The following is a 57,671-nucleotide window of genomic DNA, read 5'->3' on the forward strand; positions in this document are numbered from 1 at the left end:
GGGCGGGTCTCGACAGGCTCGACCGGCGTCCTCGCTCGACCGGCGTCCTCGCTCGACCGGCGGCGGCGTCAGGAGGCGTCGGGTGCGGGCTGGGGCGAGCGGTCGGGACGCGCGGCGCCTTCGGCGACGCCCTCGAGGTGCTGCTGGGGCGACATGAACGCCGCGCACACCACGCCCACCACGAGGACGAGGCCGACCACGAGCAGCGTCTGTGCGGCCGCGTCCGCGAACCCCGCGGCGAACGCCTGCTGCGCCGCCTGGCCGACCTGCTGCGCGACGTCGGCCGGGACGCCGTCGGGCAGCTGGACCGACCCGACCGACGTCGAGCCGACGTCGCCGCTGGCCGCGGTGATCCCGTCGACGAACGGCTGGCGGTACTGCTCGGGCAGCGAGGCGGCGACGTCCTGCGCCGCGGCCGGGATCGTCACGGTGAGGCGGGCCGACAGCGTGGCGACGACCACCGCCGACCCGATGACGCCGCCCACCTGACGGTTCGTGTTGAAGGCGCCGGCGCCCGCTCCCGCTGTGCGGGCGTCCAGGCCCGACGTCGCGAGGTTGGACAAGGGCGAGAACGTCAGCCCGGTGCCGACGCCGAACAGCGCCATCGGCCACAGCAGCACCCACGGCGACAGGTCCGGGTCCAGTACGGACGCGATCCACGCCACCGCTCCCGCGATCGCGGCGAAGCCCGACGCCACTACCCACTTGGCCGGCACCCGGTCCGACAGCCGCCCGGCGAACGGCGCGACGACGCCGGACACGAGCGAGCCCGGCACCATCACGAGCGCCGCCTCGATCGGCGTCAGGCCCAGGATCGACTGCAGGTAGATCGTCAACGGGAAGAAGATGCCGATCATCGCGAACGTCACGACCATGCCGTCGACGTTCGCCAGCGAGAAGTTCCGCGACTTGAACAGGCTCAGGGGCAGCAGCGCCCGGGGCCCCTGCCGGTGCTGCCACCAGACGAACGCCGCGAGGACGACCACGCCGAGCCCGACCAGGCCCCACACGGAGACCGGCCCCCAGATCTGGCCCCAGTCGAAGTTCTCCCCCTCCTGCAGGCCGAAGACGACGGCGCCGACGCCCACCACCGACAGGACAACGCCCAGCGGGTCGAGCGTCGTGCCGTGCGACGGCAGGTGCGGCAGACGCGCGAGGGCGAACCACAGCGCGGCGACGCCCACGGGGATGTTGACGTAGAAGATCCACTCCCAGCCGACGTACTCCACGAAGACCCCGCCCAGGAGCGGTCCGGCGATGGTCGCGACGCCCGCGGTCGCGCCCCACAGCCCCATCGCCGCGCCGCGCTGCCGCGGCGGGAAGACCCGCGTGATCATCGACATCGTCTGCGGCGTCATGAGCGCCGCGCCGACGCCCTGCAGCGCACGGAACGCGATGAGCCACCCGATCTCGGGCGCGGTGCCGATGTTCCCGGAGAAGCCGCACAGGAACGAGAACGCGGTGAAGACGACGAGCCCGGTCACGAAGACCGCCTTCTGCCCGTACCGGTCGCCCAGCCGCCCCGCGAGGAGCATCAGCACCGCGTAGGACAGCAGGTACGCGCTGTTCACCCAGCCGACCTCGATGAGCGAGGCCTGGAACGTCTCCGTCAGCGTCGGGATGGCGATGTTCACGATCGTGGTGTCGACCATGATCATGAAGAACCCGAGGATCAGCGGCGGCAGGACGCTCCACGCGGAGCGCCCGTGCAGGTCGACGAGCGGGGTGACAGGGCCGCGCGGGGGCGTGGTGGACATGCGACGAGGTTCGCACAGGCCACCGACGGGCGCCGGGCGGGGCCCGACGGTGCCGACGGGCCCCGCCCGGCCGCCGGCCCCTGACACCACGCCGGCACACCGATGACGCCAGACCTCTTGCGTTGACACCATCGATGGTGTCATAATGACGTCATGGACCTGACGAGATATGTCGATCAGCTGCAGCGCCAGCTCTCCACCGCAGCCGCCGCCGGCGGGGACGAGGCACGCGAACTCGCGGACCGCCTGACCGCCCCGCTCGACGCCGCCACGCGCCTCGTCCTGCTCGACGCGCTCTCCGACGCCGCCGGCGAGATCTCCGCCGAGCTCGCCCCCGGCTCGGTCGACGTGCGCCTGCGCGCCGGGGTTCCCGAGTTCGTCGTCGCCAAGCCCGTGACCCCGGCAGAGCCGACGGCACCCGCCGCCGCGCCAGCCTCGACGCCGCCGCAGGTCGCAGACGCCGAGGCGGGCGCCACCACCCGCACCACCCTGCGTCTGCCCGACCACCTCAAGGTGCAGGCCGAGACCGCCGCCGCGCGCGACGGCGTCTCGGTCAACACCTGGCTCGTGCGGGCGGTCGCCGCCGCGCTCGAGCAACCCCCCGGCAGGCCCGCCGCGCAGGCGGGTCCCGAGCAGCGCGGCTCCGGCCGCGTCACCGGCTGGGTGCGCTGACCACCACGCCCGCCGGCTGAGCAGCTCTCGGCCGACGCCTCACCTGACACCACCACGACACCACCGATGGAGCCCCGCCATGCCCACCTTCCCCGCTCCCCACCCCGTCCCGGTCACCGTCGACGTGCCGTTCGGCAACCTGCACGTGGTCGCCTCCGAGCGTGACGACGTCGTCGTCACCGTCCTGCCCACCGAGCCCACGAAGTCCGGCAGCGTCCGCGCCGCCGACGAGGTCCGCGTCGACCGCGACGGCGACGGGGTCTCCATCACCTACCCCGGGTCGTGGAAGCAGTGGGTCCTCCCGTTCGCCGCCGGCACGGCGGACATCACGGTCGAGCTGCCGGCCGGCTCCGACCTCCGCGGCAAGACCGGCTCGCTCCACGCCGAGGGCCGGCTCGCCGTCGTCGACCTCACGCTCTCCGCCGGCAACGCCCGAACGGACGACGTCGACCGCCTCGACCTCAAGGCCTCCGCCGGCTCCGTCGTCGTCGGGCGGGTCTCCGGCACCGCCGACATCAGGGTGAGCGCCGGTTCCGTACGCGTCGACGAGATCCCCGGCGACGCCACGATCCGGGCGAGCAACGGGACCACCATGGTCGGCTCCGTCACCGGCTCTCTCACGGTGCACGGAGCGCACGCGGACGTCGTCGTGAGCCAGGTGCGCGGCAGCCTCACCGTGAAGTCCGCCCACGCCGGCATCCGGGTCGACGCCCTCGAGTCCGGAAGCGCCACCCTCACCACCTCCTACGGCTCGATCGAGGTCGGCGTGCCCGAGGGCACCGCCGCCTACCTCGACGTCGCGTCGGAGCACGGCGCCGTCCGCAACCGGCTGACCCCCACCGAAGGGCCGGTCGACGACGAGTCCACCGCCGAGATCCACGCCAGCACCGGCTACGGCGACATCGTCGTGCGCCGGCCCTGACCGAGACCATCCACAGAACGGAGAACCGGACATGACCACCGAGACGACCCCGGCACCCGCGATCCGCGTGCAGGGCATCCAGAAGTCGTTCAACGACCTGCACGTGCTGCGGGGTGTCGACTTCGACGTGCAGCCCGGCAGCATCTTCGCGCTGCTCGGCTCGAACGGCGCGGGCAAGACCACGCTGGTGCGGATCCTGTCGACGCTGCTCAAGGCGGACGCGGGCACCGCCACCGTCCACGGCCACGACGTCGCCGCGAAGCCCGGCGACGTCCGCGAGTCGATCAGCCTGACCGGCCAGTTCGCCGCGGTCGACGAGATCCTCTCGGGCCGGGAGAACCTCGTGCTCGTGGCCCGGCTGCGGCACATGAAGAACCCCGGTGCCGTCGCCGACGAGCTGCTCGCCCGCTTCTCTCTCACCGAGGCGGGCGGCCGCAAGGCGGCGACGTACTCGGGCGGCATGCGCCGCCGCCTCGACATCGCGATGAGCCTCATCGGCGACCCGCCGATCATCTTCCTCGACGAGCCCACCACCGGGCTGGACCCGCAGGCGCGGATCGAGGTGTGGCGGACCGTCAAGGAGCTCGCCCAGGGCGGCACGACGGTCCTGCTGACCACCCAGTACCTCGACGAGGCCGAGCAGCTCGCCGACCGCATCGCGATCCTGCACGAGGGCACGATCATCCAGAACGGCACGCTCGCGGAGCTCAAGCAGCTCCTGCCGCCCGCCAAGGTCGAGTACGTCGAGAAGCAGCCCTCCCTCGAGGAGGTCTTCCTCACCCTCGTCGGCGCGACCGGCGAGACCGCCACCCCCCGGACCGACACGGACGACCGCGCCGACGGCGCCGTCCCGGCACGAAAGGAATCCCGATGACCACCGCCGTCCTCGGCGACACCCGCGTCCTCACCGGCCGCTCGTTGCGCCACATCCTCCGCAGCCCCGACACGATCATCACCACCGCGGTCACCCCGGTCGCGCTGATGCTGCTGTTCGTCTACGTGCTCGGCGGGGCGATCAACACCGGGACCGACGAGTCGTACATCAACTACATGCTCCCCGGCATCCTGCTCATCACGATCGCGTCGGGCGTCGCGTACACGTCGTACCGGCTGTTCCTCGACCTGCAGGGCGGCATCTTCGAGCGCTTCCAGTCCATGCCCATCGCGAGGTCCAGCGTGCTCTGGGCGCACGTGCTCACGTCCCTGGTCGCGAACCTCGTCTCGGTCACGATCGTGGTCGGGGTCGCGCTGCTCATGGGGTTCCGCACCGGGGCGTCCGTGGGAGCCTGGGTCGCGGTGGCCGGGATCCTGGTCCTGTTCACCCTCGCCCTGACCTGGCTCGCCGTGGTCGCCGGGCTCTCGGCGAAGACCGTCGACGGCGCGAGCGCCTTCAGCTACCCGCTGATCTTCCTGCCGTTCATCAGCTCGGCGTTCGTGCCCACGGAGTCGATGCCCGGCCCGGTCGCCTGGTTCGCCGAGAACCAGCCCGTGACGTCCATCGTCGACACGGTCCGCGCCCTGTTCGCCGAGCAGCCCGTCGGGAACGACATCTGGGTCGCGCTCGGCTGGCTCGTCGGCATCCTGGTCGTCGCGTACGCCAGCGCGGTCGCCGTCTACCGGCGCCGGATCAGCTGATCCTTCGCGCACGGCCCGGCAGCACGACGCCGCCCGCTCCCCTTGCCGGGGGAGCGGGCGGCGTCGACGTGTCCGACCGCGAGCGTCAGACGAGGTCCGGGCGCACGCCGTCGGTGATCAGACGCCGCCGCTCGACGTACGCCGGCAGGATCGTGACGTCGTCGTCCCGGAACCACTCGAAGGGGTCCGTCGACGCGACGAGGGCGAAGTTCGCCCAGGGCTCGAACGAGCCCGAGCGCACCACGACCTTCGCCCGCGGCGCCCAGTGCTCGATGAGGGTCTCGTGCGTCGTGCCGTGGAACGTCGCGCCCGACCCCGTGAAGAGGTCCTGGACCTCCCCGTAGAGCCGGGGGTGGTGGGTCTTGACCTCCGTCGCGAGATGCACCTCCTCGACGAACACCTCCTCGAGCAGCGCGCGCAGGATCGTCCGTACGTCGAGGTGACCGCGCGTGAGCGCCAGGTCGACGCGGCGGGCGTCGGCGGGGATCGGGAACCCCGCGTCGGTCACCAGCACGACGTCCGTGTGGCCCAGCGTCGCCAGCGCGCCCGCGAGCTCCGGGTGCAGGATCCGTCCGCTTCTCATCGCGGTGCCCCCGTCTCGACCGTGCGCTCCGTGGGGCGGCCGGCGGCGCGAGCGGCGAACGCCTCCACGACGTCGCGCGTCCGGTACGAGGGGACCGTCTCCCAGTGCTCGCAGCAGAGTGCGGCGACGACGTTGGCGAAGCGCGCGGCCGCCACGACGTCCTCGCCATCCCCCAGCGCGACCGCGAGCGCGGCATTGAAGGCGTCCCCGGCGCCGTTGGAGTCGACGACGTCCACCAGCACGGGCGGCACCCACGTCGCCCCGGAGTCGTCGATCACCGACACGCCTTCGCCGCCCCGGGTGATCACCACCGTCCGTGGGCCGAGCGCCAGCAGCCGCCGGCCGAGCTCCTCGACCGGGGTCGCGTCCCCCACCGGCAGGCCGAGCGCGACCAGCGCCTCGTGCTCGTTCGGTGTCAGCACGTCCACCATCGAGAGGTCCACGCCCCGCAGGTCGACGGCCGGCGCGGGGTTGAGCACGGTGGTCACGCCGGCGGCGCGCGCGACGCGCAGGGCATGCCGCGCGGAGTCCAGCGGGATCTCGAGCTGGGTCAGCACGACGTCCGCGTCGCGCAGCGCGTCGGCCGACGTGTCGAGGACGTCGCTCGTGAGCCGGTCGTTGGCTCCCTTGTCCACGACGATCAGGTTGCGCCCGGCGGTGTCCTTGACGATGAACCCGACCCCGGTCGGCGCCGTCGGGTCGACGGTCACCCGGGAGCCGTCGACCCCCTCGGCCGCCAGCAGGGCGCGGAACTCGGCCCCGTGCTCGTCGTCCCCGACCGCTCCCACGTAGGCGACCTCCGCGCCGAGGCGCGCCGCCTGGACCGCCATGTCGGAGCCCTTGCCGCCGAACGTCTCGCGGTACTCGCGGCCGATCAGCGTCTCGCCCGGGGCGGGCAGCCGGTCGACCGTCATGACGAGCGCCTTCGCATAGCTCCCTACGACCGTGAGCCTCATCGCTCTCCCTCCGGTGGTGGTGTCGCTCAGTAGGCGTCCGGGTCGCCGACGAGGCCGTCGACGATGGCGGGCCCGGAGCTGGTGCCGACGAGCTCGGCCCCGGCCTCGAAGAGCGCCTGCATCTTCTCGAGCGAGTTGACCTTGCCGGAGACCTTGACCCGGCAGGGCGGCGAGATGTTCGCGGCGAGGAGCCGCACGTCGTGCTCGGTGGCCGCGAGTCCGCCCTTGCCCCAGCCCGACGACTGCTTGACCCAGTCCACGCCCGCCTCGTACGCGAGACGGGTCGCGGCGACCTTGAGCTCGTCGGTCGGCAGGAAGCCGAACTCGAGCATGGCCTTCACCGCCACCCCCTCGGCGTGCGCCAGCCGGACGATCTCGGCCACGTCCCGCGCGTAGAGCTCCTCCTGGCCGCCCAGGAGGAGCCCCGGGTGCGGGGGGAAGTCGAACTCGTCCACGCCCGCCGAGATCAGGCCGCCGAGTGCCGCCGTGCGCATCTCGAGCGTGTCGTTCGCCATCGGGAAGTTGAGCGTCGACGCCACCCGTACCCCGGTGCCCGCGAGCACGTCCTTGGCGAGCGACACCCAGTACGGCGCGATCATCGCCGCGTCGAAACCGTACTTGGCGCACGTCTCGAGGTGCTCGATCACGCCGTCGCGCGTGAGGTCGGGGTTGACGTTGGTGTACTGGATCGCCCGGGCGACCTGGCGCGGGTCGGTGAAGTCGAGGGTCATCCTGGGTCTCCTTGCTGGGGAAGAGGGGGGTCGTGCGGGCCTCAGCCCTTGACGGCGCCGGCGGACAGGCCGCTCATCACGTGTCGCTGCATGACGACGAAGATGAGCAGGATCGGCACCACGGCGAGCAGCAGGGTGGGGAACACGATCTCGTAGTTGGTCGTGTAGGAGGACACCGCGGCGTACACCCCCGTGGTGATCGTCTTGAACGACGACCCGGGGCCGAGGATGAGCTGCGGGCTGACGAAGTCGTTCCACGCGCTCAGCGCGTTGAGGATGAACGCGGTGGCGACGATCGGCTTCATGAGCGGGAAGACGATCCGCCACAGGATCCGGTGCTGGCTGGCGCCGTCGATCGCGGCCGCCTCGTCGAGCGAGCGCGGGAGCATCCGGATGTACCCGGTGAAGATGAACAGCGTGAACGGGATCATCGTCGACGACATGAAGAGGACCAGCCCCGGCAGGGTCCCCATCAGGTGCAGCGCCTTGAGCACGAAGATCGCGGGGACCAGGATGATCTGCGCCGGGATGAACATGCCGGCCACGAAGAACATCAGCAGGAACCGGAAGACCACGGTGGGCGTGCGGGCGATGACGTACGCGGTCGGGACGGCGGCGCCGATCGCCACGACGTTGCACGCGACGACGAGGAAGAGCGTCACCGCGTAGCCCGCGACCACCGGGAAGTTGGGGTTGGTCCAGGCATCCTGCAGGAACTGGGTCGTGGCCGTGGCGGGGTCGAGCCCCAGCGGGGACAGCAGGATCTCCTGCTGGGGCTTGAACGCGTTGACCACGACGATGTACAGCGGCACGAGCATGGCGACCGACAGCACCGCGATCACGACGCTCCGGACGGTGGGGCGCGACCTGGTTCCCACGCTCATGAGAGCGCCTCCGCTCCTTCTTCCGCGCGCCGTCGGAGCGCGATGATCGTGAACGACAGGATCCCGGCGACGACGATCAGCAGGACCGCCTGGGCGCACGCGAGCCCGACCTTGTTGTTGGCGAAGGACACGGCGAGGATCTCGTAGGCCCAGGTCTGGGTGGCGTCCCCGGGCCCGCCGTTCGTGAGGCCCAGCACCACCTCGTAGACCTTGAGCAGCGACAGGACCGACGTCACGATCGTCACGGTGACGGTCGGCGCGAGCGCCGGCCAGGTGACGTGCCGGAACACCCCCGCCGGGCCCGCGCCGTCGAGCGTCGCGGCCTCCTGCAGGTCCGCGGGGACCGCCTGCAGCCCCGCCAGGTACAGCACGAGCTGCACGCCGAGCTGCGCCCACACGATCACGCCGATCATCGTCGCGAGCGCCCAGTCGGGGTCGGACAGGAACGGCAGCGTGGACGCGCCCGCCCCCTCGAGCAGGTTGTTCACGGCGCCCTGCGGGCCCAGGATCGCCTGCCAGAGGAACCCCACGATCAGGGCCGACAGCACGTGCGGGTAGAACATCACGGCCCGCGCGAACGTGGTGAAGCCGGTGGTGCGCCGGAGCAGGAGCGCCAGGCCGAGCGCGATCACGTTCACGAGGAAGGCCCCGACGACGGCGATCAGCCCGGTCACCCACAGGGAGTGGTGCATGTCGCCGGTCGGGTCGGCGAAGATCCGCGTGTAGTTCTCCAGGCCGACCCACTCCGGCGACTGGCTCGGGATCCCGTTGTACTCGGTGAACGAGTAGTAGACGGCGTACCCGACCGGCACGACCATGAGCCCGACGTAGATCACGGCGGCCGGGACCGTCATCAGCCCCCGGCCCAGGGCACCCCGTCGTCCCAGCACCCGTGCCGTCCTTCCCTGAGCCATGTCAGCCGGCTGCCTCCGCGTCGTACCAGGCCGTGAGCTCCGCCGCGGCGTCCGCCGCGGAGGTGCCCTGCCACAGACCCTGCGCAACCTCGGTGAACTTCTCGTTGAAGCCCGCCACGGGGAGCGCGTAGTCGCCGACCGTCTGGTTGCCGGGGACCACGAAGGAGGGCGCTGCCTCGACGGCGTCCTGGACGAGGGACGAGTACTCGTTCGCGCTCGTGTCCAGGCCCTCCCGGTTGAAGTTGTCCATCTCCGCCTGCGCGGCGATGGCCTCCTCGTCCGTCACGAGGTACTCGACGAGCTGCGTGGCGGCGTCCTTCTGCTCCGTCCCGTTCCAGACCATGTAGGGGAACGCCAGGGTGGCGCCCATCGGTCCGGGGTGGTCGGCCGCGCTGTCGACCGGCGGGGTGAAGACGCCGACCTCGAAGTCCGGGGGCGACGCCGCGAGCGTCGTGGTGAACCACGACCCCATCGGGTAGATCCCGACGTCACCGGCGATGAAGTTGGCCTCCTGGGTGCCGCTGTCGGTGGCGACGTCGTCGGCGGTCGTGTAGCCCGCCTCGATCCAGCTCGCGACGTGCTCGAACATCGGCTCGAACTGCTCGCCGAGCGTCGAGGAGCCGTCGGCGACGGCCTGCTGCCAGCCGGGCGTCGTGAGGTTCTGCTGCGGGTGCCAGACCTGCTGCGTCTGCACGCCGGTGGCCCACTCGGACGCGAAGGCGACGGGCTTGGCCACGCCGGCACCCTTGAGGGCCTCGAGCGCGGCGTCGAGCGCCTCCCAGGTGGCGGGGGGCTCGGTGATCCCCGCCTTCGCGAAGAGGTCCTTGTTGTAGTACATGAGCGACTGCGCCTGCATGCCCACGCCGACGACGTTGATCGTCCCGTCCGTGGAGTACAGGTCGGACATCGGCGTCCCCTGGGCCCAGTCGTACTCGGTGAGGTCCAGGACCTCCGGCGCCGTATCGGCGGTCGGGAAGATCGACTGGATCACGTCCGGGGCGGTGCCCGCGGCCAGCAGCGTCGGGAACGACTCGGCCACGGACTGGCCGCTCGGCCCCTCGACCTTGACGTCGACCCCGGTCTCGTCCTCGAAGGGCTTGACCAGCTCGTCCCACTTCGCCTGGGTGAGGTTGTCGGTGATGTTCACGAGCATCCGCACCTGGTCGCCGCCGCCCGAACCACCGCCGCCGTCACCGGAGCTGCAGGCCGTGAGTGCGAGGACAGGGACGAGCCCGAGCGCGGAGGCACCGATGGCCCCGCGCCGAATCCTTGCTGACATCTTTGTCTCCCTCTGTGGGTGCGTCGTCCTCCGGAGGAGGACTTGTCATACATGCTACATGTGAGGTGTGGCGCTCCACCAGCCCTCAGCCGAGCCGGCCTCGGAACGGGATCGGCCCGACGACGGTCACGTCCGTCGGCCGGTCGGACGTGTCGATCCGGAAGATCCCGTCGTCCGCCACGAAGAACGCCGGCGTCCCGGGATACTCCAACTCCGGCGGCAGCGGCTCCTTGTCCGTCCACGCGAAGAACGACCGGGCGAACGTGTCGCGGTCCTTGCGGCCGAAGATGCTGAGGTCGCCCGCCGTGTACGGGCTGAGGATGCACCAGTGCTCACCGTCCTCGGCCCAGATCGCCCGGTCCGACAGGATGACCGCCTGGCGGTCGTGGTCCGCGAACACGGCGTCCCAGAACGACCGGCCCACGACCTCGCCGCGGTCCAGTGCGTGCCGCGCCAGGAACATGAGGTCGTGCGCGTGCCAGGCCGTGCTGGGCGCGACGTCGGCCTCGTGGTGCCAGCCCGTCGCCGACACGAAGGGGCCCGCCGGCGACTGGTAGCGCGCGTAGGTGCGCAGGCACGCCGCGGTGAACTCGCGCAGCTCGGGCACGTCGACCTCGGCCAGCACCTCCTCGACCCCGTACAGGGTCAGCCCCATGCCCGCGATCAGCATCGGGGTCGTCGACCGCAGCCGCGTGGCGCCGCCGGCGTACCAGTAGCGGTGGAACCGCGTGCAGCCCGCGTCGTCGACCCACGCCGAGCGCGCGACGTGCCGGCAGATCGCGACGGCCTCGTCCAGGAGGTCGGGCCGGGCGAACCGCCGGGCGCCCAGCACGAGCGGGACCACCATGAGGCCGTAGTACTCGGCGGGCTCGAGGATGCCGCCGGCCGCACGGTCGGTCGGCTGGCGGAACACGCCCACCGACTCGTCGTCGGGCACCCCGCGCAGGTGGCTCAGGCGCATCAGGACGTCGAGGTCCTCCTCGAGCTCGGCCGCGAACACGTCGTCGGCGCTCAGCTCGGTGTAGCGCAGCTTGGCCCAGACCCGCGCGTACTCCTGGTTCACGGTGCCCTCGGGGGTGGGCCGGCCGCCGCCGTAGACGCGGCACGCGTCGAGGTCGCGCCGCACGGCCCGCAGCACCTCGTCCCGCTCCTCGTCCGCCAGCAGGTGGCCGGCGTGACGCAGGCCCTCGAGCAGGCCGAGGCAGCCCACCATGTTGTGGATGAGGCCCGAGGTGGCGGACTCCCCCACCTGGAAGCCGATGTGGCGGAACTGCCCGTCGTCCTGCACGGTCCGCGCCTGGTACAGCATCATCCGGCGCCAGAGCTCGCGGCCGCGCTCGTCCGGGAACCGGCCCAGCACCTCGCCGAAGGCCGCGGTGGCCGGGGCCGAGAACGCCTGGTGGCCGCTGGTGAAGTCGACGAAGGTCGCCGGGTTCGTGCCCCACACGCTGTGGTTGTGGAACCCGCGGACCTGCCCCTCCTCGCCGACCCAGCTCCGCAGCCAGCGGGCCAGCGCCGCGACGTCGGGCCCGTCCTGTCCGCGCGCCATGTGTCCTCCTGGCCTTTCGCCGGGGGTCTTCAGCTCTTCGCTCATGGCGCTCACGGTGCCACCAGCTCCTCGGGGTGCTCGAACGGGAGCCCGCGGACGAAGCGCTCGACCTCCGCCACGACCGACTCGCCGATCCGGCGCAGCTCCGTGCCCGTCGAGCCCGCGACGTGCGGGGTGAGCACGACGTTGGGCAGCGTCCACAGCTCGCTGTCCGGCGGCGGCGGCTCGGGGTCGGTGACGTCGAGCACCGCGTCGATCCGGCCCGTGCGCAGCTCGGCGAGCAGGGCGTCGCCGTCGACCACACCGCCGCGCGCCGTGTTGACCAGGGTGGCCCCGTCCGGGAGCAGGCCCAGGATCCGCGCGTCGATCTGGCCCACGGTCTCGGGGGTCAGGGGCTGGTGCAGGGACAGGACGTCGCTGCTCGCGGCGACCTCCTCGAGAGCGGCGCTGCGAGCGCCGGGCAGCCCCGGCACCGGGCCGGGGGCGAGCTCCGGGCTGTGCACCAGCACGTCGAGGTCGAACGACTGCAGGAGCCGGGCGACGCGGCGCCCGACCTGCGACGCCCCGACGATCCCGACCGTCCGCCGGAAGTTGCCCGTGCCCGCCAGCAACCGGTCGGCGTCCGGCGCGGCCCGGCGCTCGCGGTAGGCCCGCTCGGCCGCGTGCGCCTTCTTGTTGGCGAGCAGGATCATCGCGAGCGTGTACTCGGCGACCGGGACCGCGTTCGCGGCGCGGGCGTTGGACGCCGTGACCCCGCGCCCGGCGAGCACCGCGGGGTCGGCGAGGCAGGTGCGCGCCACCCCGCCGGCGTACACGACGGCCCGCAGGTTCGGGACGAGCTCCGCCGGCACCCGCGGGGCGCCCCAGCCGGCGATCAGCACCTCGGCGCCCGCGAGCCTGCGGCGCGCCGCGTGCGACCCCACCTCCGTGATCACCTCACCGGGGTCGAGGTCGACGACGTCGGACAGGCGGGCGAGCACCTCGGGCGGGAAGAGGCGCTCGACGAGCGTCGGCGGGTCGGCGGCGAGGACGGCGCGCGGCCGTGCCGTGTCCGTGCCCACGGCCTACTCGCCCGCCCGGCGCCGCGCCAGGCGCAGCCCGGCATCGACCGGCCGCACGTGCGGCCCCGACGGCACCGCCCACGTGCCGGACTCGCGGTTGGCGGCGATGAGCTCCTCGTCGACCTCGATGCCGAGGCCGGGGGCGTCGCCGAGGACGATGCCGCCGTCCTGGATCTCCTGGTCCACCCGCAGCCCCACGGGCGCGGACAGGTCCTGGACCTCGGTCACCAGGTGGTTGGGGACCGCGGCGGAGGCGTGCGCGACGGGGTTGGCGTTGTAGCCCACCGGGCTCACCGGCAGGTCGCGCCCCAGCGCGAGCACCGAGACCCGCAGGAAGTGCGTGATGCCCCAGACGCTGCCCGCCTGCACGACGCCCACGGCGTCGCGGTCGAGCAGCGGCCCGTACTGCTCCAGGCCGGTGAGGTTCTCCCCGGTGGCGACGGCGGCGCGCAGCTCCGACGCCACCGCGCGATGGCCGGCGACGTCCCAGCGGCGCACGGGCTCCTCGATCCACATGATGTCGACCTGGTCCTCCACGCGCCGGGCGAACCGGACGGCCTGGTGGCGGCCCCACGCCTCGTTGACGTCGTACATGAGGTCGGGGTGGTCGGCGTTCACGCGCAGGACGTCCCGGACGATGGCGAGCCGCTTGACGTCGCGGTCGATGTCCAGGCCGCCCTTGACCTTCGCGCCGGTGAAGCCTCGGTCGGCCCACGGCTCGTAGAGCTCGACGAGCGCGTCGTCCGGCAGCGCGTACTCCAGCCCGGACGCGTAGGCGGGCACGAACCGGTCGGCCGCGCCGAGCGTGCGCCACAGGGGCTCGTCGTTGAGCTTGGCCTTGAGGTCCCACAGCGCCATGTCGAAGGCGCCGATCGTCCCGAAGGCGCTCCCCGCGTGCCCCGACTTGAAGACGAAGGCGAGCATCCGGTCGTAGAGCGCGGTCACCGCCCGGGGGTCCTGCCCCTCGAGCGCCCCGAAGACGAGGTCGAGGTCGCCGCCCGCGCCGAGGCCGACGCCGGTGACGCCCGCGTCCGTCTCGAGGAGCACCACCGGCACCTCGGTGACGCCCCCCGCGACGACCCCGTTGACGTCGCCCACCGGGCGCCCCCACCGGTGCACCGTGGTCAGGGTCCGGTATCCCGTGATTCGCATCCACTGCTCCTACTCCGCACGCACCGCCGTCGGTGTGCCCGTCTCGAGGCCGTCTCGCAGAGGCGCCTCCGCTGGATGCGCGCGCCCTCGCTAGGTCATAACTTATGATACGAGTGATGAGTGCGCAACCCTCGGCTACGCTCGGGGTAGCCGTCAGCGCAGGTCGCGACGCAGAACGGAGCCCGGACGACATGACAACGACGCCCCAGCCCATCGGTGCGGTGCCTCGGCCCACCCGGCATCGGCCCCCGCTCGCAGCCGCCGTCGTGCAGAGTCTCGTTACGGCGATCGTCGTCGGCGAGTACCCGCCGGGCTCCGCCCTGCCGCCGGCGGGCGCCCTGTGCGAGCGGTACGAGGTCAGCCGCACCGTCATCCGCGAGGCCACCACGGCCCTCACCGAGAAGGGGCTCGTCGCGTCCCGGCAGGGCTGGGGGACGGTCGTCCTCGACCAGGACCAGTGGAGCCTCCTCGACCCCCTCGTGCTCGACGCGCTCTTCCAGCGCGAGGACCGCCTCGTCTACCTGGACAACCTCATCGAGATCCGCACGACCCTCGAGTGCGCGATGGCCGCCCGGGCGGCGGGCCTGCTCGACGCCGCGCGGCGGGCCGAGCTCACCGCCAAGCTGGACGAGCTCGCGGACCTCATCGACGACCCGGTCGCCTACGCCAAGGTCGACGTCGAGTTCCACGAGCTGATCCACCAGGCGTCGCGCGACGCGTTCGGGCGGGCGATCGTCTCGAGCATCCAGGGCAAGGCGCTCCACTCCCCGCAGTACAGCGGCGCCCCGAGCGTGGACGACATCCGGTCGACCCATCAGGGTCACGCCCGGATCGTCGAGGCCCTCCTCGCGGGCGACGGCGCCGGCGCCGAGGCCGCCATGCGGGAGCACATCACGTCGGCGTGGGCGCGCCGCCGCCCGCAGGAGACGTCCGGCTCCTGACCGCCCGACGGCCGGACCGTCCCCCGGGCGACCCGCCGACCGCTCCCGCCACGCCTCCGCGCCGCGGCGGCGCATGCCGCCCTGGCGCGGGCCGCCCCGGCGCGCTCGGACGACGCCCCCGCCCGACCCGCGCACCGCGCGACCCGGTTGCCGACTCCACGGGAACCGCCTCGCACTGTTGACTTATATGACATGTGATGTACTAGGTTTGAACCATCACCGCTGACGCCCGACGAGGTCGCCGGGCGCGGCGACCACGGCGGCCGGGGCCCGGCCCCGCCGCCGCAGCACCATCCAGGCACCGAGACCCAGCACCAACGGCGGGCGCGTCCGGCTGACCGGACGGGAGCCGCTCTTCCGTGACTCGATGACGAGAGGGATGTGGATGCGATGAGCTCTTTCACGCGACGGGAACTCCTGCGGTCGACCGGCGTGGCGGCGGCCGGGGCGGTCGTCCTGGGCGGGCAGGACGTGGCGAGCGCCGCCGACGCCGAGGGACCCGGCCCGGCGGACACCGAGACGAACCCCCTGCGCCTCTGGTACACCGCCCCCGCGGCCGCATGGCTGGAGGCCCTCGCCGTCGGCAACGGACGCCTGGGCGCCATGGTGTTCGGCGGCGTCGCGGCCGAGACCCTCATGCTCAACGAGGACACGGTCTGGGCGGGCGGGCCGCACGACTACGCCGACCCGCGCGGCGCGGAGGTGCTGCCCGAGATCCAGCGTCTTGTCGTCGAGGAACGGTGGGGCGAGGCGCAGCGGCTCGCCGACGAGCGCTTCATGGGCCGCCCCACCGAGCAGATGCAGTACCAGCCCGTCGGCGACCTGCTGCTCACCTTCCCCGGGCTCGCCGCCGACGCCACGGAGTACCGCCGGTCGCTCGACCTCACGACGGCCGTCACCACGACGACCTTCGTCGCCGACGGGGTGCGGCACACCCGGGAGGTGTTCTGCAGCCATGCCGACCAGGCGATCGTCGTGCGGCTGCGCGCCGACGCGCCCGGCGCCGTCTCGTTCGACGCCTCGTTCCGGTCGCCCCAGGAATCGACCACGCTGGCGCACGACGGACGGACGCTCGCCCTGGAGGGCCGCTCCGGCGACGCCGAGGGGCTCGAGGGCCAGGTGCGGTTCGTCGCCCTGGCGCGCGCGCTGCCCGAGGGTGGCTCGGTCGTGTGCGACGAGTCCTCTCTCCGGGTGCGTGGCGCGGACGCCGTGACCCTGCTCGTCACCATGGGCACGAGCCACCGCAGCTACCTCGACGTGGGCGGCGACCCGCTGGACGGGGCGCGGGGCCCGCTCGACCGGGCCACCGTCCGGGGCTTCGGCGTCCTGCGCCGGTCGCACGTCCGCGACCACCAGGAGCTGTTCGGCCGCACGGACCTCGACCTGGGCACGTCGCCCGCGATCGACCTGCCGACGGACCAGCGGGTCGCGGCCTTCCGCGACGGCGGCGACCCGCAGCTCGCCGCGCTGTACTACCAGTTCGGCCGGTACGTCCTGATCTCGAGCTCCCGGTCCCCCGGCCAGCCGGCCAACCTCCAGGGGGTCTGGAACGCGGAGATGCTGCCGCCGTGGCAGTCGAAGTACACGCTCAACATCAACTGCGAGATGAACTACTGGCCCGCGGGCCCGTCGAACCTCGCGGAGTGCTGGCAGCCGCTGTTCGCCATGATCGAGGAGCTCGCGGAGTCCGGCGCCCGCACCGCTCGGACGATGTGGGGCGCACGCGGCTGGGTGGCCCACCACAACACGGACCTGTGGCGCGGGTCCGCGCCCGTCGACCACGCGTTCTACGGCGTCTGGCCGACCGGCGGCGCCTGGCTCTCGCTCCTCTTCTGGGAGCACTACGAGTACACGGGTGACCTGGACACGCTCCGCGAGTACTTCCCCGTGCTGCGGGGCGCCGTGGAGTTCTTCCTCGACACGCTCGTCGTGGACGGCGCGACCGGGTATCTGGTGACCAACCCGTCGCACTCGCCCGAGCTCAAGCATCACGAGATCGACGACGAGGGCGTGAGCATCTGCGCCGGCCCGACGATGGACATGCAGATCCTGCGCGACCTGTTCACCGCGTTCGACAAGGCGTCGGCCGAGCTCGGCCTCGACCGGGAGACGGCGGCCCAGGCGCGCGCGGCGCGCGAGAAGCTGCCGCCCAACCAGGTCGGTCACCTCGGCCAACTCCAGGAGTGGCTGATCGACTGGGAGGAGGCGGCGACGGAGACCAGCCGGCACGTGTCCCATCTGTGGGGTGTGTTCCCGAGCGACCAGATCACCCCGCGCGGCACGCCGGAGCTCGCCGCGGCGGCCGACCGCTCTCTCGAGCTGCGAGGACCGGCCGTGACGGCCGGGTGGTCGCTCGCCTGGAAGATGAACATCCGGGCCCGCCTCCTGCAGCGGGACGCCGCGTACACGCACCTCACCCAGCTGCTCTCCCCCGGCCGGACGGCGCCCAACCTCTTCGACCTGCACCCGCCGTTCCAGATCGACGGGAACTTCGGCGGCACGTCGGCGATCAACGAGATGCTCCTGCAGAGCCACTCGGGCGAGGTCTGGCTGCTGCCGTGCCTCCCGGAGGCCTGGCCCGCCGGGCGGGTCCGCGGCCTGCGGGCCCGGGGCGGCTTCGAGATCACGATGACGTGGGACGAGCACCGCCTCGAGCAGGCCCGAGTGCGGTCACTCCTCGGGAACACCGTCCGACTGCGCACCGACCGGACCGTCCGCGTCTCCGGGCCGGGCGGGCCCGTCCGGGTCGAGCACCCGGAGGACGGGCTCGCCGTGTTCGAGACCCGTCGCGGCGCGACCTACGTCGTCCGGCCGGCGGGCTGAACCCACGTCGCGCCCTTGCCGGCGCGAACCGCACCATCCACCACCAAGAGAGGACACCGATGTCCAGACGATGGATCAGGACGAGCACCGCGGCGGTCGTCGCGGTCAGCGCGGTCGCGGCCGTCGGGGTCGGGGCCGTCGCCTTCGACCCCTACGCGGCGATCACCGCGGGCGTGGACAAGTGCCCGCATTTCTACGTCTCCCCCGACGGCGACGACGACCGCGGCAAGGGCACCGAGAAGCGGCCCTGGGCGACGCTCGACAAGGCCCGTGACCACATCCAGGACCTGGGGCTCAACCATCCGCAGAAGATGCGGTGCGACATCACCGTCAACCTCGCCGAGGGTGACTACCCGGTGACCGAGACGATCGAGTTCACCGAGAAGGACTCCGGCAGCCGCGGCAACGAGGTCGTCTACCGCAGCCCCGACGGGCCCGGCAAGGCCAACCTGGTCGGCGCCGAGGAGATCACCGGCTGGGAGCCGTACCAGGACGGCATCTACAAGGCGAAGGTCGACCCGGACGAGCCGTTCTACACCATCTTCGAGGACGGCGAGCGCTCCGAGCTGGCCCGCCACCCCAACCGGACCTCCGAGGACACCCACGCGCCCTACCTGTTCTCCGTGCTCGGCGAGCCGGAGAAGGAGGCGGTCCGCTCCTGGCTCTACTGGAAGGACGGCGACTGGGACCCGGCCTGGGACGACACCGAGACGAGCAACCCGCTGAAGGATGCCCAGATCACGGTGTGGTCGGGCGGGTCGTGGAGCTGGTTCACCGACACCATCCCGATCGGCGGTGCGGACTACCGCAAGAACTTCGCGACGTTCGACTACTGGTCGCGGTACGCCCTCGTCAACAGCCGCAGCGGGTCGCGCTACTACATCCAGAACGCGATGCCGTTCCTGGACAAGGCGGGCGAGTACTACATCGACCGCGACGCCGGCGACCTGTACTACATCCCGAAGGGCGACATCGACGACGTCACGATCATGAAGCCCACCGTGGACCGCGTCATCGACGTCAAGGGCGAGTCCGCCGAGGACAAGGCGCACGACATCACGTTCGACGGCATCGGCGTGCAGTACTCCGACTTCGTGGACTGGTACCGCTCCGGCTGGATCAGCGCCGGCGACTCGGGTGATCCCCACACCTACCCGGAGTACGACCGGCAGATCGAGATGCCGCGCAACCGGTTCGGCGCGATCACCCTCGAGAACACCTCCAACATCACCCTCACCGGCATGCACGTCCAGGACACCGGATACCACGGCGTCTACGCCCTGTTCGCCAACGACCACCTCACCGTCGAGAACACCCTCATGGAGAACCTCGGCGCCGACGGCATCAAGGTCGAGGGCGGCTGGCCCGGCGAGGGCGACCTCTCGCACAGCCACACCCTGCGCAACCTCTACATCCACCACGTCGGCGAGCTCGTGCCCGGCGACGCCGCCGGCATCGAGCTCATGTCCACCGGCGACAACACCATCGAGCACGTGCACGTCAAGCACTCCGCCCGCTACGGCATCAGCCTCGAATCACGCCCCGAGGTCGTCGACGGCGACCAGTACACCGACAACAACACCTTCCGCTACATCCGCATCGACCAGGCCGGACTCGACTCCGGCGACATGGGCGCCTTCTACACCTACGGCGTCGCCAACCAGGACCCCCACCCCATCCAGAACACCGTCGACCAGATGGTCATCGGCGACGTCATCCCCGACCCCGCAGGAGCCATGCCCGACAGCGGCACCCGCGGAGTCCACATGGACGCCGGCGGCTGCGGCTTCGCCTTCTCCAACATCGAGGTCGGCGAGACCACCGACCAGTCCTACCAGTCCTACCAGTGCAACGACGTCACCAACGGCAACTGGGAAGACGGCTTCGACGCCTCCCAGATGCAGTACGACCTCATCGGCACCACCGACGAGTTCCCCTACTCCGTCGAGTAGGACCAGGCGGCCGTGCCCGCGCCCCAGCGTGCGGGCACGGCCGTTCCCCTATCACCCATGTGAGCGCTCACACTCTGGAGAGCCAGCCATGACCGCATCGAGACAGCCCACCCGATCGCTCCGCCGCGCGCCCGTCGTCCTCGGCGTCGCGGCCGCGTTGCTCGCGTCCGCCGTCGTCCCCGCCGGTGGCGCGACCCCCGCGGGCCCTCCGCCCGACGCCGCCGCCGGCCTCGAGCGCCCATTCGCGATGCCAGGCTTCGTGGAGCGCGACGACAACGGCGCCCTCCTCGTCGGGGAGGGCGAGAGCCGGTTCGCCCTCCGCGTCGACCTGCTGACCGCCGGGAACAGGCTCGTCCGGGAGAACCAGGGCCTGCTCAACCACGTCGCGCACGTCGGCCCCGTCACCGTCGACGGCTCGTACTACGAGGTGGCGATCAGCAGCGACGACCGGACGATCACCCCCGAACGGCTCGGCGCGTTGCGCGAGATCCTCGCCCACCCCGACGAGTGGTCCGCGGAGCAGGTGGAGCAGGCACGCGAGCAGCTGCCGAGCCTCCAGCAGCGGTACGAGCAGATCCAGCGCGACAAGCAGACGATCGTCGTGCGGTTCGCCCGCACGGCACAGAACACCCTGGTGGGCTCGGTCACCGCGCGCGACGCCGACGCCACCGTCTTCCTCGAGACGGCGCCGCCGTGGGGCGAGGAGAGCTCCTACGAGGTCACCGACGACGGGGGCATCCGCGCCTCCGGCGCCGGGCTCGACGACCCGGCCGCCGTCGGCCACTTCGCGCTGACCCCGTCGCAGCGCCCGGACGACGGGGCGGCCTACGCGTCCGTCGACGACATGGTCGCGGCGATGGAGGGCGAGGAGGGCGCGACCGGTGACGCCGCGGCCGCGCTGCGCTACACGCTGGAGGAGGACGAGACCATCACGTTCACCACCAGCGTGTCCGACGAGCCGCCGGCGGCACACCCTCGCCACGGGACGATCCTCGGCACCCTCGCCCGGGCCCGGGCGCGGGCCGACGACGGCACCCTCAGCGGGAGCGGGCCCGCCGGCCGCGCCGCGACGGCGATGCGCACGGCCATGGCCTTGAACGCCAACTACGACGAGGCGAGCCGGCAGAGCTTCCTCGTGTGGGGCTGGGGTCGGGGCGGGGCGGAGAACGACCACATCTTCACCGGCTGGGACTCTGCCTGGGACGCCATCACCGCGCTCACCGTCGACCCCGAGCTGGCGCGCCAGCACGAGCGGGTCCTGTTCGCCTCCGGCGGCCCGCGGTACGACCAGCTGCACGCCGGCCCCATGCACGCCTACGCGGTGCGGAGGATCCACGCCGCCACCGGCGACCGCGAGCTCGTGGAGCAGGCCTACCCGTCCCTGGTCGAGTTCTTCGACAAGCTGCCCGAGTGGGACGTGAACGGCGACGGCCTCCTCGAGGCGCCCTACGAGGCGGACTCGAGCAAGGTCGGCAACCACCTCGGCCTCGACGACCTGCCCCTGTACCTGGCGGGCGACCGGATCCCGAAGGAGGGCGGCAGCGGCGACGAGCGCGACAACACCGACCTCACCGACGTCGCGCTGACCTCCTACTACGCGCTGATGGCGGACTCGCTCGCCGACCTGGCCGGCGCGCTCGGCAAGGCCGACGAGGCGCGGCGGTTCGAGGCCGTCCACGACCGGGTCGAGGAGGCCGCGAACGAGACCCTGTGGAACGACGAGCTGGGGCTGTACCTCGACCGGAACCTCGACGGCTCCTGGGGGAACGTCGTCACGCCCACGGCGTTCTATCCGCTCTTCGGCGGCATCGCGACGCCAGAGCGGGCGGAGCGGACGGTCCGAGAGAACCTGCTCGACCCCTCGACGTTCTGGGGCGAGTACGCCATCCCCAGCATCAGCCGCGACGACGCGGAGTACTGCGCGCACGGCGACGTCTCGTCGACGTCCTCGCCCGACTACAAGTACTACATCGGCTGGGGCGACGAGAACACCTGCGAGCAGTGGCGCGGCGCGGTCTGGCCCCCCATGAACGCCACGGTCTACGACGGCCTGAAGCGGTACGGGCTGGACGACGCGGCCGGCCAGCTTGCGACCAAGAGCACGAGCATGTACCTCGACAGCTGGGACGCCAACGGCTACTTCCCGGAGTACTTCGACCCCGAGCCCGGCCAGGTCATCAACGCCTCCGCGGTGGACAGCGCGTGGCGGTACTACACCTGGTCCAACGTCATGCCGCTGATGGCGGTGCACGAGCTCGTCGCCGAGGACGCGTGGGGCCGCCCCGGGTCGGTGACGTTCGGCTCCCACGCCCTGCCCGGCCGCAACTCCGTCGACGACGTGCGCGTCGGCGGGCACACCTACGCCGCCACGGTGAGCCCGCACCTCACCACGCTGCGCCAGGACGGGCGGACAGTGTTCCGCGCGACCGGGGGCCGCGTCGTCGTGCGCGACTTCGCGCCGACCCGCGGCCGCGCGTGCTTCGACGTCAACGCCTCGGAGCGCGCACGGCTCGCCGTCTACCCGGAGCGCGGCGGCGTGCACCGCACCACGGTGGACGAGGGCAGTTCGCGCGTCTGCCTGTGACACCCCCGACGCCCGGTCATGGCCGCCAGGTCATGGCCGGGCGCCGACGCGCCTGCCGTCGTAGGCGGCCACGAGCTCTGTGCCGATCCGCGCGAGCTCGGCGACGACGGCGGGCGGGCCGACCACCTCGAGGCCCGCGCCCCACCCGGCCAGGTGCCGGGCGACGTCCAGCGGGGTGGGCGCGCCCACGCGGACCCGGGTGCGGCCGTCGGCGTCCGCGTCGCCCGGGTCTTCGACGTGCGTGTGGCGCCCGAACTGCGCGCGCAGCACGCCCACGTGCTCGGAGGCGACGAGCACGGTGGCCCAGGTCGCGGAGCGCCGCTCCTCGACCTCGCCGACGATGCGCTCCCACTCGGCGGCCAGGTCGAGGTCGTCGGGAACGGCGGACGGCGTCGCGGTGACCTCCAGCCCGCGCACCCTGTCCACGCGGAAGGTGCGCGCGCCCTTCGGCGTCCCGGCGACGAGGTACCAGACGCCGTCCTTGTCGACGAGGCCCCAGGGGTCGACCTCGCGCAGGGAGGCGTTCCCGGTGGCGCCGGTGTAGTCGATGCGAACCCTCCGCCGGTCGACAACGGCGCGCTGAAGGGTGTCCACCTCCGGCGGCCGCGCGCGGCCCGCGGCGCTCCACCCCTCCGGGTCGACGACGACCGCAGCGGCGGCCGCCTGCGCCTCCTCGCGGAACGTGGCCGGCAGCGCGCGCACGAGCTTGCGCAGCGCCGCGCGGGCGTCGTCGGACGACGCCGCGCCCGGGCCCGCGAGCAGGAACAGGGCGCGGGCCTCGGGCGCCGTGAGCCCGCTGAGGTCGGTGCGCGCGCCGCCGACGAGCGACCACCCGCCGCCACGCCCGGGCTGCGGGTAGACGGGCACGCCGGCCGCCGAAAGGGCCTCGAGGTCGCGGCGGGCGGTGGCGACGGAGACCTCGAGGTCCGCGGCGAGCTCGGCCGCGGTCACGCGCGGGCGCGCCTGCAGGTGCAGCAGGACCTGGATGAGTCGGTCGGCGCGCATGCTCCGAGATTGCCACGAAAAGTAGTCAGGAGGTGAGCACTTTGGCGCCGATGCTGGTAACAGACGGCGTCACCAGGACGCCGCACCGACACCGGGAGCAGACATGCTGCGCGGACTGACCACCATCACCTACCTCGCCGACGACGTCGTCGCCGCCCGCGACTGGTACGCCGAGGTGCTCGGCGCCGAGGCGTACTTCGACCGCGACGCCGACGGCGCCCTGGCCTACACCGAGTTCCGCCTCGGCGACTACCAGCACGAGCTGGGCATCATGGATCGGCGCTTCGCTCCCCCGTTGCCCGGCGGCGCGGCGTGTGCGATCGCGTACTGGGCGGTCGACGACGCCCGCGCCTCCTACGAGCGGCTGCTCGCGCTGGGCGCCATCGAGCACCTGCCGCCGACGGAACGCGGGCCGGGGTACGTCACCGCGTCCGTGGTCGACCCGTTCGGCAACGTGCTCGGGGTGATGGAGAACGCCCACTACCGCGAGGTGCTGGCGTCACTGCGCGGGTGAATTGAGGTCGCAGACCGGCAGGGCGACGGGCGCGTTGCTACGTTCATGGAGGCATCAGCGGTGGCCACGGCCCGGCCCGCTGATCCGGTCAGGGGAAAGGGTCGGACCGGTCGCTCGCCTCGGCGAGCGCTCCACACGCACCTCGCGTGCGTCTCCACCTTGTGAGTCGCGTGCGGGTCCGACCGCTTCTCGGCGTGCACGTCGCGCCCGGGCGTCGCGACCCACCGCGCGTCGATCGGAGCACCCCGATGACCGTCACCTCGTCCTCGTCCTCGCCCCGCGGCGTCGCCCGCCGCCGCTTCCTCACCGGCGCCGGAGCGGCCGCCGTCGCCGGCCTTGCCGCTGCCGGCACCCCCGCGACGGCGGCGCCACCTGACGACACCGCGGCCGGTGGTCCCGGCGCCGGCCGGGCCACTGCCAACGACACGCCGATCGACAGCACCATCGCCTCGGCCCCCGCCAGCGGGTACGTCTACCGGCACGCCTCCTTCTTCGACTTCGAGCCGGAGATCCATTCGGCAGCCCGCGCTTGGGGCGGGAACGGCTGCTACGCCACCACGGGGAGCCCGATGTGGGCCAGCATTGACATCCCCCAGGGTGCCCGCGTGCGCGACATCGAGTGGTACGTCTACAACGCATCCGCGACCAACGTGCTCTGTCTCGGACGCGTCTGGGCCGCCGGCACGGGCACCCTCGGGACGGTCGCGGTGGACGTGCAGGCGTCTCCGGGCAACGGCATCCGCGCGTTCCGGGGCGTCGTCCCGAGCTCCGCCTACGGCCCCTTCCCGCTCGGGTGCAAGCTCATGCTCGGCTTCAACTCGTACACCGGTGCCACGTCCCAGGTGAACGGCGCCCGGGTCGGGTTCTCGAACGGCGGCGGAGCCACCGGGATGCTGTCGACGCCGATCCGCGCCTACGACTCCCGCGCGACCGGCGGCAGGCTCTCGGCCGGGACGACGCGAACGATCACGCTGCCGCCGTCGACCTGCCCCGTCGGAACCAGCGCCGTCATCGTCAACCTGATCGCCGTCGGGGCCGAGAGAAGTGGCTTCCTGCGGATGTGGCCCGGTCACGTGACCGACACCTCGACCTCGGCGATCAACTACACCAAGGGCACCACCCTTGCCAACGCGCAGGTCGTCGGCGTGAGCAACGCCAGGAAGATCAAGCTGCGGTCCAGCGCCAGGACGCACGTGGTCATCGACGTGCTCGGCACGATCGGCTGAGCTCGACCGGGGACCGGGGCGAGACGCCCTGGATCTCCGGGCAGAAGACCGGCCCGTCGGCGCGATCTGCCCCTCGGGATCACCCACGCCCGCACCGACGACTCGGTCGGAGCGGTGTGACAATGGCCTGACGGGGGGACTGAAGGGGGTCCGACGTGCCGCTTTTCATCATCGAGCGCGAGTACGCCGAGCGCGTCGACCCCTACCTGGGCGCCTTCGACGAGATCAACGAGGTCAACGCCAACGAGGGGGTCCGCTGGCTGTACTCCTTCCTCTCGCTGGACCACCGCAAGTCCTACTGCCTCTACGAGGCGCCGAACGCCGAGCTGATCCTGAGCGCGGCGGCAACGGCGGGGATCCCCGCGGACCGCGTGACCGAGGTCGCCGGCCGGGTCCTGCCGTCCGGCGCGCTAGAACCGGTCGTCTGAGGCGTGCGGCGGGCGCTGCGGAGCTCGCGGACCGCGCTTCAGGCGAGCAACCCCTGATCGGCGGCATAGCGTGCGGCGCGGGTCCGGTTCTCGCAGCCCGTCTTGAGCAGGATGCTGCGCACGTGGTTGGCGGCGGTGTTCTCGCTGATGACCAGCGCGCGCGCGACCTCGCGGTTGCTCAGACCTTCCGCCACGAGGCGGAGCACCTCCACCTCGCGCTCGGTGAGCCCGTCGGCGCGGCGCGCCCGTACTCCGTCGACGACGTCGAGCATGCGCAGGACCCGTAGCGAGCCGATCGGTGTCGCGATGCGCCGCGCCTCGGCCGCGATCGCCCCGACGTCACAGCCGTCCACGCCCGTCGTGAAGTGCGCCATCGCGTGCGCGGCGAGGGTGTGCGCGACGTGCAGGTGCGCCCCCATCCTGCGGTCCATCGCCTCCGCGCGGGCGAAGTCCGTCTCCCACTCCCCCGCCCCCAGCAGGGCGTCGAGGGAGCCCAGGTAGCGGTCGGCGCTGCCCATCGCGCTGACGAGCGAGCCGAACATGAGGTTGAGGCCCGTGTACGGGGCGAGGGCGGCGCGTACCAGCCGGCCCGCGTCCACGTCGCCGAGGGCGACCGCCGCGTCGGAAAGGATCGTCAGGACTCCCGCTCGGGTGCCCGGTGACGGATCGGCGGCGCCGGACTCGAGCAGCCACCACAGCGCGCGGCGGGCGGCGTCGTGCATGCCGAGCTCGGTGTAGAGCGCGAGCAGGCCGGGGACCCACCGTTCGCCGAGGTCGTCCTCGTCGCTGAGCGCCCCGCGGGCGGCCTCGAGGTCGCCGGACTCCCGGCGGAGCACGAACTGCTGCACCCCGTACTGGCCGTCGGATCCCACGTGCTCGTCGAGCTCCACGGCCGCGCCGATCTCGACCAGCGCCTCCGACACCTGGGCGGCGCGTGCGAGTCGGCCGGCCGCGACGTGCCGGGAGAAGTCGACGCAGCCCGCGAGGTAGCCGAAGTACGGTTGGTGGGTGCCTTCGGCGGCCTGGCGCAGGTCCGTGAGACCCGCCCGGAGGATGGCGGCGTCGCCGCGCTGGTAGCCCAGCAGGGTGCGGAACGAGGCGGCCGGGCCCAGCCGCCAGAGGTCGTGCGTCTGCAGGCAGAGCTCGGTGAGCTCGGCCGCGCGGCCGAGCTTGACGTCGGCGTCGGTGACCGCGCTGCCGAGGACGAGCGAGGCGACGAGCGCGTCTCGGAGCAGGTCGTCGCCGCCGAGCTCGCGGGCGCGTTCGACCGCGTGCTCCACCAGGAATCGGGCCTGGTCGTCCTCGCCGTCGAAGGCGAGCGCACGGCCCAGACCCGCCAGCGCGCGCACCTGCAGCTCCTCGTCCTGGTCGCCCGCCGAGTCCAGCGCGGCCCGCAGCAGGTCGGCCGACCTGCCCGCGACGAGGTTGGTGCGCCAGTTGGCGTCCTCGAACAGGACGGCGGCGCGGAGCTGGTGCGCGGATGTCGCGTCGTCCGCGATCGGCTCCGCGAGCGCCCGCGACCGTACGAACGCGCCGGTCAGCATGCGTTCGCGGGCGGCGAGCAGGGTGACGTCGTCGGCACGCGCCCGGTCGTCCTCGACCACGGCGGCGCGCTCGTAGAGGTCGGCGGCCTCGTCGTGCGCCAGGCCCTCCGCCGCCAGATCCGCGGCGAGGCGCAGGTAGCGGGCCGCCTCCGGGCGGTACCCCAGGACGTGCGCCGCCTCGAAGTGGTGGGCCACCCGGGCCACGTGGGCAGCGCTGCGACCGCCGCGCGCCTCCAGCGCACGGGCGACCCGCAGGTGGAGGGCGGCGCGGCGGGCGGACGGCGTCGCGCCGAGGACGATCTCCCGGGCGATGGCGTGCCGGAACCGGACCGCGGTCGGCGTGTCGTCGCCCGGCTCGAGCAGGTGCGCGTCGAATGCGGCATCGAGGTGCCCCAGCGTCTCCTCGGGCGGGATCCCGCCCGTGCCGACCAGCAGGTCCGCGTCGACGACGTCGCCGATCACGGCCGCGAGCTCGACGGTCGCGCGCGCCCCGGGACTCAGCATGCCGAGGCGGGCCTCGACCGCGTCCTGGACGGACGGCGGCGCGCGTCCAGCAGGATGCACGAACCCGACCGGCCCGCGAGCGCCCAGGGTCTGCACGAGCTCGCGCACGAAGTACGCGTTGCCGCCGGTGCGGTCGCGCAGGTCCGGGGCGACGGTCCGCGCCAGCGTCGCCGGCAATCCCGCCTCCTTCAGGAGGTACTCCTCGACGTCGTCCGTGGCCAGCGGGGGCAGGTCGATGCGCCGCACCCCGTCGAGCCGGCAGAGGCCGGCGACGTGGTGGACGAGGCGGTCGGTCCGGTCGGTCGCGGTCGTGCGTTGGGTCGCCACGAGGAGCAGCCGGAGGTCCGTCGTCTGCTCCACGAGGTACGAGAGCAGCTCCCACGCCGTCTCGCCGGCCCAGTGCACGTCGTCGAGCAGCAGCACGAGCGGCTCCACGGCGGCCGCCGAGCGCACGGAGGTGACGACGGCGTCGAGCAGGTCGCGGCGGGACGCGCGGCCCGCCGGGCGCTCGCCCGCGACGGTGTCCAGGAGCGCGACCGTACGGACCAGCGCGTTCGCGTCGGGCGACGGGGCCGCCAGGGCGAGCGCGCCGTCGGCGATCGCCGTCCGCATCGCGGCGACCGGAGCGACGAACGGCTCGTAGGGTGACGCGAGCGTGCTCGGGCACGTGCCGGTGAGCACGGTCGCGACCTGGGACCGCAGGTCGGCCGCGAGCTGTGCCAGGAGACGCGACTTGCCTGCTCCGGGCTCACCGCCCACGAACCGGACCTGACGCGATCCCTCGCGGGCCGCGTCCCAGGACTCTCGGAGCTGGGCTCGCTCGGCCCGACGTCCGACGAAGCAGCTCTGTGTCGCCTCGTCGCGGCGCCCTCGCCCACGTGCCGACCAACCGGACACGCCGACAACGCTACGCCCGGGCGTTCATCCCGGTCGATGGTCAGTTCTGACCATGCGCGACGCCCGCCGAAGATGGTCGGTTCCGGTCATGAATCGCTCCGGCCCCCGCTCCTAGCGTGACGCGTAGCAGGGGCCCGATCACGAAGGAGTGGACCCATGACTGGACGGAACCCGCCTCAGGGCTCGACCCGCGCCGACCCGGGCGTGTCGAGCGGGCGGAAGGGGAAGACGGTGTCCCGCAGCGGAGGGAGCCTTGCGTGCCTGCTCGCCGCAGCGTGCGGCGCGACCCTCGCGCTGGGCGCCCCGGCCACCGCGCGGCCCCTGGAGGACGAGGACCGCGGAGGACCGAGGTCCGTGCTCGAGGGCCGCGCCTCGCTCGCCCCCGGCGAGCTGGGCGGGGGCGGGTGGTCGATCGTCACCGACGAGCCGGACCGGCTCGTGCTCGTGTCCGGGGCTGCACGGGTGCGAGTCGTCGTGGACGCCGCGGTCGGCGCGACCGCCGGCGATCCCGGGCGGGGAAAGCTCGTGGCGGCGCTGTCGCACACGGACGGGCTCGCGGCGGCGAGCTACGTGACCCGGCCCGCCGGCGTCTTCGTCGTCTTCGACGCCGACCCGTCGATCAGGTCGGAGCAGGAGGAGTCCTGGTTCGGCTCGACGGAGTCCGGCTGCACGGTGTTGCCGTGGCCGGGAGCCGGACTCTATGGGACGACGCTCACGGGCGAAGGCGACGCCAAGGTGGTCCTGGGCACGCCCTGCACCGTCGAGCGCGTCTACGTCGTCACCCGCGGCGCGGGCAACCTCCTGGTCGAGGCGCAGGTGCCGCGAGGTACCGATGACCCAGCGGCGTCCCTGGACGCCATGGACGAACTGGTGATGACGCTGGTCCCGGCCGGCGCACGCATCGACGACAACCTGTCGCCGCTCGACCACGCCCACCGGTGAACCCTGTCACGGCGGTGTCCAGCACCCGGTGCTGGACACCGCCTCCGCGCGCCGGTCGCCGTCGCGCGGGCACGCGCCCGCCGGGATCGTCGCAGGGAAATGATTGCCACGGACGGCGTCGCCTTGGTTGGATGTCGACATCCGCCGAACAAGGGAGTTCGCCATGCCGCAGCTGTCCCGCCGCCAGGTCCTCGCGATGGTGCCCGCGGGGGCGTTCGTCGCCATCGCGGCGCCGCTGCGAGCCCGCGCCGACGTGCCGTCGGACCACGCGCGCCTGCTGGCGAACGCCCGGGGGATCTTCGCCGGCACGGCGGCGTCGAACGCCCGGCCCGAGGCCGCGGCGAAGCTCGCCCCGATCCACTCCGCGGCCCGCTCCCACCTTGCCGGCCTGGACGCCGCCGGCCCGGGCGAGCTGTTCGCCGGCGTCCCGCTCGGCACGAGCGACCCGAACCTCAGCACGTCGTTCCTCCGGCTGTACGAGATCGCCCTGGCGACCAGCACCCCGGGCTACGCGTCCGACCTGGTGGGGAACGCCGGCGTCCAGCGCCGGGTGCTCGACGGGCTCGAGTGGCTCCACGCGAACTACTACGGCGACCAGGCCACCGGCTACTACGGCAACTGGTTCAACTGGGAGATCGGCATCTCCGCGAGCGTCAGCAAGACGTTCGCGCTCCTGGCCGACCTGGCCGCGGCGGAACGGCCGGGCCTGCTCCCGACCTACGTCGCCTCGATGGACGCGTACCTGCGGAACGGGAAGGACGGCGACGTCGACCTCGACTCCCGCTTCCACACCGGCGCCAACCTCGCCGACATCACGACGAACCGCGTGCTGCAGGGCGCGCTCACCGGCGACGACGCCCGCGTGTCCAAGGCGATCGCCGACCAGTCCACGGTGTTCACGACGATCGACCCGTACGACATCCAGCACGGGAACACCGACGGCTACTACGCCGACGGCTCGTTCATCCAGCACCACTCGGTGGCCTACACCGGCTCGTACGGGCGCACGCTGCTGACCCGCGTCGTCCAGACGATCAAGCTGCTCGACGGCACCGCCGCCGCCCCCGGGACCGAGCTGCCCGACGTCGTCCACGGCTGGGTCCGCGACGGGTTTGCGCCCGTCATCGTCGACGGCTGGATGATGGAGATCGTCAAGGGTCGCGCCGTGTCGCGGACCGGCAGCGGGTACGCCGACGTCGCCACGGTGCTCGAGGCCACGGTGGACCTGAGCGCCTACACGAGCAGCGCCAACGCGGCCGCCCTGGGCGGGTACGTCCGCCACCTGGCGACGGCGTCGCCCACGCCGCCGGACCCTGCCCGGTTCGTCTCGCCGGTGAGCATCGTCCGCTACGCGGACCTCCTCGCGGACGCGGGCACGCCCGCCGCGGACCTCAACCCGTCGGAGCGCTCGGTCGCCCTCAACGCCATGGACCGCACCGTGCACCGGCGCCCCGGGTACACGTTCGCGCTGGCGCGCAGCTCGGACCGGATCAGCAGGTACGAGTACATGAGCGGCGAGAACCTCATGCCGTGGTTCCAGGGCGACGGCGCGTTCTACCTCTACCTCGCCGGCCAGGACCACACGCAGTCGTTCGGCGCCGACTTCTTCACCACCGTCTCGCCGTACCGCCTGCCCGGCACCACCGTGCCGGTCGAGGAGCGGCGGACGGTCCCGGAGCTGTACGGGCAGCTCTGGTACGAGAACCCCGGCCACCCGCTCGGGTTCACCTCGTCGTCGGCGTCGCAGAACACCTACGTCTACTTCCCGCGCGGCACGAACTCCTTCTCCGGGGGCGCGACGCTCGGCACGTTCGGTGCCGCGGGCATGGTGCTGTCCGACGACGTCCCGTACGTCGACGCGCAGGCCGGCGTCCTCCCCGCCGACTTCGTGGTCTACGCGAACGCCCGCGCGGCGAAGTCGTGGTTCCTGCTCGACGACGAGGTCGTCGTGCTGGCGGCGGGGATCCACGACCGGCACGGCCGCGACGTCGTCACGACGCTGGACTCCCGCATCGCCGCGCCCGGCGACGGCGTCGTCCTGACCGGCCGTCGGGCTGACGGGGGCCCGTGGTCGCCGGGCGACGGCGCGGCGCGGCTCGACTGGCTGCGGTGGGACAACCCGGGGCAGGGGGTGGCCGTAGGGTACGCCCTGCTCGACTCCGGGCCGGTGCACGTGACGCTCGAGGACGTGACCCGCAGCCGCCGCGTCATCCGGACGTCGAACCCCGACACGGCGGTGACGAAGCGCGTGTTCACGGCCGCGGTCGAGCACGGGCGACGCCGCCCCGAGCTCGCCTACGCGATCGTGCCCGGCGCGACCCAGGAGCGCCTCGCGGCCTACGGGCGCCGGGGGCCGCTCGCCGTGCTCGCGAACGACGAACGCGTGCAGGCCGTGCGGCACTCGGGTCTCGGGCTCGTGGCCGCGAACGTGTTCGCCGGCCGTGCGCACGTGCGGAACCTGGCGATCGACGGCCCGGCGTCGGTCCTCGTGCGCGAGGACGACGACGGCCGCACGTCCGTGGCGTTGTCCGACCCGACGATGCTGCGCGACGCCGTCGCGGTGACGATCCGTGGCCGGGGCCTCGAGGTCGCCTCGGCGGACGACGGCGTCGAGGTGCGCCGCGTGCCGGGCGGCACCGAGGTGCGGGCCCGCACACGCGAGGCCTACGGCGCGAGCCTCACCGCGGTGCTGCGCCGGCGCTGACGCCGGCCACCCGTGCTTGCGCACGATCCCGCGGCGCACACCAGACGGGCCGTGGCCGACGCCCTCGGCCACCCGTCACCGGAGGCGAGCTCGTACCGGTCGCGCCCCCTCGGGGCGCGTGATTGGTTGTGCCCATGACGCTCCCCTCCTTCCAGGACCGCCGCGACTTCGACGACGTCGCGCGCGGCAAGATCGCCGACCTCGCGCCCGAGGTGATCAGGGCCGAGGACGGCCACGTGGTGTGGGACACCCACCGCTACGACTTCCTGCAGGGCCAGTGCCCGCCGACCGCGAACCCGAGCCTGTGGCGCCAGGCGCAGCTCGCCGCCGTCGGCGGCCTGTTCGAGGTCGTGGAGGGCGTCTACCAGGTGCGCGGGTTCGACCTCTCGAACATGTCGTTCGTCGAGGGCGACACGGGCGTCGTGGTCGTCGACACGCTCATGTCGATGGAGACGGCGGCAGCCGCGCTCGCCCTGTACCGCGCGCACCGCGGCGACCGGCCTGTGACCGGCCTGGTCATCACGCACTCGCACGCCGACCACTACGGCGGGATGTCCGCCGTCGCCGAGGAGGGGACGGAGATCTTCGCCCCGCACGGCTTCCTCGAGCACACGGTGTCCGAGAACGTGTACGCCGGGCCGGCGATGTCGCGCCGCGCCGTCTACATGTACGCCTCCGACCTCCCCGCGGACGGCACCGGCCAGCTCGGCACGGGCCTCGGGATGGGGACGTCGAACGGGCGGCTCTCCCTCGAGGTACCCACGGTCGACGTCACGACCACGGGCGAGGAGCACACGGTCGACGGCGTGCGGATGGTGTTCCAGTTCACGCCGGGCACCGAGGCGCCCGCCGAGATGAACATCTGGTTCCCCGACCGCAGGGCGCTGTGCATGGCGGAGAACGCGACCCACAACCTGCACAACCTGTTGACGCTGCGCGGGGCGGAGGTCCGCGACGCGCGCAGCTGGGCGCGCTACCTGCACGAGACGATCGAGCTCTTCGGCGGCGAGGCCGAGGCCGTGTTCGCCTCCCACCACTGGCCCACCTGGGGCGCGGAGGACATCCACGCGTTCCTGGCCACCCAGCGGGACCTGTACCAGTACTTGCACGACCAGACGCTGCGGCTGATCAACCAGGGTGCCACCGGCATCGAGGCCGCCGAGAAGTTCGAGCTCTCCCCGGGCCTGGAGCAGGCGTGGAACGCCCGCGGGTACTACGGGTCCGTGAGCCACAACGTGAAGGCGATCTACCAGCGCTACCTCGGCTGGTTCGACGGCAACCCCGCGCACCTGTGGGAGCTGCCGCCCGAGGACGAGGGCCGGCGGTTCGTCGAGCTCGTGGGCGGCGCCGGGCCCGCGCTCGCGGCCGTCGAGCGGCTCACCGCCTCCGACGACCCTGCGGACTGGCGCTGGGCCGCGACCGTGGCGAGCCACGTCGTCTTCGGCGGCGGCGAGCACGACCCGGCCGCCCGTGAGGCCCTCGCCGCCGTCCTCACCAAGCTCGGCCACGGCGCCGAGAACGCGACGTGGCGCAACTTCTACCTGCGCGGCGCCCAGGAGCTGCGCGGCAAGATCGCCGCCGCGCCCCCGAACCTGTCCACCCCCGAGGTCCTCGGCGCCCTGACCATCACCCAGCTCTTCGACTCGATCGGCGTCCGCATCGACGGGCCGCGCGCGGCGGCCGACACGCTGTCCGTGGACTGGGTCCTCACCGACCTCGGGCTCACCTACCGCGCCGCCCTGTCGAACGGCGCCCTCATCCATGCCGAGCGCGGTGCCCGCGAGGCAGACCCCGACCTCACCGTGACCCTCACCAAGCCGCAGCTGCTCCGGCTGCTGGGCACGCAGGCCGACGACGGGGTGTCGTACGACGGCGACCGGGGCGTGCTAGGACGCCTGCTGTCCTACGTGGACGCGACGTCCAACACCTTCCCGATCGTCACGCCGTGAGGGTGGCCCACCGATGACCGAGACGCCTGCGGCGCCGACGACCACGCGCGCGCTGCTCCGCGGGAGCGTGCCGGCGCTCGGGGTGGGCGTCGGCTCGGCGCTGACCCTGGTCGCGCTGTCCGGGCTCGCGGCCTGGCTCCAGCAGCGGATCTGGCACGACCTGCCCGCGAGCTGGGGCGTGCCGCAGGACTCGCCGTGGTGGACCGTGGCCGTCCTCACGGTCACGGGGGTCCTCGTCGGCGCGGTCGTGCGCTGGGTGCCCGGGCACGCCGGGAACGACCCCGCGACCTCCGGGCTCGTGGCGCCGCCCCTCCCGGCGGGCACGGTGCCGGGCCTCGCCCTGGCGCTGGTCCTCGGCCTCGCCGGCGGCGTCAGCCTCGGGCCCGAGAACCCGATCATCGCGATCAACGTGGCGCTGGCCGTGTGGCTGCTGGCCCGCCCGGGCAGCGGGACGGCGGCCGCCGGCCCGGTGGGCCTGGCGACGGCCGGGACGATCGGCGCGATGTTCGGGACGCCGGTCGCGGCCGTGCTCGTCCTCACCGAGGCGCTGGCCGAGCACGGCCGGGGTGAAGGCCGGCTCTTCGACCGGCTCTTCGGCCCTCTGGTGGCCGCCGGAGCCGGGGCGCTGACCATGCAGCTCATCGGGGCGCCGACGTTCTCGGTGGACGTCGCGCCGTACGGCGAGCCCCGGCTGTGGGACATCGTGGCGGCCGTGGTCGTCGCGACCTGCGCGGCGCTGCTCGCCTACCTCGCCGTGCTCTCGTTCGCCCCCGTCCATCGGGCCTTCCACCTGCTGCGCAGCCCGGTCCTCGCGCTGGGGCTCGCGGGCCTGGTGCTCGGCGCCCTGGGAGCGATCGGCGGCCCGCTCACGCTGTTCAAGGGGCTCGACGAGATGAAGGAGCTCGCCGAGCGTGCCGACGAGCTCGGCTGGCTCGCGCTCCTCGGCATCGCCGCGGTCAAGACGGTCGCCCTCGTGGTCGCGTCGGGTGCCGGGTTCCGCGGCGGGCGGATCTTCCCGGCCGTGTTCATCGGCGTCGCCGTCGGACTCGCGGCCAGCGGGCTCGTGCCCGCCGTCCCGGCGGCGGTCGCCGTCGCCGCCGGCGTGCTCGGCGCGGTCCTCGTCGTGGCGCGGAGCGGCTGGCTCGCCCTCTTCATGGCGGTGGTCACGGTCGGCGACATCGCCCTGCTCCCGGTCCTCTGCCTGGCGGTCGCGCCCGTGTGGCTCGCCGTCCGCGCCATGCCCGAGATGCTCCTGCCCGCGGCCGGCGACGACCGCCCGGAGTTCGCGGCGCTCAGCGGTGCCGGCCCGAAGCACCCGGCCTGATCCCGACGCTCCGGGCGGCCGCAGGGGCCGCTCACTGCCCGCTGCGCTCGGCGAGCTCCCGCAGGAACGTGGGGAACCGGCCGGCGCCGAAGTCGTAGTAGCGGGCCCAGCCGGGCGTGATCGAGATGCGCGCCATCTGGTCGTACATGGCGCGGCAGGCCTGCTCGAACTGCGCGAAGGCCTCGGCGTCCATGTTCGCGCGGGCGGCGGCGAGGTACTCCTCGGCCACGCCGTCGACGACGCGGATCTCGGCGCGCCCGCGCACCGACAGCGACCGCGCCCCCTGCGGCGAGTCGCCGACGTCGAAGGCCAGGGCCACGTCCGGGCGAGCCGTCAGCGCCGCGACCTTGGGCGCCGTCGGGTGCGTGGCGATCACGAACTGCTCACCGGTCCAGAAGTAGCCGACCGGGACCGTCCGCGGCGTGCCGTCCTTCGCGGTGTAGGCGAGGTGGGCGGACGAGGTCGCGTCGAGGACCTCCCTCGCGTCGGCCAGCTCGCGGTCGATGTCCTGCTGATCCATCACTGTGTCCCTTCGCCGGGTGCGGCGCTCGTCGCCGGTCTCGAATCTAGGACGGAACCGGCCGCGAGCTCTCGACATCGAAGGGCGGGGCTTCCCGCCGCCGATGACACCCAGGACGTCTCGACGTCCACGACGGCTACGCCAGCCCGAGCTCCGTGCGCAGGGTGCGGGCGACGAGGTCGGGGACGTCGAGGTCGCCCGGGTGCAGGGCGTCGTAGACCTGCAGCCCCTCCCAGGTGGAGATCACGAGCGCCGCGCGGACCTCGGGGCTCAGGCCGTCGTCGGTGACAGCGCCCTCGTCGCGACGCATCCGGATCATCGCTCCGATGATGTCCACGAGGACCTGGTGCCGCTGCTGCAGGGCCTCGCGGGCGGGGTGGCCCTCGCTCCCGGCCTCGGCCGACAGCGTCGACAAGAGCTGGACCAGGCCCGGCGTCGCGCGGTTCCGCTCGGCCACGCCGACGAAGGCGTCCACCACGCTCTCGACGGTGAAGTCCAGGGCCGGCAGGGACGCGACGGCGAACTGCGTGTCGTGCCACTCGATCACCGCCAGCAGGAGCGCGGTCTTGTTCCCGAAATGGTGCATCAGGGTGGCGTGGTCCACGCCCGCCTCGCGCGCGATGCCGCGCAGGGACGCGCCGTGGAACCCCTTCTCCGCAAAGGCCTCGGCCGCCTTGGCGATGATCGCCCGCCGAGTCACCCGTCCAGTGGCGTACTCCTTGGGACGCGTCGTGGCCTCCTGGCGGTCGGGCATGGGGCTTCCTCCACGTGTGACGTGCAGAGTTCCACCACGTGGTGGAACTTGGTCTACGCTACCCGCGTGCAGATCGATGACGACCGCCGGCGGGCGCGCAGCCAGATGACACTGGCGGAGAAAGCATCGCTCATGTCGGGTGCGAACTTCTGGAACACCAAGGCGCTGGGACGCCTCGGCGTGCCCTCGATCATGCTCACCGACGGCCCCCACGGACTGCGCAAGCAGGGCGGTGCGGCCGACCACCTGGGCCTCAACGCGAGCCTGCCCGCCACCTGCTTCCCGACGGCCGCGACCCTCGCGAACAGCTGGGACACGGACCTCCTGCGGCAGGTGGGCGAGGCGCTCGGCGCCGAGGCGGCCGCCGAGTCGGTGAGCGTGCTGCTCGGGCCCGGCCTGAACATCAAGCGCAACCCGCTGGCGGGGCGCAACTTCGAGTACTTCTCCGAGGACCCTCTGCTGTCCGGGAGGCTCGCCGCCGCGATGATCCGCGGCATCCAGTCGAACGGCGTCGCCGCGTCGGCCAAGCACTTCGCGGTGAACAGCCAGGAGACGCACCGCATGAGCATCGACGAGATCGTCGACGAGCGGGCGCTGCACGAGATCTACCTCGAGGGGTTCCGCATCGCCGTCACCGAGGGCGGCCCGTGGACCGTGATGAGCTCGTACAACAAGGTCAACGGCACGTACGCGAACGAGAACCGCGAGCTGCTCGAGGCGATCCTGCGGCGCCACTGGGGCTTCGACGGCCTCGTCGTCACCGACTGGGGAGGCAACCACGACCGCGTCGCGGGCCTGGTCGCCGGCAACGCCCTCGAGATGCCGTCGACCGACGGCGTCACCGACCGGGAGATCGTGGCCGCCGTGGAGGCGGGCGCGCTCGACGAGGCCGTCCTGGACGCCCGCGTCGACGAGCTGCTGGCGCTCGTCGAGCGGACGACGGCGGCCCGCGCCGGGGCTCCCGGCGTCGACCACGACCGCCATCACGAGCTCGCCGTCGAGGCCGCGCGCCGCTCGGTCGTCCTGCTCGACAACGCCCGCGGCACCCTGCCGCTGGGGCCGCGGTCCGGCCGGGTCGCCGTCATCGGCGACTTCGCGGCCGCCCCGCGCTACCAGGGGGCGGGCAGCTCGCTGGTCAACCCGACCCGCGTGGACTCGGCGCTGTCCGCGCTGCAGGCCTCCGGCCTGGACGTCGTCGGGTACGAGCCGGGCTTCGCGCGCCGCGACGTCCCGTCCGAGCGGCGCCGGCGCCGCGCCGTGCGCCTCGCCCAGCGGGCCGACGTCGTGCTGCTCTTCCTCGGCCTCGACGAGTCCGCCGAGGCCGAGGGCGTGGATCGCGCGCACCTGCGCCTGGCGCGCAACCAGCTCGCGCTCACCCGCGAGCTCGTCTCCCTCGGCGTGCCCGTCGTGGTGGTCCTGTCCGGCGGCGCCCCCGTCGAGCTGCCGTTCGCGGGCCACGTCGACGCGATCGTGCACGGCTACCTCGCCGGCCAGGGCGGCGGCCGCGCGATCGCCGACGTGCTCACCGGCCGCGCCAACCCCGGCGGGCGCCTCGCCGAGACCTACCCGCTGCGCTACGCCGACGTGCCGAGCTCGGCCACGTTCGCGCGGACCGAGGCGACCTCCGAGCACCGCGAGAGCATCTACGTGGGCTACCGGTACTTCGACAAGGTCGGGATGCCGGTGCGCTACCCCTTCGGGCACGGGCTGAGCTACACCGAGTTCGCCTACGCCGACCTGCGTGCCGGGCGCACGTCCGCCGAGGTGACCGTCACCAACACGGGCGAGGTCGCCGGCGTCGAGACCGTGCAGCTCTACGCCGAGCCCGCCGGGCGCGCCGAGGGCGAGCTCCGTGCGCCGCGCGAGCTGGCCGGCTTCGCCACGGTCGCCCTCGAGCCCGGCGAGAGCGCGACCGTCACGATCGGCTACGCCGAGCACGCGTTCGACGTCTTCGACCCCACCGCCCACGACTGGCGCACCGCGCCGGGCCGCTACGCGGTCCTCGTGGGGGCGTCCTCGCGCGACATCCGGCTCCAGGCCGCGCTCGAGGTCGAGGCCCCGGCCGGCCGAGCAGCGGACCCCGCCGTCCTGGCCCCCGACGTCGCGCGCCTGCCCCACTACCTCAGGGGCGACGTCGAGCACGCCGGCGACGCCGAGTACGAGGCACTGCTCGGGCGCGCGCTGCCGCCGTCGGCCTGGCCCACCGGCCGGCCCCTCACCCGCGACGACATCATCGCCCAGGCCAAGGGCCGCCGCGGGTTCGGCGGGCTGCTCCACGGCCTCATCGAGCTCAGCGGCCGGGTGCTGCTGCGGCTCGGCAAGCCCCTTGCGGCGAACAACACCCACTTCGCGCTCGACCTGCCGTTCCGGTCGATCGCGCGCATGAGCGGCGGCACGGTCGACGACGACATGCTCGACGGCCTGCTGCTCATGGTCAACGGCCAGTTCCTACGTGGAGCGCGCCGGACGGCCACGGCCTGGCTCGCGCAGCGCCGTCGTGCGCGCGCCGCCCGCACGGCGGCCCCCACAGTCACCCCACCTACCACCACGGTCATCGACAAGGACTGAGAGAAACACCCGATCATGGCAACGAGGCACGAGATCAAGCAGGACGCGGTGACGCGCGTCCGGGAGCGGCGCGCGGCGAAGCGCGCCCGCAAGGCCGAGCTGGCGGCGATGCCGACCGACGAGCGCAAGGCCGCCAAGGCCGCCGACCGGCAGGCCGCCCGCGAGGCGAAGCAGGCCGCCAAGGAGCAGCGCGCGCAGGCGCGCGCCGACATGACGCGCGCCGAGAAGCGCGAGGACTCCCGGCGCGCGCGCATCGAGCGCAAGGTCGCCCACCGACCCCGCCGCGCGGTCGGCTGGGGCGTCACCACCGTCGCCGTGGTCGCGATCGGGGTGCTGGTCGCGCCGTTCGCGATGTCGTTCGGCCGGCTGATGACGATCCAGTACGACGACGCCACGCCCGCGGGCGACGCCGCCCGCGCGCACGCCGCCCAGGTGTCGGAGTCGATCTCCGACGAGGGCATCGTCCTGCTGGAGAACGAGAAGAACGTCCTGCCGCTGGCCGAGGACACGCTCAACGTGTTCAGCTTCGCGTCGTTCAACCTGCGCCTCGGGGGCGGCGGTTCGGGCGGCAGCAACCAGTCCCGCGCGGTGACGCTCTACGACGCGCTCGAGTCGCAGGGCATCATCGCCAACCCCGACCTCAAGGCCACGATGGAGGAGGCCGGGGCCGAGGCGAGCTCGGGCGGCGCCAACGGCCTGCTGCAGATCGCCGGCAGCCTGCTCGGCGGCGACGAGGAGCGCGAGCCCGCGCCGGACTACCTCACCGACGACGTCATGGCACAAGCCGCGCAGTTCTCCGGCACCGCGCTGGTGGTCGTGGGCAACGACGGCGTCGAGGGCTCCGACATGACCCCCGACGAGCTGCGCCTGACCGCCCACCAGCGCGAGCTGCTCGACGTCGTCACCGGCACGTTCGACGACGTCGTGGTCGTGGTGAACTCGGGCAACCAGATGGAGCTCGGCTTCCTCGAGGAGTACCCGCAGATCAAGGGCGCCCTGTGGATCGGCACGCCCGGGCCCCGCGGCGCGGTCTCGCTCGCCAAGGTCCTCACGGGTGACGTGAACCCCTCCGGCCGCCTCACCGACACCTACGCCTACGACGTGACCAGCGCCCCGGGCGTCGAGAACGTCGGCGACTTCGCCTACGCGAACGCCGACCGCGCGTTCCTCGACTACGAGGAGAGCATCTACGTCGGCTACCGCTATTACGAGACGCGCTGGGCGGACGACGAGGCGGGCTACGCCGAGGCGGTGCAGTACCCGTTCGGTCACGGCCTGAGCTACACGTCGTTCGACCGGGTGGGCAGCGAGCCCCAGGTGCGCGACGGCGAGATCAGCGTGGACGTCGAGGTGACCAACACGGGCGACGTCGCCGGGAAGGACGTCGTCCAGGTCTACTTCTCCGCCCCCTACACGCCCGGCGGCATCGAGAAGTCGGCGATCGAGCTCGCCGGGTACGCCAAGACGTCGCTGCTCGAGCCCGGGCAGTCCGAGACCGTGACCGTCACCTTCGACGAGCGCGACATGGCCTCCTGGGACACCGACGGCCACGGCGCGTACCTGCTCGAGGCCGGCACCTACGGGATCTCCGTGCGCACCGACGTGCACGCGCCGGTGGCCGAGTTCAGCCACCGGGTGGCCGAGGACGTCGTCTACGACGCCGACGCCGACACCGGCCACGAGCTGACCAACCGGTTCGGCGACGCCGAGGGCGACCTCACGTACCTCTCGCGCGACGACTGGGACGGCACCTACCCGCAGGCGCCCGAGGCCGGCACCGTCGCGTCCGACGAGCTGCTCGAGCGCATGGACCCGCAGATCGAGGCCGCCGAGGGCGACGTGCCGACCTACGGCGCGGACAACGGCCTCGAGCTGGCCGACCTGGCGGGCCTCGAGTACGACGACCCGCAGTGGGACGCGTTCCTCGACCAGCTCACCCTCGACGAGCAGGTCGACCTCTTCGCCAAGGGCGCGTACCGCACCCACGCGGTCGAGCGGCTCGGGATCCCCGCCGTCGACCTGCTGGACGGTCCCGCAGGGCTGAACTCGCTGTTCAGCCCCCTGGACGGGGCGGCGTACCCGACCCAGATCGTCGTGGCGTCCACGTGGAACGACGACCTCGCCCGCGCGCTCGGCGAGTCCGTCGGCGACGAGGCCAACGCCTACGGCGTCGAGGGCTGGTACGCGCCCGGGATGAACCTGCACCGCACCGCGCTGGGCGGGCGCGACTTCGAGTACTACTCGGAGGACCCGCTGCTGTCCGGGAAGATGTCCGCCGCGATGGTCTCGGGCGCCGAGAGCCGGGGCGTGCTGACCTTCATGAAGCACTTCGCGCTCAACGAGCAGGAGGTCAACGCCCGCTCCGGCGTCAACGTGTTCGCCAGCGAGCAGGCCCTGCGCGAGCTCTACCTCGAGCCGTTCCAGATCACGGTCAAGGAGGCCGGCCCGACCGGTGCGATGAGCTCCTTCATCAACATCGGCGGCGTGTGGGCCGGCGGCAACGAGCCGCTCCTGCAGGACGTGCTGCGCGGCGAGTGGGGCTTCCAGGGCGTGGTGTCGACCGACGCCGTGCTCGGGAAGTGGATGGACCCCGGTCTGGCCGCCCGGTACGGCAACGACCTCATGCTCGCGATGCTGCCGGGCACGGACAAGGCCACCCGCGAGGCGGTCGACGAGGACCCGGTCGGTGTCGGCAACGGCCTGCGCGACCGCGTCCACGCCGTGCTGTTCGCGGTGCTGCAGACCAACCTGTTCGACTGACGCGCCGGACCGTCCCGTCCGGCGGTCCACGACGTGCCCGCCCGGGAGCTCCGTGCTCCCGGGCGGGCACGCGGCGTTACCCGGGCGTCGTCGACCTGCGCCCCCGCCGGTGCGTAAGGTACTTCGCATGCGAAGTGAGGGTCCGACGACGGTGACCACCGACGAGCTGCGGATCCAGATCCCGGCCGGCGGGTGGGTCGTGGGCACGGTACGGACCCCGGCCGACGGCGCGCCCCGCGCGGTGCTGGTGATCCACCCGGCGACGGCGGTCCCGGAGCGCCTGTACACCTCGTTCGCGGAGTACCTCGCGGCGAACGGCTACGCGGCCGTGACGTACGACTACCGCGGCACGGGCCGGTCCGGCAGCCCGCGGGACCATCGCGGCCTGCGCATGCGGGACTGGATGGCCGACGACGTGCCCGCGGTCGCGGCCTGGGCGCGCCCCAGGTTCGGCGACGTGCCGCAGCTCGCCGTCGGGCACAGCATCGGCGGGCACGCGCTGGCGCTCGGTCACGGGTCGCGGGGCCTCGCGGCGTTCGTCACGGTGGCGTCGCACGCCGGGGTGACGGCCACGATCCCCGACCGCGCCGAGCGGGCGCGCGTCGGGCTCGTGCTGCGGGCGGTCGGGCCGGCGGCCGCCCGGGTGCTGGGGTACGTGCCCGGCCGCCGCCTGGGCCTCGGGGAGGACATGCCGGCCGCGGCCATGCTGGAGTGGAGCCGCTGGTCGAGGCTGCCGGGATACTTCTTCGACGACCCGACCCTGCGCGCCGCCGAGGAGGCCGCACGAGTCACGGGCGACGTGCTCGCCTTCGGGTTCACCGACGACCCGTGGGCCACGCCCGCCCAGATCGACGCGATCACCGACCGCCTCACGGGCGCCAGGGTCGAGCGGCGCACGTGGAGCCCCGCCGACGGTGGGGTGGAGCGGATCGGGCACACCGGCTTCTTCCGGCGCGGCCTGCGCGACACGCTGTGGCCACAGCTCCTCGCCTGGTGCGACGCACGGGTCGAGGACGCCCCGGCGCAGAAGGACGGCACGGTCAGCCTCCGCGCCCGGAAACCGCGCCGATGACGGACGCCCGGCGTCGCGCTCCGCGGCTGGTGTTCCTCACCACGTCGGCGGAGCGCCAGATGCGACGGTGGATCGCCCGGCGCGGCGCCGGGCAGGCCGGACACGGCATCAGCGCCGCCGGCTGCGGGGTCCTGCTCCACCTCGCCGACCACCCCGGCGCGACGATCGGCGAGGTGACGGCCGCGCTGCAGGCCTCCCCCGCGGGCACGAGCGGCCTGCTGGCCCGCATGGAGGGCGCCGGCCTCGTGCGCCGCCGCGCCGACCCCGACGACCACCGCACGGTCCGCCTGGACCTCACACCCGCCGGCACCGCCGCGCTGACGGACGTCCGCGGCGCGCTGGCCGAGCTGAACGCACGCCTGACCGACGGCTTCAGCCCCGACGAGCTGGCCGTCGTCGCCCGCTGGCTCGAGCACGCGACGCGCGCCCTGCGCTGAGGAGCGCCCGGAGCGCACCTCACCTCCCCCGCCGATGGCCTGTTCGGTTCTGTGCGAACTGTTCGGGCGAAGCCGGGTGCGGCCCTACCGTGTGACGACGATCACGTCCGCCACGACGATGGGTGATGACATGGCCGACCACCTGAGCTCCCCGCTCTCTCGCCGCGCTCTGCTGCAGCTCGGCGCCGCCGGGGGCCTCGCGCTCGCCGGGACTGCCGCGGCACCGTCGGCGTCCGCCGGACAGGGGCTGCTCGCGGCGGCGCCGTCGGTCCGGGTGACCGACCTCGGCCCGGCCGTGTCCACGTTCACCCACGCGGCGGCGACGCTCGTCGGCGACACGGTCTACATCGCGTCGCGCAACATCGACCCCCTGCGGATCGTGGGCTACCACCTGCCCACCGGGAAGGTCACCAGCGTGACGGAGGGCCCGGGCATCAGCACCCAGCTGCTGGTCCCGGACGCCGAGGGCCGGTACCTGTACTCCGCGATCCGCCAGTACCCGACCGCCCCCGGTCACGGACTCGTCCGGCTCGACCTCAGCAGGCCGGGGGCGCCGAAAGAGGACCTGCACGACATCTACGGCCTCGACCCCTACGCGCTGGCGGTCACGCCTGACGACGTCGTCTACTTCGGCGGGCGCGAGCTCCTCGCCGCGGACCTGCGCCCACGGCTGCGCCGCTACGACCCGGCGACGCGGCGCGTCGAGGACGTCGCGATCCCCGACCCCCACGCGACGATGATCCGCGCCCTCGCCGCGACCGACACCGAGGTGTACATCGGCACGGGCAGCGTCCTCAACTCCCTGCCCACCAGCAGCAAGGCCGGGCTGTGGGTGATGGACCGCGCGACGAGCACGGTCCGGTCGATCCTGCCGCCAGAGTTCGCCGGCGGCATCGAGGTTCGCGACCTGATCGTCCTCGACGACGACACCCTCTGCGTCATGGGCATCACCCCGCAGGGCGCCGCGCTCGCCTTCATCGACCGGGCGGACCCGTCGTCGTACACCATCGCGCCGGTGGGCCGGTCCGGCTCGGGCAAGAACCTCACCCACGCCGACGGCAAGGTGTACTTCCTGCTCGGCGGCATCAACGAGTACACCCGGAGCACCGGCACGTTCCGCGCCCTGAGCCCGACGGACATCGACCTCGGGGAGCTGTGGGGTCTGTTCGCCCGCGACGGCAAGGTGTGGACCGTGTCCGCGTTCGCCCTCGCGGTGGCGGTGGACCTGGCCACCGCGGAGGCCACGACGTACGACCTCATCGAGGCGGGAGCCCCGACGGACCCCCTGCTGGCGATGTCGGTGGCGGCCGGGGCCGGCGGCGTGTACGTGGGCGGCACGAACGTCGTGGCCAGGCACGACGTGCGGTCCGGCACCGTCCAGCGGCTCTACGCCGCGTCCGAGGCCAAGGACATCGACGTCGTGGACGGCGTCGCCTACTTCGGCCAGTACAGCAACGTCGGCATCCTCGCCCACGACCCCGCCGCCGACGGCGCGTGGCCGCGCCTCGTCGAGCGGTTCCCTGCGGCCCAGAACCGCCCGCACCAGGTCGTGTGGGACGAGGTCAACGGGCGCCTGCTGTTGGGCATCCAGTCCGACACCCTCGGCGGCGGGAGCCTCGTCGTCTACGACCCCGCCACCGACACCTCGACGTCGGCCGTCAACCCGATCGACGCGCGGCAGATGGTGCGGTCGGTCGCCACCCACGACGGGGTCGCGTACCTCGGCGGCGACGTGACGGGCGGGCGCGGCGTCGTCGTGGCCTGGGACCCGATGGCGCACCGTGAGCTGTGGCGCGTGGACCCGCTGGTCGAGCCGGCGGGGATCACGGGCCTGGCCGTCCGCGGGCGTCACCTGTACGTGCTGGGCTTCCGGGGCGAGCTCGCGGTGGTCGACCGCGAGACGCGGGCGGTGGTCCACCGCTCCACCCACCGCGACGTCGTCCCGGACTACGGCACGCTGCTGGTCAATCGCGGCAAGGTCTACGGCACGTCGAAGGCCGCCTTCTTCCGGTTCGACCCGAAGTCGTTCGCGCGGACCACGCTCGCCCCGCTCGACGGCGAGTGGTACGGCATCCCGCGCGCCGCCGTCGACGAGGACGACCGGTTCTACGCGATCCGCGGTCGCCACCTGGTGCGGATCGAGGTCGGCCAGCGGGGGTGACGCCTGGCGACACCGGCGTGGCGTTCGCGACCGGGCTGTCGAACCTGGGCGTCGGCAACGGATCGCGCGACCGCACGCACGCCAGCTCCTCTCGTGTCAATGGCGGTTCCGGTCGCGACGCAGCCGGGCCTCGGCGCCGGCGATGAAGGTGTCGATGCTCAGGTCGAGCTGGGTCGTGTCATAGGTGGTGGCTGGGAGCTCGGCGATGCGCGCGAGGGTGGGGTACTTCGTCGCGTCGCGCTCGTGGAGGGCGTCGCGAAGGATGGCCGCGCGGGGGCTGGTGTTGCTGCGGGAGGCAAGGACGACGTCCCGCGCGTGGGCGAGGCAGATGTTGGTGAGCGCGGAGAGCGTGCGCATGGCGGTCTCGTCGTCGAACCCGGCGGCAACCATCGTCTGCAGGACAGCCTCGGTCGGTTCGAGCACCTTGGTGACGTAGGCGTCGGTGAGCCGGATGCGCTCGGCGAGCACGCCGGCGGCGACGGCGCTGTCCGTGAAGCCCCTGGCATAGCTGCGGCACGCGTCCTGCCAGCCGGTGTGGGCGGCGATGTCGACGGCGGAGAAGGTGCTGGTGAACGCGTCCAGTGCCACGAGCCCGAGCAGCGTGTCGCGGTCGCTGACGTGGTGATTGAGCGCCTTGCGGTCCACGCCGAGGTGGTCGGCCAGGGCCTGCATCGTGAGGGCGTCCGGGTCGAGCGAGCGGGCCGCCTCGACGATTCTCGGCAGGGTGAGACCGGCGCGGACGCCGATGGCTCGCCGTGTCGTGCCGTGTGCCGAGGTCCGTGCAGGTGTCCGTGCAGAGCTCATGGTCGCATTCCGAAAGAGTTGACGAGGGCCGGGCGCCAGCATACGTTCCCTCCAACAAGTTCCCGGGCGGGAACTGAGGTTGTCGGACGAGGAGTGGGCGTGGGCGTCGCAGCGGTGGATCGGGATTTCAGGATCGTGAGCAAGGAGCGGCTCGAGGGCAATGTGCAGCGGTGGCGGCGGTTCGGCGAGCCGGTGCCCGCCGGCGAGTCCCTGCACGAGGACGGCACGCCGGACTACGGGCTGTTCGGGCCGGAATCGGTGGTGTGGGAGGTGCTGCTCCACCCGGCGACGATCGTCTTCCAGTACGCCTTCCAGGGCCTGATGCAGTCGACCTACCGGCCGGTCATCGCCGGGGTGCGTGACCACGACCCGCTGTCGCGCAAGACGCTCAAGGGCACGGTCACGTTCTTCGACCTGTTCGAGCGCGGCCAGCGCAACTCGGGCATGCACGCGCCGATGTGGCTCGGCGACACCGCCTCGGCCGAGCGGATGTGGAAGCACCTGCGCACGATCCACACCAAGGTCGCCGGGCCGACGATCGACGTCGGCGAGCCCGAGCTCGGCGGGTACGCGGCGGCCGAGCCGCGGGACGCGATGTGGGCGGCACTGACCGAGATGCACTCGATGCTGTGGCTGTACGAGTCCTTCGCCTTCCGCGACGGCAAGCGCCCCCACCGGCTCTCCCCGGAGAAGCGCGACCGCTACTTCGCCGAGGTCGCGGCGTACTGCCGCCTGGTGGGGGCCCCGGAGGAGGACGTCCCGCACTCCAAGGCCGACATGGACGCGCTGTACGAGAAGTACGCGGACCTCTTCGGCACCCCCGACACGATGGCGATCTGGCCCGACACCGGGGAGAACTTCGCCGAGCAGATGTTCGGACTGTTCAAGAAGAACTTCCACCGCTCCCAGCTGCCGGCGGTCTTCTACGCCGGGGTCCTCGACCACGGGCTGTTCCGTCAGCTCGCCGCCGGGGCCTCCTCGGGCAAGATGCGCGCCTCGCTCGGCATGAGCCCGGTGCGGTCGCGACTCGCCGTCATCGGCACCAAGCTCGCTCTCCCGTTCGTCTGGATGATGCAGCGCGGCCCGTTCGAGCGGCACTACATGCGACTGATGTGGGGGCCCGACGGCGTGAAGCTCATCGAGTCCGCTCGCGCCCTGCGCGTCCGCGTCCACGCCGGGGCCGTCTGAGATGGACGCGACCGCACACCCGAGCCCGCCGACGCGGACCGAGACCATCGCCGCCGTCGTCCACACCGCCCGTGACCGATTCGACAGCGGCGCGACCCGGCTGCTGTCATGGCGACGCGCCCAGCTGGAGGCGCTGCAGCGGCTGCTGCGCGAGAACGGCCCGGCGATCGAGGCCGCCTTGTGGCGTGACCTGCGCAAGAACGCGACCGAGGCCCGGCTCGCGGAGACCGGGGTGGTGCTCGCCGAGATCGCCCACACCCTGCGCCACCTGCGGCGCTTCACCAGGCCGCGACGGCAGCGGCTGCCGCTGAGCCTGCAGCCCGCCACTGGGCGACTGGTCCGCGAGCCGCTCGGCGTCGCGCTCGTCATCGCGCCCTGGAACTACCCGGTGCAGCTGCTCCTCGCCCCGCTCGTCGGGGCCCTCGCCGCGGGGAACGCGGTCGTGCTCAAGCCCAGCGAGCTGACCCCGACCGTGTCGGCCGTCGTGGCCGGCCTCGTCCCGCAGTATCTCGACGCACGGGCGGTCCAGGTTGTCGAGGGCGGGGTGGAAGAGTCCACCGAGCTGCTCAGGCAGCGGTTCGACCACATCTTCTACACCGGCAACGGCGCCGTCGCGAAGGTGGTCGCCCGCGCCGCCGCCGAGCACCTCACCCCGGTCACGCTCGAGCTCGGCGGCAAGTCCCCCGCCTGGTTCGACGACGACGCCCGCCTCGACCAGGTCGCCCGACGCCTCGCCTGGGGCAAGTTCCTCAACGCCGGCCAGACCTGCGTCGCCCCCGACTACGTCCTCACCACCCCCGACCGGGTCGACGCGCTCACCGCGGCGCTGCAGCGCGCGATCACCGACCTGTACGGGACGGACCCCGCCCGCAGCGACGACTACGGCCGCATCGTCAACGACCGGCACTTCACCCGGCTGATCGGCCTCCTCGACGGCGCGAGGATCGCCGTCGGTGGCCAGCGCCACGCGGCCGACCGGTACATCGCGCCGACCGTCGTGCACGCGCCCGACCCGTTCGCGTCGACGGACGAGCCCGCCTACCTGCGCGAGGAGATCTTCGGCCCGATCCTGTCCATCGTCCCGGTCGCAGACGTCGATGCCGCGATCGGCTACGTCACCGCGCGCGCCAAGCCGCTCGCGCTCTACGTGTTCACCGGTACGGCCTCGACGCGCGAGGCCTTCGTCGCCCGCACCTCCTCCGGTGGCGTCGGCCTGGACGCGCCCATGCTCCAGGCCGGGATCGCCGACCTGCCCTTCGGTGGCGTCGGAGCCAGCGGCATGGGCGCCTACCACGGCCAGTACTCAGTCGACACGTTCAGCCACATCAAGTCCGTGGTACGTAAGCCCCACATGCTCGACACCCTGCGATTCGCGCAGCCGCCCTTCACCGCGGCGAAGCAGCGGATCGCCGAGCGCACCACTCGCTAGGAGCACGGGTCAGGCCCGGCGGCGCGATCGGGTACGTCGGGTACGTGGCGCATCGCCAGGTCGCGACGAGACCGGGGCACGATCCTTGTCTGGCCGTCGGGGTGCGCAACGCGGGGCGACTCAGCCGACGGCACTGGCACTGGCACTGGCACTGGCACTGGCGACGACCGTCGCCGCCATCCGCCGGAACGCCGCGCGCTCCTCCTCCGTCAGGTCGCCGAGCATCGCGTCGAGCGCGTCGGCTGCGTCGGCGTGGAACACGGAGACCGCTGAGGTGCCGGCGTCCGACAGCGCGACGAGCACGGCACGCCGGTCACCCGGTACGGCGCGGCGTTCGACGAGCGAGCGGCGCTCGGCCCGATCGACGAGCCCCGTGAGCGCGGCCTTCTCGACGCCGAGCCGGCGCGCGAGCTCTGCCATGCGCAGCGGCCCGTCCAGCAGGAGGCACAGCAGCCGCCCCTGCATGGGGGTCAGGTCGTGCCGGTCCGCGACATCAGCCACGGTGGACCGCACGAGCACCGCAAGGTCCGCGAGCTCCGGCAGCCCCGTGGCGCCCAGAGTCGGGCACGAGGGCCCGCAGTCGGTCGGTTCGCTCACAGCTGTCATCGTACGCGCCGATGACAGTTCGTGCCGTGTACAGTCGAGAGGACGGACCATCGACGACGGAGGACGCGATGAGCTTCAGCCACTCCCAGGGCACCCGCGGCGCGCGGCAGCCCGGCGGCCGCCTCACCAAGTGGATGAACAGGCGCATCGCGCGCCGCATCCGCACCCGCGAGGGCAAGGTCATGGGAATGAACGCCCTGGTGCTGACGACGATCGGGCGCAAGAGCGGCGAGGAGCGGTCGACGCCGGTGGGCTGGTTCCCCGGCGACGACGACAGCTGGCTCGTCGTGGCGTCCGCCGCGGGCGCGGCGAAGAACCCCGCCTGGTACCTCAACCTGGCGGCGCACCCTGACCGCCTGACGATCGAGCTGGCCGGGAAGAAGATCCCCGTCACCGCCACGGAGCTGCGCGGCGAGGAACGCTCCAGCGCCTGGAAGTCGATCACGACCGCGTCTCCGAGGTTCGCCCAGTACGAGGAGAAGACGGACCGCGAGCTGCCCGTCATCCGCTTGAGCCGCCGCATCTGAAGGGCGGCGGCTCAGAGCATGCCGCGCTCGCGGGCGGTGGCGGCGGCCCCGGTGCGCGACTGGGTGCCGAGCTTCGTGTTGATGTGCGCCAGGTGCGACTTGACGGTCGCGACGGAGACGAAGAGCTCGCGCGCGATGGCGTCGTTCGACCGGCCGGCGGCCACCAGGCGCAGCACCTCGAGCTCTCGTGCGCTGAGGTTTTCGCCCGGGGTGCGCATGCGCCCGAGGAGCCGGCGCTGCACGTCCGCACCGAGCGCGACCTCCCCCGCGGCGGCGGACCGGATGGCGCGGGCGAGCTCCTCGGTCGGCGCGTCCTTGAGGAGGTAGCCCGTGGCGCCGGCCTCGATGGCGGCGAGGATGTCGGCGTCGGTGCCGTAGGTCGTGACGACGAGGACGGGGACGGCGTGGCGGCGGACGATGGTCCCGGTGGCCGCCGCTCCGCCCAGGCGGGCGTCGCCGAAGCGCAGGTCGAGCAGGATGACGTCGGCCCGGCCGCCGTCGTCGAGCCAGCCGATGAGGTCCTCGGCGGTCGGGGTCTCGTGCACCACCCGCATGTCGGGCTGACCGTCGACGACGGCGCGCAGCCCGGCGCGGACCACCGGGTGGTCGTCGGCGAGGACGACGTCGATCATCGGGCGTCCTCCACGTCTCGGGTCGGCCCTCGGTTCGGCTCTCGGGTCGGCTCTCGCGTCGACTCTCGGGTCGGCACGGTGACGGCGAGGGCGGTGCCGCCGCCGGGGGTCGCCTCCAGCGCGAGGGTGCCTCCGAGCTCGCGGACGCGCGAGCGGATGGCGGGGATGCCGAACCCCCGCCCCTCCGACCGGTCGTCGGCGATCGCGGCGGGGTCGAACCCGACGCCGTCGTCCACGACGTCGAGCGTGACGGCGTCCGGCTCGTAGGTCAGCGTCACCTGGGCGCGCCCGGCGTCCGCGTGCTCGACGACGTTCGCGAGCGCCGACTGGGCGACGCGCAGCAGCGCGGTCTCGAGCGGGACGGGCAGCGGCCGCGACCGTCCGGTGGCGTGGACCGAGACGGTCAGGGGGCGGCGGCGCCCGGCGTCGGTGTCGGAGGTGCCGGCGATGCGGTCGGCCACGGCGCGCAGCGCTCCGAGGAGCGCCGTGCGGTCGAGGTCGGTGGGCGTGAGGTCCTGCACGACGCGGCGGGCCTCGGCGAGGCTGTCCCGCGCCGCGCCGCGCGCCTGGCCGACGAGGGCGCGCGCCTTCTCCTCGTCGGAGCCCAGGGCGTCGCCCGCGGCGCGCAGCAGCAGCTCGATCGCCGACAGGGACTGCGCGAGGGTGTCGTGGATGTCGCGCGCCAGGCGGGCCCGCTCGTCCGTCACCGCCATCTCCCGCTCCGCCTGCGCGAGGTGACGCCGGGCCTGGGTCAGCTCGTCGACGGTGCGCTGCCGGGTCTGGGACTCGCGGACGAACGCCTCGATCCCGAGCACGACGCCCACGGCGACGCACGCCCCGAGCACGGGGCCCAGGACGAACCCCGTCCACGCGTCGCCGTCCCCGGCCTGGACGAGCAGACCCTCGGCGACGGCCACGGCGGTCGTGACCGCGACCGCGACGACGCCGCGGTGCGGGCCGAGGACGTGCATCTGCAGCAGCATGAACGGGAACGCGATCCACAGCGCCGCCGGGGACAGCCACAGCAGCACCCACCACGCGACCAAGAGCCCCGCGACCCACGCGGCGTCGGGCCACCAGCCGCCCCGCGGGGTGTCCACCGACCGCTCGTGCACCCGCACGGCCGCGCGGCCCCAGAGGTACACGGCGAGCAGGACGACGGCGACGACCGCCGCCTGCCAGGTGCGACCCGACGGCGCCTGCACGACGGCGACCACGACGAGGGTGGTCAGCAGGACGTCCAGGCCCAGGGTCAGGCCGCGCGTCGCCGAGGGCATCGGGTGGGGGATCACCCGTCCACGGTAGCCAGGCAGGGCGCCGACGCATCAGCCGAAAGGTGGAACGGCCGCCCCACCCTTCGGCGCCGCAGGATCACCCCGGGTCGCGATGACCGCGGGCCCGGCGGCGCGGAGGCTGGAAGCAGTCCCAGCAACCCCTGTTCGGAGGTTCCCCCGTGTTCGTCGCCCTGCGCGATCTGAGGCATGCCCGCGGCCGCTTCGTCCTGATGTCGGTGGTGATCGTGCTCATCACCTTCCTCGTGACCTTCCTGGCCTCGCTGACCGCCGGGCTGGCCCGGGAGTCCACCTCGGCCGTCACGGACCTGCCGTCCGACCACCTCGCGTTCTCCATGCCGTCACCCGGCGACGCGCCGGAGTTCACCGCGTCCCGCGTCGGCCCCGACCAGTGGGAGGCCTGGGCCCAGGTCCCGGGCGTCGGGTCCGCCGACCCGCTGGGGGTGGCCACGACGCGCGCCGAGACGGACGGGACGACGGCGTCGGTCACCGCGTTCGGCGTGGCGGAGGGCACGGACCTGGTGCCGTGGGAGGCCGGCGACGTCGACCCGGGCACGGTCGTGCTCACCCCGGGCGCGGCCGACGCCCTCGGCGCCCAGGCCGGCGACACCGTGACCCTCGGCGGCAGCGAGCTCACCGTGGCCGCGACCGTGGCCGCCGACCAGTCGTTCTCGCACACCCCCGTCGTGTGGACGACCCTGGACGACTGGCAGGCCGTGGGGGCACGCGGGCCCTCCGGCGGGACCGGCGAGCCGGTCGCGACCGTCGTCGCCCTGTCCACCTCCGAGGCCGACGACGCCGCCCTCGCCAGGTCTCTCGCTGAGGCGGACGACGAGCTCGGCACCACGACCGTCACGACGTCGGACGCCCGCTCGGCCGTGTCGTCCTTCGCCGGGGAGAACACGTCGCTGACCACGATGCAGGCGTTCCTGCTCGTCATCTCGGCTCTCGTCGTGGGCGCGTTCTTCACCGTCTGGACCATCAGCCGGTCCGGGGACGTCGCGGTGCTCAAGGCGCTCGGCGCCTCCACCGGGTACCTGCTGCGCGACGCGCTCCGACAGGCCGCCGTGCTGCTGGCCGGCGGCGTGGCGGTCGGCACGGGGCTGTCCGTCGCCGCCGCCTCCCTGCTGCCGGACGCCGTCCCGGTCGTCGTCACCGCCGGCACCACCCTCGTCCCGGCCGCGGGACTGATCCTGCTCGGCCTGGTCGGCGCCGGGGTCTCGGTGGCCCGGATCACCCGCATCGACCCGCACGCGGCCCTCGCCGCCCGCTGACCGCGCTCGCTACCCCCGAAGGAGAATCCTGATGGACCTGCGCCTGGACCACGTCACGCTCGTCTACCCCGACGGCGACGCCACGCTCACCGCCGTCGACGACGCCTGCCTCACCGTCCCCGCGGGGACGACCACCGCCCTGCTGGGCCCGTCCGGGGCCGGGAAGTCCAGCCTGCTGGCCGTGGCGGCCGGGCTGACCCGGCCGTCGCGGGGGACGGTCTCGATCGGCGGGGACGTCGTCCTCACCCCGGCGACGACCGTGGCGCGGTCGACCCGCGTGCGGCTCGAGCGCATCGGCATGGTCTTCCAGTCGCCCCAGCTGCTCGGCTCGCTCACCGCCGTCGAGCAGCTCGAGCTGCACGCCCACCTGCGCGGGAGGCGCCCGGCCGGCGTGCGCGCGCGGGCCATGGAGCTGCTGGACGCCGTCGGCGTGGCCGACCACGCGGGCAGGCGGCCCGCGCAGCTGTCCGGCGGGCAGCGTCAGCGCGTCGCGATCGCCCGCGCGCTCGTCGGACGGCCCGAGGTCCTGCTCGTCGACGAGCCCACGTCCGCGCTCGACCACGAGCGCGGCACCCAGGTCGTCGACCTCATCATCGGCCTGGCCCGCGAGACGGGCGCCGCGACCCTCCTCGTGTCGCACGACGCGTCCACCCTCGCCACGGTCGACGCGACGGTCCGGATGCTCGACGCCCGGATCGAGGAGACCGTGGACCTCGCCACGGCCTGACCGCCGTCCGCCCGACACCCCAACATCCGACAGCTGCTCGGCGACCGCACGGGTCGCCGTACTCACCGAGAGGAGCGACCGATGCTCGCGCTCGCGATCGTCGTCATCACCCTGGCCCTGGTCTTCTACACGATCGGCGTCTGGTCCGAGCGGGTCCAGGGCACGCTCCGGCCCTGGCACGCCGCGGCGTTCGCCGTCGGCCTGGCCTGCGACGCCACCGGGACGTTCCTCATGAGCCGCATCGCGGAGACCTCCGCGGGCCCGGCGAGCGCGTTCGACACGGTCATGGTCTGGACCGGAGGCCTCGCGATCGCGCTGATGGCGATCCACCTCGTGTGGGCGATCATCGTGCTCGCGCGCGACCGCGAACCCGAGAAGGCCAGCTTCCACCGGTTCAGCATCGTGGTCTGGTCGATCTGGCTTGTCCCCTACGTCACCGGAGCGATCGGCGCCATGACGGCCGGCTGACCGGCGCCCCGCCGCGCCCCCCGGCTGCCGGCGAACGGTGCGCTCCGGTCGTCGGCTCCGCGCGGGAGCGCCTGTGAGGTCCGCGACATCCGGAAACTTCCTGTAGTTACAGGGAACAAGGCGGCCGCTGCGACGGTTGCGCCCGGCATGACCGCGCTCTCCCCCTCCGCCGCGCCCGATGCGAGCGCCGCACCGGTACGCCTTCGTCTCGACGTCTGGCTCGACGTCGCCTGCCCCTGGTGCGTGGTCGGCGAGCTCCGCCTCGCCCGCGTGCTGCGCTCGCTCCCGTTCGCCGACCAGGTGGACCTGCGCTTCCGCTCCTACCAGCTGCAGCCGGACGCCCCGGAACGGTCCCAGGTCAAGCAGCCCGAGTACCTGGCGGGCCGCGGCATGGACATGGCGCGGTTCCGGGCCGCCCAGCAGCAGCTCGTCGCGATGGGCGCCGAGCACGGCTTCCACTTCGACCAGGACTCGGCGGTCCCGTCGAACACCCGCACCGCGCACCGCCTGATCCAGGCGGCCGGCGAGGCCGGGGTGCAACGGGAGGTAGTCGAGGCCCTGTTCGCCGTCTACTTCGCCGACGGGCGCGACGTCGGCGACCCGGAGGTGCTCCGCACCGCGGTGACGGCGGCGGGCCTGCCGGCCGACGTCGCCGACCGGGTGCTCGCCGACCCGACCGCCTACCGGGACGCCGTCGCCGACGACATCTCCCACGCCGCACAGATCGGCGTCTCCGGCGTGCCGTTCACCGTGATCGACGGGCGCTACGGCATCTCCGGCGCGCAGAGCGAGGACATGATGAGGGACGCGATCTCCACCGTGTACGCCGAGCTCAACCCGGCTCCCCGGGTCGTCCCGATCGGCGGCGTCCAGACCGCCGACGACACCGCCTGCGGTCCGGACGGCTGCTCGATCTGACCGAGCGCGCCGGCCGGCCGGCGTCCTCCACCAGCCACCCCACCCGAGAGAGCGAGACTGCCATGTCGTCCGTGGCGAACATCATCAGGGTCTACCAGCGCGCCTACGTGCTCCCCGAGCACCTCACCGAGTTCCTGCGCGCAACGATGCGCTTCTACGACGCCGTGCCGACGATCCGCTTCGCCATGCCCGCACAGGACATGCACGTGATCGGGCTCGAGGCCGCGAGCGTCAGCTTCTCCGTCGTGTCGGCAGCGGAGGAGCACCTCGCACCGCTGCGCGACACGGAGCAGACGATCCTCGTCGCCGACGTCGACCAGGCCCTGGCGGACGTGCTCGCGGCAGGCGGCCGGGTCGTCCAGCCGAAGACCCCCGTGCCGCCGGGCTTCCAGGCGCGCGGGCAGCTCCCCGGCGGCACCGTCATCGAGTTCGCGCAGTGGGACCACGCCGAGGCGTACCAGGACCCCGACCTCTCGGACCTCGGGATCGGCTGATACGCCGCCGACCGGAGCGCCTCGGGGCGGCCTCGTCGTCGTGACACGTCGTCCTGACACTTCGTCCTGACACCTAGTCCGGTTCGACCGGCTCGGGCGGCTGGGCGTGCACGCCCTCGTGCTCGGCAAGCCGTCGGGCGAAGCGGAGCAGCACCGCGACCTCGTCGTCGTCGATCAGGGGCTCGAACTCCGCGCGCAGCGCGGCGACGTGCGCCTCGGTCGCCCGCACGATGAGGTCCTCGCCCGCCTCGGTCAGGGTGACCAGCTGCGTGCGGGCGTCGGTGTCCCCGGTCGATCGCCGCACGTACCCGAGCTGCTCGATCCGTGCGATCAGGTTCGAGCCGGACCCGGAGCTGTAGAGCAGCTCGCGCGCGAGCCGGGTCGCGGGCAGCCCGCGCCTCGGCCCCTGGTGCAGCGCGAGGAGCGCCTCGTACTGCGGGATCGTGAGCCCGAAGTCGCGCTTCAGCTCCACCCCGAGGCGCAGGAGCATCGCTCGCTGCCCCTGCAGCAGCCCGCGCCAGACCTGCTGTCGATCGGTAAGCCGTGCGGCCGTCGGCTCCCCCACAGTTCCCCTCGCATCCCTGTTGCTCGGCCCGGGCGGTACACGCCGCACGGGCACCCCCGTCACGTGCGCATGACCGATGCGCGCGCCTGAGAAAGGATCAGCATATGGTCGGCCGTCCGGTGCGACACGTAGCCCCCACCACGAGGACGGACGCGGGGTGCGCGGCGTGAGCGAGACGAGCGGGCCGCTGCGCGGCCGGCGCGCCGTGGTGCTCGGTGGCACCGGATCCGTCGGTGAGCACTTCGTGCGCGCCTACCTCACAGCGGGGGCCGACGTCGTCGTCCCCTCCCGCACGGCGGCGCGAGCCGCCGAGCTGCGGGAGGACCCCGCCGTCGCCGGGCTGGGCGACGGACTCCGGCTCGTGGTGGGCGACTACGTGTCCTTCGCCGGAGCACGGGCGACCGCCGAGGCGATCACCGCCGAGCACGGGCAGGTGGACCACGTGGTGGCCACCCTCGGCAGCTGGTGGAGCGGGGCGCCGCTGTGGGGCGTCGACGACGACACCTGGCAGCGCTACTTCGTGGACGTCGCGGCGGCCTACGCCGCGGCGGCGCGCGCCTGGGTGCCGCTGCTGCGGCCCGAGGGCAGCCTCCAGCTCGTGCTGGGCGCGTCCGGGGTGGTCCCGGTGCCGGGGGCCTCGGTCATCTCGATGGCCCAGTCCTCGCTGGTGATGATGCGCCGGGTGCTCGCCGAGGAGGTGGGCTCCTCCCGGCGGGTCTTCTCGATCGTCCTCGGCAACCTCAACCTGCGCCGACGCGGGTGGGCGCGCCCCGACTTCGTCGACGCCGACGACGCGACCCGCCTCTCGATCGGGTTGGCGTCCGGGTCGCGTCCCTCCGCGGAGTTCGTCTTGCGCCGCCCCGATCAGGCACGCGAGGCGCTGGCCGCGATCGGTGAGGATCGCTCCGCAACCGGGCTCGGCCAGGCTCCGGCGGGAGACCTCCGGTGAACGGCTCCGTCGGCACCCGGTCGACGAACGACCCGGCCGTCGGGCTCCCGCCGTCCGCGGGCTGGCTGGCCCCGGGTTGGCATGCCCCGGGCTG

At 73.1% G+C, this 57,671-nt stretch carries 49 protein-coding genes (1 of these 49 running past the window's edge); 30 read left to right on the top strand and 19 right to left on the bottom strand.

Annotated features, from left to right (window positions below; all coding sequences use genetic code 11):
- Positions 1-68 precede the first annotated feature (68 nt).
- Positions 69-1,757 (bottom strand): MDR family MFS transporter, encoded by a 1,689-nt coding sequence (locus ABD254_RS00300; protein ID WP_344244481.1) that lies wholly within the window; start codon positions 1,755-1,757, stop codon positions 69-71.
- 153 nt (positions 1,758-1,910) lie between these two features.
- Between ABD254_RS00300 and ABD254_RS00305 the strand changes: the two genes are divergently transcribed.
- The 4 genes from ABD254_RS00305 (at position 1,911) to ABD254_RS00320 (ending at position 4,986) form a co-directional block, all read left to right on the top strand.
- Complete coding sequence (locus ABD254_RS00305) at positions 1,911-2,429, top strand: histidine kinase (RefSeq protein WP_344244483.1); 519 nt, start codon at positions 1,911-1,913, stop codon at positions 2,427-2,429.
- 79 nt (positions 2,430-2,508) lie between these two features.
- A complete protein-coding gene (locus ABD254_RS00310; protein ID WP_344244485.1) occupies positions 2,509-3,351 on the top strand; it encodes a DUF4097 family beta strand repeat-containing protein in 843 nt (280 codons plus the stop codon).
- A 31-nt stretch (positions 3,352-3,382) separates the two neighbouring features.
- Positions 3,383-4,225 carry an ABC transporter ATP-binding protein gene (locus ABD254_RS00315; protein ID WP_344244487.1) on the top strand — a complete coding sequence of 281 codons (843 nt, stop codon included), beginning with the start codon at positions 3,383-3,385 and terminating at the stop codon, positions 4,223-4,225.
- Entirely contained in the window at positions 4,222-4,986 is a 765-nt protein-coding gene (locus tag ABD254_RS00320; protein WP_344244489.1) for an ABC transporter permease, read from the top strand. Before ABD254_RS00315 ends, ABD254_RS00320 begins: the two co-directional genes overlap by 4 nt.
- 85 nt (positions 4,987-5,071) lie before the next feature.
- Here the strand turns inward: ABD254_RS00320 and rbsD are convergent, their stop codons facing one another.
- From rbsD to ABD254_RS00365, 9 genes are all read right to left on the bottom strand, one after another.
- Positions 5,072-5,569: a D-ribose pyranase gene (rbsD, locus tag ABD254_RS00325; RefSeq protein WP_344244491.1), complete on the bottom strand. Its 498-nt coding sequence runs from the start codon at positions 5,567-5,569 to the stop codon at positions 5,072-5,074.
- Positions 5,566-6,525 carry a ribokinase gene (locus ABD254_RS00330; RefSeq protein WP_344244492.1) on the bottom strand — a complete coding sequence of 320 codons (960 nt, stop codon included), beginning with the start codon at positions 6,523-6,525 and terminating at the stop codon, positions 5,566-5,568. Before ABD254_RS00330 ends, rbsD begins: the two co-directional genes overlap by 4 nt.
- A gap of 26 nt (positions 6,526-6,551) precedes the next feature.
- Entirely contained in the window at positions 6,552-7,256 is a 705-nt protein-coding gene (gene deoC / locus ABD254_RS00335) for a deoxyribose-phosphate aldolase (RefSeq protein WP_344244494.1), read from the bottom strand.
- A 41-nt stretch (positions 7,257-7,297) separates the two neighbouring features.
- Positions 7,298-8,140: a carbohydrate ABC transporter permease gene (locus ABD254_RS00340; RefSeq protein WP_344244496.1), complete on the bottom strand. Its 843-nt coding sequence runs from the start codon at positions 8,138-8,140 to the stop codon at positions 7,298-7,300.
- Positions 8,137-9,030, bottom strand: coding sequence for a carbohydrate ABC transporter permease (locus ABD254_RS00345; RefSeq protein ID WP_344244498.1), 894 nt, complete (start codon positions 9,028-9,030; stop codon positions 8,137-8,139). Before ABD254_RS00345 ends, ABD254_RS00340 begins: the two co-directional genes overlap by 4 nt.
- 25 nt (positions 9,031-9,055) lie before the next feature.
- Entirely contained in the window at positions 9,056-10,333 is a 1,278-nt protein-coding gene (locus tag ABD254_RS00350) for an ABC transporter substrate-binding protein (protein ID WP_344244500.1), read from the bottom strand.
- Between the two features lie 85 nt (positions 10,334-10,418).
- Positions 10,419-11,882, bottom strand: coding sequence for a hypothetical protein (locus ABD254_RS00355; protein ID WP_344244502.1), 1,464 nt, complete (start codon positions 11,880-11,882; stop codon positions 10,419-10,421).
- 50 nt (positions 11,883-11,932) lie between these two features.
- A complete protein-coding gene (locus ABD254_RS00360; protein ID WP_344244504.1) occupies positions 11,933-12,943 on the bottom strand; it encodes a hydroxyacid dehydrogenase in 1,011 nt (336 codons plus the stop codon).
- A 3-nt stretch (positions 12,944-12,946) separates the two neighbouring features.
- Positions 12,947-14,095 carry a mandelate racemase/muconate lactonizing enzyme family protein gene (locus ABD254_RS00365; RefSeq protein WP_344244506.1) on the bottom strand — a complete coding sequence of 383 codons (1,149 nt, stop codon included), beginning with the start codon at positions 14,093-14,095 and terminating at the stop codon, positions 12,947-12,949.
- A 266-nt stretch (positions 14,096-14,361) separates the two neighbouring features.
- Between ABD254_RS00365 and ABD254_RS00370 the strand changes: the two genes are divergently transcribed.
- From ABD254_RS00370 to ABD254_RS00385, 4 genes are all read left to right on the top strand, one after another.
- Positions 14,362-15,036 (top strand): FadR/GntR family transcriptional regulator, encoded by a 675-nt coding sequence (locus tag ABD254_RS00370; RefSeq protein WP_344244508.1) that lies wholly within the window; start codon positions 14,362-14,364, stop codon positions 15,034-15,036.
- Positions 15,037-15,426: 390 nt separating this feature from the next.
- Entirely contained in the window at positions 15,427-17,859 is a 2,433-nt protein-coding gene (locus ABD254_RS00375) for a glycoside hydrolase family 95 protein (RefSeq protein ID WP_344244510.1), read from the top strand.
- Positions 17,860-17,918: 59 nt separating this feature from the next.
- The gene (locus tag ABD254_RS00380; RefSeq protein WP_344244512.1) at positions 17,919-19,811 is read left to right on the top strand and encodes a right-handed parallel beta-helix repeat-containing protein; all 1,893 of its coding nucleotides are present in this window, start codon (positions 17,919-17,921) and stop codon (positions 19,809-19,811) included.
- A gap of 88 nt (positions 19,812-19,899) precedes the next feature.
- The gene (locus ABD254_RS00385) at positions 19,900-22,395 is read left to right on the top strand and encodes an amylo-alpha-1,6-glucosidase (protein WP_344244514.1); all 2,496 of its coding nucleotides are present in this window, start codon (positions 19,900-19,902) and stop codon (positions 22,393-22,395) included.
- 30 nt (positions 22,396-22,425) lie between these two features.
- On the opposite strand, the gene ABD254_RS00390 is transcribed toward ABD254_RS00385, so the two are convergent.
- Complete coding sequence (locus ABD254_RS00390; protein ID WP_344244516.1) at positions 22,426-23,400, bottom strand: helix-turn-helix transcriptional regulator; 975 nt, start codon at positions 23,398-23,400, stop codon at positions 22,426-22,428.
- 103 nt (positions 23,401-23,503) lie between these two features.
- Here ABD254_RS00390 and ABD254_RS00395 point away from each other — a divergent pair, with 103 nt between their 5' ends.
- From ABD254_RS00395 to ABD254_RS00405, 3 genes are all read left to right on the top strand, one after another.
- The gene (locus ABD254_RS00395) at positions 23,504-23,914 is read left to right on the top strand and encodes a VOC family protein (protein WP_344244518.1); all 411 of its coding nucleotides are present in this window, start codon (positions 23,504-23,506) and stop codon (positions 23,912-23,914) included.
- A 248-nt stretch (positions 23,915-24,162) separates the two neighbouring features.
- Positions 24,163-25,140 (top strand): hypothetical protein, encoded by a 978-nt coding sequence (locus ABD254_RS00400; protein WP_344244520.1) that lies wholly within the window; start codon positions 24,163-24,165, stop codon positions 25,138-25,140.
- A 155-nt stretch (positions 25,141-25,295) separates the two neighbouring features.
- Positions 25,296-25,568 (top strand): DUF4242 domain-containing protein, encoded by a 273-nt coding sequence (locus ABD254_RS00405; protein WP_344244522.1) that lies wholly within the window; start codon positions 25,296-25,298, stop codon positions 25,566-25,568.
- A gap of 38 nt (positions 25,569-25,606) precedes the next feature.
- Here ABD254_RS00405 and ABD254_RS00410 read toward each other — a convergent pair whose 3' ends face one another.
- Positions 25,607-28,513: a helix-turn-helix transcriptional regulator gene (locus ABD254_RS00410; protein ID WP_344244523.1), complete on the bottom strand. Its 2,907-nt coding sequence runs from the start codon at positions 28,511-28,513 to the stop codon at positions 25,607-25,609.
- Between the two features lie 156 nt (positions 28,514-28,669).
- Here ABD254_RS00410 and ABD254_RS00415 point away from each other — a divergent pair, with 156 nt between their 5' ends.
- The 4 genes from ABD254_RS00415 to ABD254_RS00430 all read left to right on the top strand — a co-directional run bounded on the left by ABD254_RS00415 (position 28,670) and on the right by ABD254_RS00430 (position 35,432).
- Positions 28,670-29,455, top strand: a complete 786-nt coding sequence (locus ABD254_RS00415) for a hypothetical protein (RefSeq protein WP_344244525.1) — start codon at positions 28,670-28,672, stop codon at positions 29,453-29,455.
- Positions 29,456-29,618: 163 nt separating this feature from the next.
- On the top strand, positions 29,619-32,159 hold the full coding sequence (locus ABD254_RS00420) for a polysaccharide lyase family 8 super-sandwich domain-containing protein (protein ID WP_344244527.1): 2,541 nt from the start codon (positions 29,619-29,621) through the stop codon (positions 32,157-32,159).
- A 134-nt stretch (positions 32,160-32,293) separates the two neighbouring features.
- Positions 32,294-34,108: an alkyl/aryl-sulfatase gene (locus tag ABD254_RS00425; protein WP_344244529.1), complete on the top strand. Its 1,815-nt coding sequence runs from the start codon at positions 32,294-32,296 to the stop codon at positions 34,106-34,108.
- A gap of 13 nt (positions 34,109-34,121) precedes the next feature.
- A complete protein-coding gene (locus ABD254_RS00430) occupies positions 34,122-35,432 on the top strand; it encodes an ion channel protein (RefSeq protein WP_344244531.1) in 1,311 nt (436 codons plus the stop codon).
- Positions 35,433-35,463: 31 nt separating this feature from the next.
- Here the strand turns inward: ABD254_RS00430 and ABD254_RS00435 are convergent, their stop codons facing one another.
- Both ABD254_RS00435 and ABD254_RS00440 read right to left on the bottom strand, forming a co-directional pair.
- A complete protein-coding gene (locus ABD254_RS00435; RefSeq protein ID WP_344244533.1) occupies positions 35,464-35,952 on the bottom strand; it encodes a pyridoxamine 5'-phosphate oxidase family protein in 489 nt (162 codons plus the stop codon).
- 136 nt (positions 35,953-36,088) lie between these two features.
- The gene (locus ABD254_RS00440) at positions 36,089-36,706 is read right to left on the bottom strand and encodes a TetR/AcrR family transcriptional regulator (RefSeq protein ID WP_344244535.1); all 618 of its coding nucleotides are present in this window, start codon (positions 36,704-36,706) and stop codon (positions 36,089-36,091) included.
- 66 nt (positions 36,707-36,772) lie between these two features.
- Between ABD254_RS00440 and ABD254_RS00445 the strand changes: the two genes are divergently transcribed.
- The 5 genes from ABD254_RS00445 (at position 36,773) to ABD254_RS00465 (ending at position 45,704) form a co-directional block, all read left to right on the top strand.
- A complete protein-coding gene (locus ABD254_RS00445) occupies positions 36,773-39,274 on the top strand; it encodes a glycoside hydrolase family 3 C-terminal domain-containing protein (RefSeq protein WP_344244537.1) in 2,502 nt (833 codons plus the stop codon).
- 15 nt (positions 39,275-39,289) lie between these two features.
- Positions 39,290-42,034: a glycoside hydrolase family 3 protein gene (locus ABD254_RS00450; RefSeq protein ID WP_344244539.1), complete on the top strand. Its 2,745-nt coding sequence runs from the start codon at positions 39,290-39,292 to the stop codon at positions 42,032-42,034.
- A 127-nt stretch (positions 42,035-42,161) separates the two neighbouring features.
- Entirely contained in the window at positions 42,162-43,106 is a 945-nt protein-coding gene (locus ABD254_RS00455) for an alpha/beta hydrolase family protein (RefSeq protein WP_344244541.1), read from the top strand.
- Positions 43,103-43,543, top strand: coding sequence for a MarR family winged helix-turn-helix transcriptional regulator (locus ABD254_RS00460; RefSeq protein ID WP_344244543.1), 441 nt, complete (start codon positions 43,103-43,105; stop codon positions 43,541-43,543). The genes ABD254_RS00455 and ABD254_RS00460 overlap by 4 nt, the downstream gene beginning before the upstream one ends.
- A gap of 130 nt (positions 43,544-43,673) precedes the next feature.
- Complete coding sequence (locus ABD254_RS00465) at positions 43,674-45,704, top strand: hypothetical protein (RefSeq protein WP_344244545.1); 2,031 nt, start codon at positions 43,674-43,676, stop codon at positions 45,702-45,704.
- Positions 45,705-45,800: 96 nt separating this feature from the next.
- Here the strand turns inward: ABD254_RS00465 and ABD254_RS00470 are convergent, their stop codons facing one another.
- A complete protein-coding gene (locus ABD254_RS00470; protein WP_344244547.1) occupies positions 45,801-46,508 on the bottom strand; it encodes a TetR/AcrR family transcriptional regulator C-terminal domain-containing protein in 708 nt (235 codons plus the stop codon).
- A gap of 135 nt (positions 46,509-46,643) precedes the next feature.
- Between ABD254_RS00470 and ABD254_RS00475 the strand changes: the two genes are divergently transcribed.
- Together ABD254_RS00475 and ABD254_RS00480 are read left to right on the top strand one after the other, a co-directional pair.
- Complete coding sequence (locus ABD254_RS00475) at positions 46,644-47,696, top strand: oxygenase MpaB family protein (RefSeq protein WP_344244549.1); 1,053 nt, start codon at positions 46,644-46,646, stop codon at positions 47,694-47,696.
- Between the two features lies 1 nt (position 47,697).
- The gene (locus ABD254_RS00480; RefSeq protein WP_344244550.1) at positions 47,698-49,125 is read left to right on the top strand and encodes an aldehyde dehydrogenase family protein; all 1,428 of its coding nucleotides are present in this window, start codon (positions 47,698-47,700) and stop codon (positions 49,123-49,125) included.
- Between the two features lie 120 nt (positions 49,126-49,245).
- Here ABD254_RS00480 and ABD254_RS00485 read toward each other — a convergent pair whose 3' ends face one another.
- A complete protein-coding gene (locus ABD254_RS00485) occupies positions 49,246-49,722 on the bottom strand; it encodes a MarR family winged helix-turn-helix transcriptional regulator (RefSeq protein ID WP_344244552.1) in 477 nt (158 codons plus the stop codon).
- 77 nt (positions 49,723-49,799) lie between these two features.
- Here ABD254_RS00485 and ABD254_RS00490 point away from each other — a divergent pair, with 77 nt between their 5' ends.
- Positions 49,800-50,258, top strand: a complete 459-nt coding sequence (locus ABD254_RS00490) for a nitroreductase/quinone reductase family protein (RefSeq protein WP_344244554.1) — start codon at positions 49,800-49,802, stop codon at positions 50,256-50,258.
- A gap of 11 nt (positions 50,259-50,269) precedes the next feature.
- Here ABD254_RS00490 and ABD254_RS00495 read toward each other — a convergent pair whose 3' ends face one another.
- On the bottom strand, positions 50,270-50,890 hold the full coding sequence (locus tag ABD254_RS00495) for a response regulator (RefSeq protein ID WP_344244556.1): 621 nt from the start codon (positions 50,888-50,890) through the stop codon (positions 50,270-50,272).
- Positions 50,887-52,182: a sensor histidine kinase gene (locus ABD254_RS00500; RefSeq protein ID WP_344244558.1), complete on the bottom strand. Its 1,296-nt coding sequence runs from the start codon at positions 52,180-52,182 to the stop codon at positions 50,887-50,889. The genes ABD254_RS00495 and ABD254_RS00500 overlap by 4 nt, the downstream gene beginning before the upstream one ends.
- A gap of 161 nt (positions 52,183-52,343) precedes the next feature.
- Between ABD254_RS00500 and ABD254_RS00505 the strand changes: the two genes are divergently transcribed.
- The 5 genes from ABD254_RS00505 (at position 52,344) to ABD254_RS00525 (ending at position 56,063) form a co-directional block, all read left to right on the top strand.
- Positions 52,344-53,456 (top strand): ABC transporter permease, encoded by a 1,113-nt coding sequence (locus ABD254_RS00505; RefSeq protein ID WP_344244560.1) that lies wholly within the window; start codon positions 52,344-52,346, stop codon positions 53,454-53,456.
- 31 nt (positions 53,457-53,487) lie between these two features.
- Positions 53,488-54,183: an ABC transporter ATP-binding protein gene (locus ABD254_RS00510; protein WP_344244562.1), complete on the top strand. Its 696-nt coding sequence runs from the start codon at positions 53,488-53,490 to the stop codon at positions 54,181-54,183.
- Positions 54,184-54,264: 81 nt separating this feature from the next.
- Positions 54,265-54,651, top strand: a complete 387-nt coding sequence (locus ABD254_RS00515) for an HsmA family protein (protein WP_344244563.1) — start codon at positions 54,265-54,267, stop codon at positions 54,649-54,651.
- A gap of 147 nt (positions 54,652-54,798) precedes the next feature.
- On the top strand, positions 54,799-55,569 hold the full coding sequence (locus tag ABD254_RS00520; protein WP_344244565.1) for a DsbA family oxidoreductase: 771 nt from the start codon (positions 54,799-54,801) through the stop codon (positions 55,567-55,569).
- Positions 55,570-55,631: 62 nt separating this feature from the next.
- A complete protein-coding gene (locus tag ABD254_RS00525) occupies positions 55,632-56,063 on the top strand; it encodes a VOC family protein (protein WP_344244567.1) in 432 nt (143 codons plus the stop codon).
- Between the two features lie 73 nt (positions 56,064-56,136).
- On the opposite strand, the gene ABD254_RS00530 is transcribed toward ABD254_RS00525, so the two are convergent.
- Entirely contained in the window at positions 56,137-56,553 is a 417-nt protein-coding gene (locus ABD254_RS00530) for a MarR family winged helix-turn-helix transcriptional regulator (protein WP_344244569.1), read from the bottom strand.
- A gap of 241 nt (positions 56,554-56,794) precedes the next feature.
- Here ABD254_RS00530 and ABD254_RS00535 point away from each other — a divergent pair, with 241 nt between their 5' ends.
- Together ABD254_RS00535 and ABD254_RS00540 are read left to right on the top strand one after the other, a co-directional pair.
- Complete coding sequence (locus ABD254_RS00535; RefSeq protein WP_344244571.1) at positions 56,795-57,577, top strand: SDR family oxidoreductase; 783 nt, start codon at positions 56,795-56,797, stop codon at positions 57,575-57,577.
- Positions 57,574-57,671: the 5' end (the start) of an FAD-binding oxidoreductase gene (locus ABD254_RS00540; protein ID WP_344244573.1), read on the top strand. Its footprint extends 1,363 nt past the window's final position; the window shows 98 of its 1,461 coding nt (coding positions 1-98); it begins with the start codon at positions 57,574-57,576; its stop codon lies beyond the right edge, outside the window. The genes ABD254_RS00535 and ABD254_RS00540 overlap by 4 nt, the downstream gene beginning before the upstream one ends.

Origin of the sequence: Isoptericola hypogeus, from assembly GCF_039531145.1 — a bacterium.
GTDB classification, from domain to species: domain Bacteria; phylum Actinomycetota; class Actinomycetes; order Actinomycetales; family Cellulomonadaceae; genus Isoptericola; species Isoptericola hypogeus.

Excerpts from the sequence above, each read along its gene's own strand:
- ABD254_RS00460 (WP_344244543.1), top strand. The coding sequence starts at position 43,103 with ATGACGGACGCCCGGCGTCGCGCTCCGCGGCTGGTGTTCCTCACCACG.
- ABD254_RS00390 (WP_344244516.1), bottom strand. The coding sequence starts at position 23,400 with ATGCGCGCCGACCGACTCATCCAGGTCCTGCTGCACCTGCAGGCGCGC.
- ABD254_RS00425 (WP_344244529.1), top strand. The coding sequence starts at position 32,294 with ATGACGCTCCCCTCCTTCCAGGACCGCCGCGACTTCGACGACGTCGCG.
- ABD254_RS00435 (WP_344244533.1), bottom strand. The coding sequence starts at position 35,952 with ATGGATCAGCAGGACATCGACCGCGAGCTGGCCGACGCGAGGGAGGTC.
- ABD254_RS00300 (WP_344244481.1), bottom strand. The coding sequence starts at position 1,757 with ATGTCCACCACGCCCCCGCGCGGCCCTGTCACCCCGCTCGTCGACCTG.
- ABD254_RS00470 (WP_344244547.1), bottom strand. The coding sequence starts at position 46,508 with ATGAGCTCTGCACGGACACCTGCACGGACCTCGGCACACGGCACGACA.
- ABD254_RS00400 (WP_344244520.1), top strand. The coding sequence starts at position 24,163 with ATGACCGTCACCTCGTCCTCGTCCTCGCCCCGCGGCGTCGCCCGCCGC.
- ABD254_RS00330 (WP_344244492.1), bottom strand. The coding sequence starts at position 6,525 with ATGAGGCTCACGGTCGTAGGGAGCTATGCGAAGGCGCTCGTCATGACG.
- ABD254_RS00380 (WP_344244512.1), top strand. The coding sequence starts at position 17,919 with ATGTCCAGACGATGGATCAGGACGAGCACCGCGGCGGTCGTCGCGGTC.
- ABD254_RS00520 (WP_344244565.1), top strand. The coding sequence starts at position 54,799 with ATGACCGCGCTCTCCCCCTCCGCCGCGCCCGATGCGAGCGCCGCACCG.
- ABD254_RS00495 (WP_344244556.1), bottom strand. The coding sequence starts at position 50,890 with ATGATCGACGTCGTCCTCGCCGACGACCACCCGGTGGTCCGCGCCGGG.
- ABD254_RS00365 (WP_344244506.1), bottom strand. The coding sequence starts at position 14,095 with ATGCGAATCACGGGATACCGGACCCTGACCACGGTGCACCGGTGGGGG.
- ABD254_RS00320 (WP_344244489.1), top strand. The coding sequence starts at position 4,222 with ATGACCACCGCCGTCCTCGGCGACACCCGCGTCCTCACCGGCCGCTCG.
- ABD254_RS00340 (WP_344244496.1), bottom strand. The coding sequence starts at position 8,140 with ATGAGCGTGGGAACCAGGTCGCGCCCCACCGTCCGGAGCGTCGTGATC.
- ABD254_RS00455 (WP_344244541.1), top strand. The coding sequence starts at position 42,162 with ATGCGAAGTGAGGGTCCGACGACGGTGACCACCGACGAGCTGCGGATC.
- ABD254_RS00385 (WP_344244514.1), top strand. The coding sequence starts at position 19,900 with ATGACCGCATCGAGACAGCCCACCCGATCGCTCCGCCGCGCGCCCGTC.
- ABD254_RS00355 (WP_344244502.1), bottom strand. The coding sequence starts at position 11,882 with ATGGCGCGCGGACAGGACGGGCCCGACGTCGCGGCGCTGGCCCGCTGG.
- ABD254_RS00440 (WP_344244535.1), bottom strand. The coding sequence starts at position 36,706 with ATGCCCGACCGCCAGGAGGCCACGACGCGTCCCAAGGAGTACGCCACT.
- ABD254_RS00510 (WP_344244562.1), top strand. The coding sequence starts at position 53,488 with ATGGACCTGCGCCTGGACCACGTCACGCTCGTCTACCCCGACGGCGAC.
- ABD254_RS00315 (WP_344244487.1), top strand. The coding sequence starts at position 3,383 with ATGACCACCGAGACGACCCCGGCACCCGCGATCCGCGTGCAGGGCATC.
- ABD254_RS00375 (WP_344244510.1), top strand. The coding sequence starts at position 15,427 with ATGAGCTCTTTCACGCGACGGGAACTCCTGCGGTCGACCGGCGTGGCG.
- deoC (WP_344244494.1), bottom strand. The coding sequence starts at position 7,256 with ATGACCCTCGACTTCACCGACCCGCGCCAGGTCGCCCGGGCGATCCAG.
- ABD254_RS00415 (WP_344244525.1), top strand. The coding sequence starts at position 28,670 with ATGACTGGACGGAACCCGCCTCAGGGCTCGACCCGCGCCGACCCGGGC.
- ABD254_RS00530 (WP_344244569.1), bottom strand. The coding sequence starts at position 56,553 with ATGCTCCTGCGCCTCGGGGTGGAGCTGAAGCGCGACTTCGGGCTCACG.
- ABD254_RS00430 (WP_344244531.1), top strand. The coding sequence starts at position 34,122 with ATGACCGAGACGCCTGCGGCGCCGACGACCACGCGCGCGCTGCTCCGC.
- ABD254_RS00525 (WP_344244567.1), top strand. The coding sequence starts at position 55,632 with ATGTCGTCCGTGGCGAACATCATCAGGGTCTACCAGCGCGCCTACGTG.
- ABD254_RS00465 (WP_344244545.1), top strand. The coding sequence starts at position 43,674 with ATGGCCGACCACCTGAGCTCCCCGCTCTCTCGCCGCGCTCTGCTGCAG.
- ABD254_RS00395 (WP_344244518.1), top strand. The coding sequence starts at position 23,504 with ATGCTGCGCGGACTGACCACCATCACCTACCTCGCCGACGACGTCGTC.
- ABD254_RS00420 (WP_344244527.1), top strand. The coding sequence starts at position 29,619 with ATGCCGCAGCTGTCCCGCCGCCAGGTCCTCGCGATGGTGCCCGCGGGG.
- ABD254_RS00515 (WP_344244563.1), top strand. The coding sequence starts at position 54,265 with ATGCTCGCGCTCGCGATCGTCGTCATCACCCTGGCCCTGGTCTTCTAC.
- rbsD (WP_344244491.1), bottom strand. The coding sequence starts at position 5,569 with ATGAGAAGCGGACGGATCCTGCACCCGGAGCTCGCGGGCGCGCTGGCG.
- ABD254_RS00350 (WP_344244500.1), bottom strand. The coding sequence starts at position 10,333 with ATGTCAGCAAGGATTCGGCGCGGGGCCATCGGTGCCTCCGCGCTCGGG.
- ABD254_RS00490 (WP_344244554.1), top strand. The coding sequence starts at position 49,800 with ATGAGCTTCAGCCACTCCCAGGGCACCCGCGGCGCGCGGCAGCCCGGC.
- ABD254_RS00450 (WP_344244539.1), top strand. The coding sequence starts at position 39,290 with ATGGCAACGAGGCACGAGATCAAGCAGGACGCGGTGACGCGCGTCCGG.
- ABD254_RS00305 (WP_344244483.1), top strand. The coding sequence starts at position 1,911 with ATGGACCTGACGAGATATGTCGATCAGCTGCAGCGCCAGCTCTCCACC.
- ABD254_RS00480 (WP_344244550.1), top strand. The coding sequence starts at position 47,698 with ATGGACGCGACCGCACACCCGAGCCCGCCGACGCGGACCGAGACCATC.
- ABD254_RS00310 (WP_344244485.1), top strand. The coding sequence starts at position 2,509 with ATGCCCACCTTCCCCGCTCCCCACCCCGTCCCGGTCACCGTCGACGTG.